This window comes from Gluconobacter sp. GP1, from assembly GCF_032913585.1.
Lineage (GTDB): Bacteria > Pseudomonadota > Alphaproteobacteria > Acetobacterales > Acetobacteraceae > Gluconobacter > Gluconobacter cerinus.
Window position 1 is genome coordinate 182,980 of record NZ_JASGXC010000004.1, and the last position, 43,389, is coordinate 226,368.

The window sequence follows — 43,389 nt, forward strand, 5'->3', positions numbered from 1 at the left end:
ACATTCTCATGATCGGCCCCACGGGTTGCGGCAAGACAGAGATCGCCCGTCGACTGGCCAAGCTGGCGCAGTCTCCGTTCCTGAAAGTGGAAGCGACCAAGTTTACGGAAGTTGGCTACGTTGGGCGGGACGTGGACAGTATTGTCCGGGACCTCGTTGAGGTGTCTCTGACCATGCTGCGGGATGGACGCCGCAAAGACGTGCAGGAGAAAGCTGAAGCCGCGGCTGAAACCCGGCTTGTTGATGCGCTGGTTGGCGAAGGCGCGACAGCCGACACCAAGGTAAAGTTTCGCCAGATGCTGCGAGAGGGTGCTTTGGAAGACAAGGAAATTGAAATCCAGATTGCGCCTGATCCACAGCGCGGTAAGGAAAGTGGCGATATTCCAGGGCTCCAGCCAGGGCAGGTCATTAGTTTCAATGATATGATGAAGGGGTTCATGAACCGGATGCCTTCACGCAAGAAACTGAAGGTTTCGGTGGCCCGCGAGCAGTTAATCCGTGAAGAAGCTGACAAACTTCTGGATGACGAAGCCCTGACGCGCGAGGCGATTGAGCACACCCAGAACCATGGCATCGTGTTCCTGGATGAAATCGACAAGGTCTGCGCGACATCTGAACATGGAACGCGCAGCGGAGATGTCTCTCGTGAAGGCGTGCAGCGTGACCTTCTTCCGCTGATTGAGGGGACGACCGTCAGCACGAAGTATGGATCGGTGAAGACGGACCATATCCTGTTTATCGCGTCCGGAGCCTTTCACATTGCCAAGCCTTCAGATCTTCTACCGGAATTGCAGGGGCGTCTGCCTATTCGTGTGGAGTTGGCTGGCCTGAGCAGGGACGATCTGAAGCGTATTCTGCTGGAGCCTGAGCATTCGCTTCTGAAGCAGTATGTGAGTCTGCTGGGTACGGAAGGTGTGACGCTGGAATTCGGTGATGATGCCGTGGATGCTTTGGCGGAACTCGCGGCTGATATTAACGAGCGCGTTGAAAACATTGGGGCCCGCCGCCTGGCAACTGTTCTGGAAAAGCTGCTGGAGGACGTCTCATTTTCTGCATCTGACCGGAAAGGCGAGACCGTGAGGGTGACGGCAGAGGATGTTCGTGACAGGGTGGCGCCGCTTGCCCGCAAGGGTGATTTGAGCCGCTTTATCCTGTGACGGAGACGTTTTTTGTGAGTGATGCCTTTCTTGCCCCTCAGGAAGAGACGGCGACCGCTGCCATCGAGGAAATTGAAGCCGAACTGGCGATGTTCGACGACTGGATGGAGCGGTATCAGTATATTATTGAAATGGGCCGTAAACTCCCCGCTTTCCCTTCGGACTGGCAGGACGATGTCCATCGTGTACCCGGGTGTCAAAGCCAGGTCTGGCTCGAAGCGGAAGACCGTGATGGTAAGCTCTTCTTTGCTGGCGCTTCAGATGCGGCCATTGTTCAGGGATTGGTAGCCCTTTTGCTGAGAGTGTACTCAGGGCGAAGCCGTGAAGAGATCCTTCAGACGAGCCCGGTCTTTTTGCATGATATGGGGCTGGTCAAAGCACTGTCCACGAACCGGGGGAATGGGGTTGAGGCAATGGCTCAAGCCATCCTCAAGCGTGCTGCTGCCTAACGATCTCAGTCTTTCAAAAAGCCCCTGTCAGCAGACGCTGACAGGGGCTTTTTTTGTTTGAGCTTAGTGAGCAGGCTGAGCAACTTGTGGGGCTGTTACATCACACTTGGTGAACTTGCCTTTGGCATCCCGGCAGGCCTTCGGCTTCTTTGGGGCTTCACACTTGGTGAATTTGCCTTTGGCGTCCCGGCAGGGCTGAGACTTGGCATGTGCGAACTGGCCGCCGAAAGCGACGGTAGCGAAGGCAAGAAGAGCAAATTTGCGAAGGGTCATGCATAGCCTCTGTGCAGTTTTTGCCCTGAACCGACAGGGCTTTCGACGCTGATTATGGAATGGACTGGCCTGCAGACACAAGGTTTCAGCGGAACCCGTCATTTCGGTCTTTCGCGTCTGATTCCCAGTTTATGTTGCCATGATAGGGGGCGGAGATGGGTTGCCCGTCTTTTATAGCCGGAAGGTATCTGGCCAGCGTGAAATAGGCGAGCGATGCCCGTCGTAAAATTTCGGGCCCCGGGCTGGCGGTACAGTCATGCGCGATGCCTGCGGTATCAACCTGACAGGTGACGGCTACTCTTCCTGTAATATTCCTGTCGTTCGCAAAGTCTGGATAGTAGGGGCGTGGACTGTGCTCATGATCCATGACGGGGAGAGTTGCTGTTCCACGAGCCTCGAAGGGAATGGTCTTTTCCCACCGGCCTTCAATGGGTTTGCTGTCCTGGTATGCCGGAAGAAACTTGGACGAATAGGCATAGACTTCCGCTGCAAGTGCGAAATCAGGTGCGCTCGCTGAAGTTTCGCAGCTTTGGGGCTGACCGTCCTTTGTGATGACGCAGACAATATGCGCCGATCCCGAATGCCGCAGTTCAAGTTCAGCCGGCGGATAGACGAGACGCCCGTGATGGCTCGGATCCAGAACCGCCGTTACGGAAGCAATATCATCACTGTGGGCTGCAGACGGAGCGACGGCGATGAGGCCAAAGATGGCGAGAGCCATTCCAGATCGAGGAAAATGCATGATGCCCTTACTTTATGGAATATATTTCATAACGTAACGAGAGCTTAGAAAGCTTTTGCCGGGACTTGAAGACAAAAAAAGGGGCACCCGAAGGTACCCCTTTTTCTCGATAACCAATGGCTTACTCAATGATCACTTCTGATCAGCGAGGCTGTAAGCAATAAGGTCGTCGCCCATGACGGTCGGGAAGGAGTTGTGGCCACCAGCATAGGTGACAACGAACTGCTTTCCATTGACCGCATAAGTCATTGGCGTGGCTTGTGCGCCAGCTGGGAGGCGATCCTGCCACAGGGTCTTACCTGTCGTCAGGTCGTAGGCGCGGATGTAGTAGTCCATCGTGCCTGTCAGGAAGCCAACATTGCCAGCCGTAGAGAGCGGACCGCCGAGGCTCGGGACGCCGATCTTGATCGGAGGCAGCGGGATGGGCAGGGAACTGCCGTGCATGGAGTCACGGAGCGTACCGTTACGATGCTGCCAGACCACCTTGTTGGTGCGCAGATCGATACCGGCCACATAACCCCAAGGCGGCGTACGGCAAGGCATCTTGATGCCAAGCGGCAGCAGGACCGGGTCCATGAACGGATGCAGATCAACAGCATATGGGATGCCGTAGTTCGGCTGCAGACCGGTTTCGCCACCGGAGCCCTTTGCGTTCGGTTCCGGCCATAGCGGGTTACCCGGACCACGGGGTACCAGACGGGAAACGAACGGCAGGGAGATCGGGTTGGCAAAAGCCACCTGACGCTGCGGATCGACAGCCAGACCACCCCATTCGAACATACCGAGGTCACCCGGGAAGATCAGAGATCCCTGAAGCGACGGCGGCGTGAACGGGCCTTCATAGCGAAGCGAGTGGAAGTAGATGCTGCAGAACATCTGGTCGAAGATTGTGCCACCCCAGATATCGGAATCGGAGAGGGCTGCCTTCGGACGCAGGCTCAGCTGAGACATCGGCTGCGTTGGGCTGGTGTGATCGCCCGGTGCGGCGCCACCAGGAACCGGTGTTTCCGGAGCCGGGACGACTTCCTTGCCCGTACGACGGTCAAGAACGAAAATGTCGCCAGTCTTCGTCGGAACGTAGATGGACGGAACAATCGTGCCGTCTTTCGACGTGATGTCTACGAGGCTCGGCTGGGACGGTGCGTCCATGTCCCACAGGTCATGGTGAACGGTCTGGTAATACCAGGCCAGCTTACCCGTCTCTGCGTTCAGCGCGACGATACCCGGAGCAAAGCGCTCGGATTCCTTGGTGCGGTAACCGCCCCACTGATCCGGCGTACCTACGCCCATTGGGATGTAAACGAGGTTCAGGTTCTTGTCGTAGGACGACACGATCCAGGAGTTTGGAGAGTTCGGATGGAAGACCGGATGATCCGGATCTGGCATCTGGTTCGGGTCAGGATTGGATGCGTCAAACACCCAGACGCGCTTGCCGGTATAAACGTCAAATGCCTGGGTTGCGCCCGATGCCTGCTTGATGGAGCCGTTATCGGTGATGGCGCTGTTGGCAATGATCAGCTTGTCGGTGATGACCGGCGGAGACGTCGGTTCATACATGCCCGGCGTGGTGTAAGGCTGGTTCGGCAGGCGCAGATCCAGTTCACCGTCGTTTCCGAAGCCAGAGCACTTTTGCCCGGTTTCAGCATCGACTTCGACAAGGCGACCGTCATTGACGGGCAGCACGATACGCTTGGCGCAATCGGTTGGAGCCGGATTGCCGTCGCTGTCCGTGGCATCCGCCGGTGTCTGGTGGAAGCTCACGCCACGGCACGTCAGATGCTGGAAGCCTGGGTTGATCTGCAGGTGCGGATCGAACGTCCATTTGACGTGCCCCGTTGCGGCATCAACAGCCCATAGCTTCTGGTGCAGCGAGCACAGATACAGCGTGTTGTCGAATTCAATCGGCGTGACTTCGTTGGTTGCTTCGCCCGGATCATTCGGTCCCATCAGATCCTTGGTGTGGATGTGCCATGCCACCTTGAGGTTCTGAACGTTGGACGAGTTGATCTGCTTCAGCGGAGACCAGCGATCGCCAGCCTGCGTGCGGCCATAGGCGTGCCACTCGCTGTCTGGAACGTTATCTGCGTCAACCGGTGCTGCGTTGGTCAGCTCTGTTGGCAGATTGCCGCTGATGTCGTGCGGGTCTGTAAAAAGACCGGCAGCAAGCACCAGTACGGCGAGACCGACGGAGCCTGCCAAGGGAAGGACAGATGCGCGTGTGCCGCCGATCTGGCGGGACACGAACGGGATCAGCAGCCAGATGCCAAGAATGATCACGATGTCGGAGCGGGGAACCAGTGCCCAGAGGTCGAGACCGACCACGGAGAGTTCCCATACGACCGTCGCGAACACTACAGCGGCAAAGAGCCAGAGTGCGGCCGGGTTACGGCGCCATGCGAGGAAGGCAGTCGCAAGAAGTGCGATGCCGAGGAGGAGATAATACAGGGGGCCGCCGAGGGAAACGGCCCATACGCCGCCCACGGTAAGGATCGCGCCGCAAAGCGCGAAGACCGCGGCCGTGATCAGGACCCAGAGCCCTGGCCGGGATGATGTGCTCATGATGTTCCTAGAGCTGTTATTTGGTGCAGCACTTGACCTTCGGACAAACACATAGAAGCGCGTTAAGAATCAAGATGTCAGATGGTTCATGTTGCTCACGTCACTGTGAGCGAGATCACAGTGACGTGACTTGAACAAAGGGGCGTCTTTTGCTTGCGCGTTAAAGAAAATAAAGTTCTTGGCGGAATCAGTCCGATGGGATAAGGCAGCCGCTCCGTGTACGCGTCCGGGCCATAAGTGGCATGCCCGGCCGTGCAGAGTCCCGCTCCGGTGGGACCAATCGTTTACGGCGAGGGAGACCGAAATGCCCAAGATGAAGACGAAGTCGTCGGTCAAGAAGCGGTTCAAGATCACCGCGACCGGCAAGGTAATGTGCGGCCCAGGCAACAAGCGCCACGGCCTTATCAACCGCCCGCAGAAGATGAAGCGCACCAACCGTGGTCCTCAGACCATGACGGATATGGACGCAAAGACCATCAAGCAGTGGGCGCCCTACGGGCTCTAAGGGAGATTAAGGTACATGGCACGTGTTAAGCGGGGCGTAACGACGCACGCCCGTCACAAGAAAGTTCTCGATCTCGCCAAGGGTTACCGCGGCCGTTCGTCTACGAACTACCGTATTGCTCTCGAGCGCGTTGAGAAGGCGCTGCGCTATGCGTATCGCGACCGTCGCAACAAGAAGCGTGATTTCCGCGCTCTGTGGATCCAGCGTATCAACGCTGCTGTCCGTGAGCACGGTCTGACGTACAGCAAGTTCATCAATGGCCTGGACAAGGCTGGCATCGAGATTGACCGTAAGGTCCTTGCTGCCATTGCTTTCGACGACGCAGCTGCTTTCGCAGAAATCGTCAAGAAGGCACAGGCTGCTCTCGCAGCCTGAGCTATTCAGACCTGATCCCCACTCGTGGGGGCTGGTGACTGGCGGGCCGTCCTGTTATCAGGGCGGCCCGTTTTGTATTTGTACTGTAAGCGATGGGCGGTATGGCTGACGATCTCGACACGCTGAAGAATGAAACTCTTGCTGCGCTGGGCGCTGCTCAGGACCGCGCGCAATGGGATGCCGTTCGCGTTGGAACACTGGGGAAGTCCGGTGCCCTGACCGGGCTCCTGAAGCAGCTTGGCAAACTTGATCCCGAAGAGCGCAAACTGCGCGGACAGGCCTTGAACCGCCTGCGGGATGAATTGACCAAGGTGATCGAAGATCGCGGTCGGGAAATCGAAGAAGAAGCGCTGCAGGAACGCCTGAAAGCCGAACGGGTAGATATCACGATGCCTGCCCCTTCTGTGGTGACAGGCGCCATTCATCCAATCAGCCGTACCATTGAAGAAATGACAGCTATCTTTGGCGCCATGGGTTTTTCCGTCGCGGAAGGGCCTGATGTTGAAAGCCAGTGGCACAATTTCTCGGCTCTCAATACGCCGGACCATCATCCGGCCCGGACTGAGCACGATACTTTCTATCTGCCGCCCAAGTCAGGCACTAACGAGCCGCGCGTTCTTCGGACCCAGACGTCTGGCGTGCAGATCCGGACGATGCTGGGGCAGAAGCCGCCCATCCGCATTATTGCTCCTGGCCGCACCTATCGTGCCGATCATGACGCGACCCATTCCCCGATGTTCCATCAGTGCGAAGGGCTGGTCATTGACCGCAATATTACTCTTGGGCACCTCAAAGGCTGCCTGATCGAGTTCCTGCGCGTCTATTTCGACAAGCCTAATTTGCCTGTGCGTTTCCGTGCATCGTATTTCCCGTTTACCGAGCCCTCCATGGAAGTGGATATCGGCTGGTCAAAAGCCACGGGCGAGATTGGCGGTGGGTCCGACTGGCTGGAAGTTCTCGGGTCCGGCATGGTGCATCCGCGCGTTCTGGCAAATTGCGGCCTCGATCCGGCCGAGTGGCAGGGCTTTGCGTTCGGTATGGGCGTCGAGCGTCTGGCCATGCTTAAGAATGGTATTCCGGATCTTCGGTCCTTCTATGAGAGCGACCTACGCTGGCTGCGCCACTATGGCTTTTCTGCTTTTTCTCCCGCAACGCTGACGGAGGGCGTGTGACATGAAGTTCTCTCTCTCCTGGCTGCGTGAACATCTTGATTTTACAGCATCTTGCGAAGAGATCTGTGCCCGTCTGAACGGCATCGGTCTTGAAGTTGAGAGCGTTGAAAACCCCGCCGAGAAGCTGGCAGGTTTTAGAACGGCCAAAATTCTGGAAGCACATCGCCATCCGGATGCAGATCGTCTTCAGCTTTGCCGCGTCGCTGCTGGTGCGGGTTATGAAGATTTGCAGGTCGTGTGCGGTGCACCGAATGCACGTGCTGGCCTCCATGTGATTTTTGCGCCTCCGGGGACGTATGTTCCGGGGCTGGATATTACCATCAAGAAGGGCAAAATCCGCGGCGAGGAAAGCGGCGGTATGCTGTGTTCCCTGCGTGAGCTGGGCCTTGGTGAAGAGAGCAACGGTATTGCCGAACTGCCGGAAACGGCTCCGATCGGCGAGGCATATGCGACTTATGCCGAGCTTGATGATCCGGTCATTGAAATCGCGATTACGCCGAACCGTGGCGATGCTCTGAGCATTCGAGGCATTGCGCGTGATCTTGCGGCAGCTGGCATCGGTCATCTCAAGCCATGGCTGACGGAAGCTGTTGAGGGTGATTTCGAGCCCGCCGTCAGCTGGAAGATCGCGCATCCGGATTGCTCCTATGCCGTGGGCCGCGTCATTCGTGGTGTGAAGAATGGTCCTAGCCCAGACTGGCTACAGCGCCGCCTGAAGGCTGTGGGGCTTAAGCCGATCTCCAAACTGGTTGACGTCACGAACTACTTCACGTTTGATCTGGGCCGTCCGCTTCATGTTTTTGATGTTGCGAAACTTTCTGGAAATACGCTGACCGTCACGCATGCCGCACGGGAGACCTTCACGGCTCTGGATGGCAACGAATACGTCCTTGGCACGGACGATATGGTGATCGTGGATGATGCCGGTGTGCAGTCGCTTGCAGGTATCATGGGTGGTCAGCAGAGCGGTGTGGATGAGAATACGACGGACGTGTTTGTTGAATCCGCGTTGTTCGATGCTGTTCGTATTGCGCTGACGGGCCGCCGTCTGGCGATCCACACAGATGCGCGTCAGCGTTTTGAGCGTGGTGTTGATCCGGCACTGGTGCGAACTGGGCTCGAAGCAGCCACCATTATGATCCGTGACCTTTGCGGTGGCGAGCCAAGCGAAATTACGGAAGCTGGCGACCTGCCCAACTGGAAACGCACGGCTACGCTGCGTTTTGAGCGCCTGGAAACGCTGGGTGGTATTAATATCCCTGCGGATGATGCTGTGCGTTCTCTGGAGCATCTGGGCTTCGAGGTTGTTGAGCGGAAAGACGATCACGCGACCTTCGCAGTTCCGTCCTGGCGGAATGACGTTGCATCCGGTCAGGTTCTGGCTCAGGCCGTGACACTTGATGAGGACGTCGCGGCAAAGGCAGCAGCGAATGTTCCGCGCATGGAAGCGGAATGTGACCTCATAGAGGAAGTGCTGCGTCTTTATGGGCTGGATGCTGTGCCGGCTGTGCCACTCCCTCAGTTGGCCATGGTCGAGGCTCCGGCAGTCACGCCTCTTCAGGCGCGTGCAGCGCTGATGCGTCGTATCTGTGCAGCACGTGGGATGATGGAAACGGTTGGTTTCTCCTTCGTCGCTCATGAAGACGCGGTTCTGTTCGGCGACGTGCCTGAAACGCAACGTCTGCTGAACCCTATCGCTATGGATCTTGATCAGTTGCGCCCGACGCCGCTCGTCAATCTGGCGCGTGCACTCGGCCGTAATCTGGCGCGTGGTCTGGGGCTTTCTGGTGAAGGCGCATTGTTTGAAATCGGTCCATGTTTTGATTTCGAAGGTCAGCATCTCCGTGTTGCCGGCTTGCGAGGCGGATTGACGGCTCGTGAACCCGGTCAGGCTGCGCAGGAAGCAACGCTCTGGGACGCCAAGGCGGATCTGACGGCCGCGCTGACGGCGCTTGGTGTTCCGGAAGCTTCTTTGTCTGTCACGGCAGATGCTCCGGGCTTTTATCATCCGGGTCGGTCAGGTCAGGTACGGCAGGGTCCTAAGCTGGTTCTGGGTAGCTTTGGTGAACTGCATCCTCGCACGGCACGCGCGCTTGGTCTGACGGGGACTGTTGTGGCTTTCGAGCTGTATCTGGATCGTATCCCGCAGCCTAAGGCTAAAAAGAAGACGCCTCCTGCGCTCTCAGCGCTGCAGCCAGTGCGTCGTGACTTCGCGTTCCTTGCTGGGCCGGATGTTGAAGCACAGGCTGTTCTCAAGGCCGTTCGTATGGCCGACCGGAACCTGATTCAGGATGTTCGCCTCTTCGACGTCTTTGAAGGTGGTAGCCTGCCGGAAGGGCATCGTTCTCTCGGTGTTGAGGTTGTCCTGCAGCCGCAGACCGAAAGTCTGACGGATGTCGGCCTTGAAGCGCTTTCCAAATCGGTGGAAGCTGCGGTTCTCAAGGCAACAGGAGCTACGTTGCGCCGATGAACTCTCTTCCAGAATCCGAACTGGCGCATCAGCCGGGCAATAGGGCCTTCCAGCCGGGGGCTCCCACGCCCCAGCATGGGCGCGTCATTTGGATTCTGGCAGGGGAAGCCAGCGGAGACGTGATTGGTGCACGTCTCATGCTGGCGCTTCATGCGCAGGACCCGACGCTGGTGTTTGCCGGAGTCGGGGGGGGGCGCATGGAAGCCCTCGGGCTTCATAGCCTGTTCCCGATGAGTGATCTGGCTGTCATGGGGCTTGTGGAAGTCTTGCCGAGGGTCAGGCATTTGCGGCAGCGGCTTCTGGAAGCTGTTCAGGATATCGAGCTTCGTAAGCCTGATCTGGTTGTCACAATAGACAGCCCAGGTTTCGCACTTCGACTGCTTCAGAAAATTGAAAATTCCGGCTTCAAGCGGGTCCATTACGTTGCACCACAGGTCTGGGCCTGGCGCGAAAATCGCGTCAAGGAATTCCCCGGGCTCTGGGATCGGTTACTCTGCCTTTTACCGTTTGAGCCGGAATGGTTTGCGCAGAGAGGGCTGGAAGCGCGGTTTGTCGGGCATCCGGTGTTGCAGTCGGGTGTGAGGCAGGGAAACGCTGCACGCTTTCGGACGCGGCATAATATTCCTGAAACGGCACCCGTCCTGATTTTGATGCCAGGAAGCCGGCGCTCTGAAGTTCCGAAGCTGTTGCCAGTTTTTCGCAAGATGCTGGACATTCTGCGCAAGAAGCATCCGGACATCTGCCCGGTGATACCGGTTGCTCCGGTCATTGCGCCGACCGTGCGCAACCTTATTCGCAAATGGCCCGTGCAGCCGCATATCGTGACCGATATTCATGATAAGCACGACGCGTTTGCAGCGGCTCAGTGCGCTCTGACAAAGTCGGGGACGTCCACGCTTGAGCTTGCCATGGGCAATGTGCCGATGGTGGTGACGTATCGGGTAAATCCGCTAACGGCGATGATGGCGCGTCGGATGATCAAGGTGCCATACGTCGCCATGGTCAATCTGCTGGCAGGACGTGAAGTCGTGCCTGAAATGTTGCAGGAGAACTGCACGCCTGAAAAGCTGGCAGATATGGTTTCAAAGCTGCTTGATGATCCGGCAGCGGCAAAGAAGCAGCAGATGGCATTTGAAGAGGTGCTGGAAAAGCTCTCTCCCGCTGTGGGTACGCCTGCGGATGCAGCTGCTGCGGAAATCATGGATCTTCTGGACGAGCCGGTGTCCCGCTCGTCCAAGAAGAAAAAAATCAGCGAATAAAGCCGACCAAGCGTTCTGCTTCCTGCACGATCGGCTCGGAAATTTCTCGGGCTCGGTCGGCGCCTGCGCGCAGGACAGAGATGATGTGGTCTTCGTTCTGCATCAGGCGGGCTGTCTCGGTGGCAACTGGCCCAAGTTTTTCCACGAGCAGGTCGGCCAGAGCGTTTTTGAACGGGCCAAAGCCCTGTCCACCGAAACGCGCCAGAACGTCAGACATCGTTTCGTCTGACATGGCCGCGTAAATAGCTACCAGATTGCGGGCTTCCGCACGGTCTCCCAGCCCCTCAACGTCGCTTGGCAGCGCGTCGGAATCTGTCTTGGCGCGGCGAATCTTCAGAGCGATTTCGTCCGGGGTATCTGTCAGGACAATGCGGCTCTGCTCGGAGGGGTCCGACTTGGACATTTTCTTCGTGCCGTCGCGCAGGCTCATCACGCGGGCTGCCGCTGGAGGAATAAAGGCCTCGATCTGCGGAAAGAACTCCGTACCCATATCATGGTTGAACTTCTGGGCGATGTCATTGGCCAGCTCAATATGCTGCTTCTGATCGTCACCGACGGGGACGCGGGTAGCGTGAAATGCCAAGATGTCTGCAGCCATGAGGTTCGGATAGACATAGAGGCCCGCTGAGTGGTTCTCGCGGTTCTTGCCTGCCTTGTCTTTGAACTGTGTCATCCGGTTCAACCAGCCGAGGCGGGAAACACAATTGAAAATCCATCCCAGTCGCGCATGGGCGCTGACGGCAGACTGGTTGTAGAGGCGTGTCGGTTCGATACCGGTTGCCAGAAGGCAGGCTGCTGAGCCCAGCGTCTGACGACGCAGGTCTTCCGGATTCCAGGGCATCGTGATCGAGTGCATGTCCACGAGGCAGAAGACACAATCATGGTCTGCCTGCATGGCCGCCCAGTTGCGGAGTGCACCCAGGTAGTTACCCAGATGAGGAATGCCAGTTGGCTGAATGCCGGAAAATACACGCTGCATGATGGATCTGTCTTCAGCTTTGGGGAAAGGTCATGCTCTCAGGGAAGCGGCTGCTTCTGCTCCAGGAGCTGTCGTTCTTGGTAACTCGCTGCGGGGTCACCCTGCTGTGCACGTGCACTGGCGACCTCGGCTGGCGTGATGGTGGGGGAAGGCTTGATATTGCCGCGTGCAATCAGCCAGTTCAGAGTATCAGCAATCTGCTGGTCAGTGAGGCGATCACGATATGCGGGCATGGAATAGTTATAGCGATAGCCCTGAGTGGTGAAACTACCACGGAGGCCATTCAGAAGAACATTCGCGAGATAGTGGCGACCCTCAGGTGTTTGGGCGATGAAATCTACTCGGCCAACGAGGGGTGGTGTTTCCCCGGGCATTCCACTTCCGCCATGGTGGCAAATACCGCAGTTGGGCCCATAGACGGCTTGACCAGCCGGCTTCTTCCCGCAGCAGGCAAGCGCGAGACATCCAAGAAAAGCGATCCGTTTCATGGAAGAGGGGACTGCTGTTCCAGTTTCTGGCGTTCAAGCAGAACTTCCTGAGGTGACAGCGGATGTTTGCGCTCTTCAGCGATCTCAGCAGCCGTGAATGTTGGGCCCCCTGTGGCCATTTCTTTTCCTCCAACAAATGTCAGGATCCGTGCAATTTCATCATCTGAAAGGCGATGGAATGATGGCATGGAACTGTTGTAAGGAGCGCCACCCGCTGTAATTGGTCCGTCAAGACCATTCAGCAGCACGTGGATAATGTAGCGATGGCCTTCCGGAGTCAGGGCAATATGCCCAACCCGCCCGAAGATTGGAGCAACGGCTCGCACCTGCCCATGGCCACCATGATGGCAGATACTGCACTCGTTCGAATATTCTCGAGGGGCCTGTTCACGATTTTCCCACGCATGGCCAACCACAAAGACAATTGCCATGAAAATGGCAATAAACAGGGGAAGCCGGATTGCTGGGTCTAATCTGATCACAGAAGGTTTGTCGCATTTTCATGGTGCGTTCAGCAAGGGTGGCTCTTGGCAAAACCGTCCCGATAGGGCTCATGGGCGCATCAGAAGAAGAAAGCATGAGCGGCAAGGGACGTCTGGTACTGTATGTGGGGCCAATGTTTGCGGGAAAATCCTCGCATCTGATCAAGGCTGCGTCTGCGCATGAACGCGTTCTGGCACTGAAGCCGGGATTCGATACGCGTGACGGTGCCGAGCTGGTCAGTCGGGATGGCTCACATTTTGCAGCGCGCTCCGTGCGGCGCTGGCCGCCTCATTCCGAAGACTATTCACACATTGTTCTGGATGAAGTGCAGTTCATGGTCTCACCTCATTACGAGGGAGATATCGTTGCAGAGTTACAGTCTGCCCGATTGCGCGGAGCAACGGTCACTGTTGGCGGCCTGGATAGTGATTACCGCCAGGAGCCGTTTGAAATTGTATCGAGACTCATGCAGTTCGCCGATGAAATCATTCATCTGGAAGCTCGGTGCCATATCTGCAATCAGCCAGCCCAGTGGACTGCCAAGACACATGAGACTGGGCATCTTCTCGAAACGGGAGATCAGGAGCTTTATGAGGCCCGGTGCGATGAGCACTGGTGCCTGCCAGAGGTGCCTTGAGGCCTCTCTGGCAGAGCTGAAGTGAAGCAGCAGGACTTACTGCTGTCCGTTATTGACGCCCAGAAGCTGGAGCTTGAAGATGAGTGGGCTGTTGGGCGGAATGATGCCCATGGAGCGCTTCCCGTAGCCTAGCTTGGCTGGAAGATAGAGCATCCATTCATCGCCAACATGCATCATCGGCAGAGCTTCGAGCCAGCCATCAACCAAGCCATCCAGCGGCATTTCCATGTAGGCACCGCTGCCATGCTGGTCAGAGCTGTCAAAAATTCCGCCGTCTGGCAGGCGTCCTTCATAGATCACCATGATGGTGGAGCCACGATGTGGGCTTTCACCATCTTTGGGGCCTGACTTCAAAACCTTGTAGCTCAGGCCATCCGGGAGGGTTTTGACACCCGGCTCCGCCTGGACCTTCGCCATGAACTGTTCGGGCGTCAGTTCTGGCGCGTCTTCCTTGTGTCCGGCGCATCCTGCAAGGAGTGCGCCGCAAAGGGTCAAGGCTGATGTAAGGCGAAACAGGCTGGTCATGGTCCCCCGCTACTGGTTTGTACTTAGAGTGCGCCGCCGCGGCGGCCAATCTGACCACCCAGACGCAGGCGCAGGGCGTTGAGCTTGATAAAGCCCTGTGCGTCCTGCTGGTTATACGCGCCCTCGTCATCTTCAAATGTCACGACGCGGGTATCATACAGGCTGTTCGGGCTTTCGCGTCCGACGCAAACGACATTGCCCTTATAGAGTTTCATGCGAACACGGCCGTTGACGGAATGCTGGCTGGCATCAATCAGAGCCTGAAGCATCCGGCGCTCGGGGGAGAACCAGAAACCGTTATAGATCAGCTCCGCATAGCGCGGCATGATGCTGTCCTTGAGGTGGGCAGCTTCACGATCCAGCGTGATGCTCTCGATGGAACGATGAGCGGCCAGCAGGATCGTGCCACCTGGCGTTTCGTAGATGCCGCGGGACTTCATGCCCACAAAGCGGTTCTCCACGATGTCCAGACGGCCGATGCCGTTGTCGCGGCCTAGTTCGTTCAGGCGTGTCAGCAGTGTTGCCGGGGTCATCGCAACGCCGTTGATGGCAACCGGGTCACCATTCACGAAGTCGATGCTGATTTCCGTAGCCTTGTCTGGCGCGGCTTCCGGGGAAATCGTGCGCTGGAAGACGATTTCGTCAGGCGCGACAGCCGGATCTTCGAGCAGCTTGCCTTCGGACGAGGAGTGCAGAAGGTTGGCGTCAACGGAGAACGGGGCTTCGCCACGCTTGTCCTTCGTGACAGGGATCTGGTTTTCTTCTGCAAACTCAAGCAGCTTCGTCCGGGATGTTAGTTCCCATTCGCGCCATGGGGAAATGACTTTCACGTCCGGCTTCAGGGCATAGTAGCCAAGTTCGAAACGGACCTGATCGTTGCCCTTGCCGGTTGCACCGTGGGCAACGGCATCTGCACCAACAGCTTCGGCGATTTCGATCTGGCGCTTGGCGATCAGCGGACGGGCGATGGACGTACCGAGGAGGTACTGGCCTTCATAAACCGTGTTCGCACGGAACATCGGGAAGACGTAATCCTTCACGAAGGTCTCGCGCAGATCCTCGACGAAGATTTCCTTCACGCCGAACATCTCGGCCTTCTTGCGGGCCGGCTCCAGCTCTTCGCCCTGACCAAGGTCAGCCGTAAAGGTCACGACCTCGCAGTTATAGGTCTTCTGGAGCCATCGAAGGATGACCGAAGTGTCCAGCCCGCCGGAATAGGCGAGAACGACTTTCTTGACGTCCTGATGGGCGCTCATAACTGCGTGGTCCTTAATGGTGTTCGTTCGGAAGGCGTTTCTAGCATCCCGCGTCCGTGAGGGAAACCGGGCGTCAGACGGTTTTGCGCTGACGCTCGCTTTCGGTTTTGAGCTGTCCGCAGGCTGCAAGAATGTCCTGGCCACGCGGTGTACGGATCGGGGCTGCAAATCCTGCATCCATCACGATCTTTGCAAACTTTGCGAGCTGCTCTTTTGTGGAAGGACGGAACTCTGATCCCGGCCACGGATTGAAAGGAATAAGGTTCACTTTCGCCGGCAGGTCCTTGATCAGGCGGACCAGCTCCCTTGCATCGGCTTCGCTATCATTCACGCCGCGCAGCATGATGTATTCGAAGGTGATGCGACGGGAATTGGACGCTGCAGGATAACGCTTGCAGGCCGCCATCAGTTCCTCGATCGGATACTTGCGGTTCAGAGGGACGATCTGATCGCGCAGTTCGTTCGTGACCGCATGCAGGGAAATGGCAAGGCCTACGCCCAGTTCTTCACCACAGCGATCCATCATCGGCACGACGCCTGACGTAGACAGCGTGATGCGGCGCCGGGAGAGAGCAATGCCTTCTCCATCCATGACGATGCGCATGGCTTTGGCGACGTTATCGTAGTTGTAGAGTGGTTCGCCCATTCCCATCAGAACGATGGTGGAGAGAAAGCGTGGCATGTCCGCGCTTGGGCTTGGCCACTCCTTGTAGCTGTCTCGTGCAGCCATGAACTGGCCGACAATTTCTGCTGGGCCGAGGTTGCGAACGAGCTTCTGCGTCCCTGTGTGGCAGAACGTGCAGGAGAGCGTACATCCGACCTGCGACGAAATGCAGACAGCGCCACGGTCTTCCTTACGATCAGGAATATAAACTGTTTCAGCTTCCTGACCGTCGCGAAAGCGGAAAAGAAATTTCCGCGTTGCATCCACCGACGTCTGTTCCGTCGTTGTCGTCGGGCGGCCGACGATGAAGTGGTCTGCAAGTTTCGCCTGAAGGGGTTTGGCGATTGTGCTCATCTTCGAGAAGTCGGTGGCACCCTGATGGTAGATCCAGTGCCAGATCTGTTTTGCGCGGAAAGGCTTTTCGCCAATTTCCGTCATCAGGGTTGCCAGCTCTTCGCGTGACATTCCGACCAGATCACGCCGTCCGTCTTCCAATCGTGCCTCAGGTGGGGCGAACAGGGCGGACTTTGCGCGAATGCGTTCGCGCTCCGCCTCATTCAGATCATCTGAAGCGATGGAATTGATACGGGGGAGGGTGTCGGGATGTTTCAAAGCGGTCATGGCGGCGGAGCCATAGCACGGGGAGGGCGCAGATTTCCAAGGGAAAGTGAGGTGATGCAAGAAAGATTAGACTCTTTGTACCATTCGGTACAAAATATGGTTTCTTCTTTGGTTCTGAAAGGTACGACATGCAAACGCGTTCGCCTGTGCCCCCATTCACGCGGGACACCGCTCTTCAGAAAGTTCGAGCGGCTGAAGATGCCTGGAACCGTCAAGATCCGGAGACAGTTGCGCTGGCCTATACGGCCGACAGTCGTTGGCGAAACCGGGATCAGTTTGTTCACGGGCGGTCTGAAATTAAGGCATTCCTGACGAGAAAATGGGAGAAGGAGCGTGAGTATCGGCTGATTAAGGAGCTTTGGGCATTTCACGAGAACCGGATCGCCGTCCGCTTTGTTTATGAGTGGCGAGATGGGCAGGGCCAATGGTGGCGATCGCACGGGAATGAAAACTGGGGTTTTGACGAGGCAGGCCTCATGGCAGAGCGGCATGCCAGCATCAATGATGTGCCAATCAAGGACGCTCAACGCCTGTTCCACTGGGAAGGCAAGGTTCGACCTGAGGGACATCCTGGACTGAGTGATTTGGGGCTATGACGGGATCAGGCGGCCGTAGCCGTACTGCTATCTTGCAAAATATCGCTGAGGTATTTCGTCAGTATGGGTACGAGGGGGCGTCTCTCAGTCGCTTCACAGCTGCGACGGGGCTGGGAAAAGGCAGCCTCTATAATTTCTTTCCGGAAGGGAAGAAGCAGATGGCTGCTGAAGTCCTGGAGCATATCCAGCGGTGGTTCGATGCTGAAATTTTTAGCCCTCTGGAAACGGAACAAGACCCCAAGGTCGGCCTGACAGCAATGTTCGAAGGTACCGAGCAGTACTTTAGGTCAGGCCAAAGAATTTGTCTGATGGGGTTGCTGGCCCTGAGCGTAGACACATCGTTTGCTATGCAGATTAGAAACTATTTTCTGCGATGGCAGGAAAGTCTGTCTCAGGCGTTCCAGAGGCAGGGGCGCTCGAAAAGCGACGCTGTTGATCTGTCTGAGGAAATCGTCAGTGGCATTCAGGGGGCATTGGTTTTGGCCCATGCTCGAGGCGACGCAGATGTTTTCAAACGTCGTCTTGAGGCGTTCAAGCTGCGTCTGGATCTTCCAGCGGGCCATTACGACGAGCGGCAATGAGAAACTCCCGATTGCCTTCGGGGCCAGTAATGGGGCTGGCTTCAACGCCCAGAACTTCCCATCCTGGAATGGCCGAGAGCCAGTCATGGATTTCGGCACAGACGCGTTCGTGAACGGCGGGGTCCCGTACCACGCCTTTTGCGCCGACTTCGTTTCGCCCGGCTTCAAATTGCGGCTTGATCAGAGCGATTGCCCAGGCATCCGGAGTTGTTAGCTTAAGCGCGGCGGCCAGCACGGTCTTAAGGCTGATAAAGCTGGCGTCGCAAACGACGATGCCTGCGCGTTCAGGAATCTGTTCCGCTGTGAGCGCGCGTGCGTTCGTCTTTTCCATGACGACGACGCGTTCATCAGAGCGGATTTTCCAAGCCAGCTGACCGTGCCCAACATCAACGGCATAAACTTTCGTCGCGCCGTGCGTGAGAAGGACATCCGTAAATCCGCCCGTTGAGGCACCGACATCAATGGCAATACGGCCTTTGGGGTCCAGCCCGAAATGCTCGATGCCGTGAATGAGTTTTAGGCCGCCGCGAGATACCCAGGGATGATCCTGCCCTTTGAGGGAAAGGGGGGCATCCTCTGGAAGCTGGTCTCCAGCCTTGGCGATGCGCCGATCCCCCGTATAGGCAAGACCTGCCATAATGAGGGACTGGGCACGAGTTCGGCTGTCAACCAGTCCCCGATCAACGAGGAGCTGGTCTGCGCGGCGTTTGGCCATGACTCAGGCAGACTGCTGGACGACTTCGACGCCCAGTGCAGCTGCTGCCGTGCGAACGATATGCGGAGCTGTCAGGCCAGCTTCGTCATATTGAACGTCAGGGGCATTATGATCGATGTACCTGTCCGGGAGAGCTAGTGGACGGAATTTCACCGTATCCAGCAGACCGGTTTCTGCAAGGTGCTGCACAACCAAGCTGCTGAAGCCGCCAATCGCACCTTCTTCAAGGGTGATGAGAACTTCATGCTGGCTGACCAGATCATCAACGAGCTTCGTATCGATCGGCTTGGCGAAGCGGGCGTCTGCTACCGTGACCGGTACGCCCTGAGCGGCCAGCTGGTCCGCTGCGCGCAAAGATTCGTGCAGACGTGTACCTAGCGACAGGATGGCAACACCTGCGCGGGCGCCAGGTGCCTGACGCGCTTCGCGAACGATGCGGCCCTTGCCGATTTCCTGCACTTCGCCCTTTTCCGGAAGGTCGAGGCCGATGCCGCTGCCACGGGGGTAACGGAAAGCAATCGGGCCAGCGTCGTATTCGCAAGCCGTTGCCGTAGCGTGCAGCAGCTCGATTTCGTCCGACGGTGCCATCACGACCATGTTTGGCAGGCAGCACAGATAGTTCAGGTCGAAAGACCCGGCATGCGTCGCGCCATCAGCACCTACCAGACCAGCGCGGTCGATGGCGAAGCGGACAGGAAGGTTCTGAAGCGCCACGTCGTGCACGACCTGATCATAGGCGCGCTGAAGGAACGTGGAGTAAATGGCGCAGAACGGACGCAGACCTTCGGACGCAATGCCTGCCGCAAAGGTGACGGCGTGCTGTTCGGCAATACCGACGTCAAAGAAGCGGTCCGGATAGGCTTTGGCGAAAGCTGTAAGACCTGTGCCGGAAGGCATAGCTGCCGTGATGGTAACGAGCTTATCGTCTGTCTTTGCGCGACGCAGAAGTTCACGGCTGAAAATCGACGTGTAGCTCGGCGGTCCAGCCGGAGCCTTCTTCTGCTCGCCTGTCACGACATTGAATTTGCTGACAGCGTGATATTTGTCGCCAGCAGCTTCGGCAGGCTTATAGCCGCGGCCTTTTTCCGTGATGATGTGGAGCAGGATCGGGCCTTGATCGTCCGCATCACGCAGGTTGCGCAGGATGGGGACGAGCTGGTTCATGTCATGGCCGTCAACCGGGCCGACATAGTAGAAACCCAGCTCTTCAAACAGCGTGCCACCTGTGATCATGCCACGGGCATATTCTTCAGCGCGCTTGGCCGTCCGCTCGATCTTGCCGGGCAGGCGCTTGGCAACCTTGCCAGCCAAGTCACGCAGACCGAAGAACTGGCGCGAAGACATCAGGCGGGACAGGTAGTTCGACATCGAACCCACCGGTGGTGCGATCGACATTTCATTGTCGTTCAGCACCACGATCAGGCGGTTCGCGCCCGGACCTGCAACAGCGGCGTTGTTCATGGCTTCGTAGGCCATGCCAGCGGAGATGGAGCCGTCACCAATGACCGCAATCACGTTGCGCTCATGGTAGCTCGGATCTTCTTCCGCGCGCAGGTGATGGGCCACAGCCATGCCAAGACCGGCAGAAATGGATGTGGACGAATGAGCGGCACCGAACGGGTCGTATTCGCTTTCTGCCCGGCGGGTGAAGCCCGAGAGGCCTTCCGGCTGACGCAGGGTGCGGATCCGATCACGACGGCCTGTCAGGATCTTGTGCGGGTAAGCCTGATGGCCAACATCCCAGATGATACGGTCATCCGGCGTGTTGAATACGGCGTGTAGCGCAACGGTCAGTTCGACGACGCCAAGAGAGGCGCCAAGGTGACCGCCGGTTGTGGAAACGGCGTCAACCGTTTCGGAGCGCAGTTCGTCGGCAAGCTGCTTGAGCTGATCGACGGAAAGATTCCGCATATCTGACGGCAGGGTCACGCGGTCCAGAACTGGATAGCGGCCGTATGTAGGAATCGTGGAAGACGGGTTGCTCATGAAATCAGTTCCTGCGCTCGACGACGTAGTCTGCAAGAGCCCTGAGGGCCGCGGCCTGTGCGCCGAAAGATGAAAGGGCCTCCCGGGCCTGATCGCTCAGGCGGCGGGCCTCGGCGCGGGCTCCGTCAATGCCAAGCAGGGAGACATAAGTGGATTTGCCGCTGGCTTCGTCCTTGCCAGCGGTTTTGCCGAGTTCCTCGGCGCTTGCGGTCGTGTCCAGAACATCGTCTGCAACCTGAAAGGCTGTTCCAAGATTCTGGCCGTAGGCGACGATGGCGTCCCGGCGATCATCCGTCACACCTGCCAGAATCGCTCCTGATTCGGCAGCATAGCGGATCAGGGCACCCGTTTTCAGGGCATGCAGGCGACGGACTTCATCCAGAGGGAGGGCACGGCCTTCCCCCCGGATATCGATGACCTGGCCACCAACCATTCCCGCTGCGCCTGAGGCACGAGCCAGGGCGAGTGCGAGGTTGGAGCGGATGGTGGCGTCGGAAGACGTTTCATCCTCAAGAAGGATCTCGAAAGCCCGTGTTTGAAGAGCGTCGCCAGCAAGAATGGCAATGGCTTCGTCAAACTGACGGTGCGTGGAGGGACGCCCACGGCGGAGATCATCGTCATCCATGGACGGAAGATCATCATGCACAAGAGAATATGCGTGAAGCAGTTCGACTGACGCCGCAACGCGCAGCGCAGCCTTGCGGTCTGCACCAAATAGAGACGCAACTTCTACGGCCAGAAAGCCACGAAGACGCTTTCCGCCACCGAGGGCAGCATAGCGCATGGCTTCAAGAAGAATGGATTCGTCACCCGGCACCATCGGGAGCAGGGCGTCGATTGTTGCTTCGATGTCCGTGCAGGCGTGGGCGAGAGCCTCCTTGAGGGAGGTGGACGTGGTGGCACTCATCGGCCGGTCTCTCCGGTATCGGCAAGAGGCTCCGTGCCTGTGCTGCCGTCATCGTTCTGGACAATGGCGCGCACACGCATCTCGGCCTCTCCCAGCTTTGCATCGCAGTGCTTGCGTAGGGCGGCACCGCGTTCATAGGCAGAAATGGCGTCTTCAAGCTTCATCTGTCCGCCTTCAAGGCCACGGACGATCCGCTCCAGCTCGGAGAGGGCATCTTCGAAAGACATGGCATCAATGGGTTCGGGCATGGAAAGCCTCAAGACACGCTTTGGGAAACAAGGTAGCGAGGGATTACAGCCAGATGACAGGTTTTGCCAGCCCTGTGCTTGGGAACGGGGGAGTTTCCTCAGGAGGGTTGCGTTTCTGCACGCCTGCGGATGACAAATGAAAGAACGCCAGCGCTCTCCGTGAAGGCCACCATCGCATGGCCTGTTTCGCGGCAATAAGACTGGAAATCCGCCACTGAAGCGCGATCCGTTGCCAGAATACGAAGGCGTGTTCCAGGCGCCATGTCACGCAGGGCGCGGTTCGCCTTGAGAACGGGCATGGGGCAGGCAAGACCGCGCAGGTCCAGCAGGGTCTCCGTCGGAGGTATCGTCATGACGTCTGTTATGCCCTGCGCCGTGCCGTGGGCCAAGTAACGGATTTCCCATTGCCGGAATAGCACGGTTTTTCTATAACTATGGCTTAATGCCACAAAGCGTCCTTCGGGGCGCTTTTTTTGTTTTTGAGGAACACATGGACAAACAGATCTCTGAAAGGCCGCCGTCTTCCGAGGGAAATGAGCATCGGGCTTACACGATCCGTATTTTGGAAGACCGTGTTCTTCGACTGGAAACAGTCGCTGGGGGGTTGTCAGATCGGTACGAACAACTGCGTACGGAGATGCGGCAGGAAATCAGTTCTCTGCGGGATCAGATGAAATCCCTGGAGACCAAGGTCGATAATGGTAACAGGATTGTGAATGGAAAGCTGGACCGTCTGATCGGTGGCCGGGCTGTTCTGACGGCGATAGTGACGCTGGCAACATCCATCCTCGGAACTGGGATGGTGCATTTCGCTCTGTCTCTCAGCACGCATTGAGGGGACGAGTCATGGAAGGTCTTGATGTCGGACAACTCAAGCATCTGGTGGTGGAGCCAGCCCTTGCAGCGCTCGGACTGGGCGGGACAGCAGCCGTTAATCTTCTGACGGGCACGGCACTGGCTGAGAGCAGAGGAGCCTACGTAAAGCAGATTGGGGGAGGGCCAGCGCTGGGGCTATGGCAAATGGAACCTGCAACCCACGACGATTGCTGGGCTAATTTTCTGCGTTTCCCGGTTGGGCAGCCATATGCTGGCATTCTGGAAAACATGCTGGCTCATGATCTGCCACGCAGTGCCCAGATGGTCAGTAATTTACGATATGCCTGTGCGATGGCGCGAATCCGGTTTTACCGTGTTCGGGAAGCACTGCCTGCGCCGCAGGATCCGTTTGCCTTAAGCCGGTATCACAAGGTGCATTACAACACCCCGCTCGGCGCGGCAGACCCTGTGGCCAATGTCGATTATTTCAGGAGAGCTGTTCAGGCTTAAAGCGAGAGCGATGCCGGGGACCTGTATGCATCACGCTCCCGACATCGCAGGTTTACCTTAGATCGGTATATTATGACCGAATAGTGGCGTAGCTGAATATGCCAATTATTTAATCTGATTTTTATGGGTATTTAACGAAGCGCGAAAAGCCTGTTTTGAGGATTGCCCTGGAATGTCGCGGGACCAGTGTGGGACAGGCGCAGTCCCCGATGAAGCCAGACGCTTCCGCCGATTTTGAGCCATCGACGACAAAATGCGAAGTCTTCGGAGAGATATGTTCTCGTCTCCGGGTCAATCATGCAGTCAAACAGGGCAAAAGGCTGCTGTGGGACCGAATGATCGGTGAGATGGCCACTTTGTTGAGCATCGATGCGCTCGTATTCGGTCTCAGGATAGGCGCTCATCATCTGGCTAATGGTGGCGCGCGTCAGCAGCATGAAGCCGGTTCCGATGTAAGAAACGGAAGTAATTTCGGCTGGCGGTGAAGTGTCATACAGCGCAGAGCAGTCGCCAACATAACGCAGGCTGGCGCTCTCCGGGGGTTCGCCTTTGCTCATGAACCGTTGGGTATTATGGTCCCAGTAGTGAGATTTGAGCGGGTAGGCTCCGCCGATAACTTGCTTGTCGGCGTTTAGAAGCGCTTGAATATCTGCAAACGAAAAACCAATGTCACTGTCTGCAAATAACAGGTGTGTAGCGTCTGTTTGGGTTATGAACTGGTGAAGAAGCGTATTGCGTGCCCGTGTAATCAAGGCGTCGCTTCCTAGTGTCGAGAGCGTCAGGCGAATATTGTGAGAAGGCGCTTCACTCATGCAGCTGATAATGGACTGCATGTATGCTTGGGTAACTGTTCCCCCAAAGCAGGGTGTCGCAATGAAGATGTGTGGAGCTGCGTTCATGGGGAGATAGTGTTCCATCTCCCCTTAAGAAAGGCTTAAAACTGAGCGGTCAAAGTTTGTTAGCCGCCCATGTGGCTTTGCAGAACCATATAGAAAAGAAACGCAGCATCGAGGCCGAGCACAATTGGCGTAAGGCGTTTGAAGTCCCGCAATGCGAGGGCCAATCCCGTATAAAGCAGCAAGCCGCAGGACAGGCTGAGCATGAAGTTTCCGGTGATCCCGGCGATGAGCAGCATCGTGAGGGGCGGAATAGCATCGGACGGGTTGGAGGCCACGCGGTGGAGGCTGCCAAGCATATTGAGGCCGACCAGAACTAGAACAGGCGCCGTCGCGATGGCCGGGATAGCTGTAATCAGTGGCCAGAAAATGGAGGAAGCTGCGAAAAGCAGGGCGACGATCAGGGCGCTCAGGCCAGTTCGGCCCCCAGCTTCGACACCTGCGAGGCTTTCGACATAGGCTGAAACCGTACAGGTCCCAAGGCTGGCCCCAATGATGCTGGCTGCGCCGTCAGATGCAAAAGCACGATGATCCAGCGCCGGTTTCTCGGGCGTTCCGTCCAGACCTGCACGATGGGCAACACTCATCATCGTTGCTGTCGCATCAAAAAAATCACTGATGAGGAAGTAGAGCGTGATGGGAACCAGAAGGCCGAGATGGGAGAAAAAACCTGCAAAATCAAAAGGGAGAAACAGATTGGTGGGATAATGCGGCCAGTCTACCATATGCGTGGGCAGGGTCGTGATTGCGCCCTTATCAGTATGAATGAACAGGCCTGCCACGGTCAGTGTCAGAATCGCCAGAAGAAGCCCGGCGGGTACTCTCAGAACCACGAGAACGGCACAGAGAAGTACGCCAGCTAGGCTGAGAATAACGGACGGATCACTCAGAGAACCGAACGTCAGTCCCTGAGCCGTAGGGACGGCAATGCCACTGGTGGTGAGGCCGATGCGTGCGATGAAAGCACCCAGCGCGACTTGAATGCCCAGGACAATTGAAGGCGGAAACCCGCGGATAATGCGCTGGCGTATCTGACTGAGAGAAAGTGCTGTGAAGCACAGACCGCTGAAAAGTACGACTGTAAAGGCGGTCCGTGGGCTCACATGGGCCTGCTGAACGACAACCTGCGCGAACAGAACGTTGCTGCTCATGGCCGGAGCTAGAGCGATTGGCAGTCTCGCCCACAAAGCCATGAGCAATGTGCCAGCGACTGCTCCTGCAATTGTGGTCATGACCATGTCGTGGCGATCCAGTCCCGCCGCCGACAGAATGGCTGGATTGACAGCGACGATATAGGCCATGGCCCCGAAAACCGTCAGGCCAGCGATGATCTCACGCGGAACGGTAGAGCCGCGGGCGGAAATATGAAACCAGCGGTCGAGTGTGGACAGCAACGATCAGGCACTCCGGCGGGAATGAAAATTTTGCTCAGCTATAGTGAAAAAAGTTCATTCCGCCATGGGGCCTTGGTGATTTTTCATTTCGGGTTCGTTTTTTGAGCCCATGCTTTTTTAACCTGAGCGGGTGTCAGGCGCTTCGCAGGCTTGCCAGAAGATGCCGCCTTTGACGGATGTGGCACACTGCTTGCTCCACCTCCTGTCGTCCCGCCTGGCGCAATGCCGGCAGCCGGGTTCGTGTTGGCTTCCCGTACGGCACGTTCACAGGCTGAGCCTTCCCCAACACCCAGTTGAATCGTTGGGATGAGTGCAGCAGGCGGGAAGAGAACACCAAGGCCTACGGACGCTGCAACACGCCCTACCAGTTCTGCGCCGGGCAGAATATTGGGGCCGCTGAGGGGGCCAAAAATATGCACTGCGCCTGGAAGAGAGAGGATCTGCGGGTGAATTGAGCGGGTGGTGACAGCATAGTCGAGAGTATCGTTGTGGAAATTGACTGTTCCCGTTCCGGTCGTGCGGGTGGTTTCTGTCTGGAGCAGTAGAGACTTGGTTTTCAGAATGCCGCTGTCCAGCGGCATATCAGCGACCAGACATTCAAGTCTCGATCGGTTTGGAATTCCAAGAGCGGACAAAACTGCTGATCCCAGCTTTAGCCCCAGCAGATCTGGAAGAAGGGCCGTAACGTCTCCGCCCCGATCCAGCACAAGTGTGGTTCCGCCATCTCCGTTCGCGACCAGCGATGCGACAGAATTTCCTGTTGATGTCAGCGTGACATGGCCACCGATCGTTCCTTCACCTTTGAAGGTGTCTGTTGCTTTCATGATCTGAGAGAGGGGGAGGCGAGAAACATCAAGACGAAACTTGGTCCGGAACTGCTCATTCTTCGTTGGTTCCAGGGTCGCAGCGGCGCTGATTTTCCCGGATCCTGTCGCAAAAGTCAGATGTTTCAGATCAATAGCGCCGTCTTTGACCTCGAACTCCGTATCGATGTTGTCCAGCGGCAGGTCTTTGTTGCGGATATGATCACCGTGATATGTCACATGTGCATTCACAGCATTCAGCTTGGGAACATTGATTTTCTGATCGGGCAGCACGCTTTTGCTTGGAGGAGCGGTTTTCTTTGCCTCGCCTGTTTTTGCTCCGATGAACCCACCGAGATCCGCCAGATCGACTGAGCGCGAGTGTAAGGCAGCCTCTACGAAAGGTGGTTTCAGGTGGGGATTGACGTTGATGTCTCCACCAATGTCAGACGATCCCATCTTCCCTTCAAATTTCTGGAAACGAATGGCATTTTCGGAATATCCGAGGTTGCCCGTGATGCTGTAGGCCGGAGTGTGCGGCACAGGAACACCCGTCAGTCCATAAAGCAAAGACATATCTGGGCCCGCGAAGTGAAGGGCGAGCTTTGTTCCCTTGAAGTGCAGCGGATCGTCGACTGTTCCCTTGAGGGCTACGTAGGTTGGGCCGTTAGCGATACGACCATCAATGGGGTACGGCTCAGCAGGCTTGGTGAGCGAGAGAAGAGCTCCACCAACAATGTGCCCGTTGATTGGTGCCTGAGCGTAGCGCCCCTTGAGATCAACGACGACGTTTCCTTTTTGATTGGCCTGAGCCGGTGTTGTGTGAACAAGCACGTGCATATCGGTTTTCAACTGAGCAAGTGCCAGATGAATGTCCGCATTCTGGATGTCGATTTCGCCGAGATCCGGTAGCGTTGTTGTGCTTGAGGATGAGGCCGATTGGTTATCTTTGGATGTGTCGCCGAACGTATAATTATTACGGCCGTTCATCAGGGAAATGATGTCGCCTCTCGGCGTATCCATGCGGATTACCGGGATAAAAAGGCCACGTCCGGTCAAATAGCGCCAGACATCCACTTTCACTGTCAGGGATTTGGCAGACGCAAAGTCGGCCTTTTCTTTTTCAAAGCCTTCGGGTTGGGAAATTTTCAGGTCGTCGACCGTGACGCTGGTGCGCAGGCCAGGTGAAACGTGAAGATGAGCAATGCTGACCGGGCGATGCAGTGCCGCAGAGGCTTTGCGATTGATGAGCGGGACGAACCAGTCCCATTGCCAGACAAGCACCAGAACGATGATGGCAATGGCGAGAGCGCCCAAAAAGCCACCTGCAACTTTTAGAACAGGATGCTTGCGACGAACCTTTTGGGACGAGGCATCACTCATCATTGAAACTCCACATCACGAAAAATCTGGCCGAAGAAGAAATATGACTGCATTGGTATGAATACGATTTGCAGCCGACCCAGTTGCGCCTGAAGACACGAAGAGCGTGGAAAATGAGTGAAACCGTGAACGATATCAGAGCCGAGCATGATCCCCTGACAGCCTTGCGTCAGGTCAGTCGCACTGTGCATGAACGGGTCGATCAGGCGTATTCACGTTTCAATCTGTCAGATCCAACGTCTTATGGTGCGTTTCTGCAGGCCCATGCGAAGGTGTTACCTATTGTGGAGCAGTGGCTTGCCACGCAGCATGATTTACCAGCATGGAGCGGTCGCACTGATCTTTTGCAACGCGACCTACAGACTCTTGGCCACTCACTGCCACCAGCGCTGGATTGGCATCCCCCAACGGGAGCGGGAGGTGCTCTGGGTGCTCTCTATGTGCTGGAAGGATCTCGCCTTGGCGGCAAGATGCTGTCAGCGCAGGTGGGGGCAGGGCTACCCCGGGAATATTTGTCGGCAGCGCATGAAAAAGGTGGCTGGCCCGCCTTCCTTCAGATGCTGCGTGAGCGACTTTTCACCGGGGATGCGACTTATCGGGCTGCGGTCATGGATGGTGTGACGGCAACGTTTGATCTGTTTCGGAAGGCAGCTGTTACGGACTGACGGGCCGGACACTCAACGGAACGAGCCCTGGGAATGTGACGGCCAACTGTTCTGCCTCTGTGGGAGAGAGCATGGCAATTGCACACCCCAGTGCAGTTGCATCAGGGGCAGGAAGTCTTTCAATGCCCCGAAGCAGCGCTTCTAGTGTGTGTCCGCCCTGACTCAGCACCATCAACGCCGTGAGGCGTGCGTAGAGCTCGGACGTGGCTTCTTGAGGGAACAGCGTGGGATCAGGGATTTCAAAATCGACACTCTGCCCCGTGATTGCAGAAGCCATACTCTGGTCTTCTGGGCGGAAACGTAAGGGAACGGCTGCGAGAAGCGATGGAGAGCCTGTGATGTTCAGGCATGGTGCCTGGCAGGGGCGCTCAGGAAAAAGAAATGCAGGGTATGGCGAGACTGAACTGATCTCGACAGCAAGGATCATCCGGACATGCCGGGTAGGGTCCAGATCAGTCGCTGGAAGAGCAACAAGTTGCTCTGTGTGCAGGTCCAGCACGAAAGGCTGTGTCTCACTGAACGCGTAAAATTGAAAATCAGGAAACGTGCTGTCATCTTCCGCAGAAAGCGCGGAGGCACTGAGACCAAGCTTTTCCAATGTATTTTCGTCATGGTGGACTACGGTCTGGCGAAGGCGCCAGTAAAGATCGGTCAAACCTGACTGAACAAGCGCAGCGGCAATTCGGCGCGTTTCCGGTAGCCAACGCTGCGGTCCTGTTTCTAATGCATCATTGCGATCAAAATGTTTCCAGGCCTCTTCTGGCGTTTCACTTGAACCGCGTTGGAAAAAGCTCTGGCGATCGCCTGCTGCGTAATGAAGAACGCGTGCATGAGACCAGTCAGGATGGGAATTGATACGCCCGAAAGGGTCAGGCAAAGCGCTTTCGAACCGGTCAGCCGGTAAAAGGGTTCGCGTGACCCTGTGGTCAGCAGTCTCAAGAAGTGCGTGATGCGTGAAGGCTTGGCTTGGTGCAAAGGGCGAGGGTGTTTCATGGCCATTGGAACCAAACAGACACCAGTTTACCGGAATGGGCTGCCCATTTGCCAAACCCAGAAACTCTTCAAGAGACGAGGCCTGCTCAAGATGCAGATATTCGTCTGCGGCAAGGATCATCATCCAATCGAATTCGGCGCGCCCATGCTCAAAAACAGTTTTTTGAAAGGCTGTCTGGCGCTCCAGACGATCGGGGATGGTCTTGTCCGATCGTTGAAGACGAATGTCGTAAAAAGAAGCGGCATTGGAAAGAAGAGTCCAGGTGCCGTCAGTTGAATGATCGTCGCAGACGATCAGTGTTGAGAACCCAATCGTGGCATGGTGACTGAGCCACCAGCCGATGTTGTCGGCCTCGTTATGGACGAACAGGACAGCGGCTGTTTTGGGCATAAGGCTGGGTTAATCCATTTTGAGGGCTGCGAGGAAGGCACTCTGCGGAATTTCGACCTTACCAAACTGTCTCATCCGTTTCTTGCCTTCTTTCTGCTTGTCCAGAAGTTTGCGCTTACGGGAGATGTCACCACCATAGCATTTCGCCGTCACGTCCTTGGAGAGCGCGCCAATGGTTTCACGGGCGATGACCTTGGAGCCGATAGCGGCCTGAATGGCGATCTTGAAGAGCTGCTTGGGGATCAGATCCTTGAGCTTGCCACAGATTGCACGACCGCGTGTCTCAGCTACGGTGCGGTGGGCAACAAAGGACAGCGCATCCACTGGCTCATGATTGACCAGAATGGAAATGCGTACCAGGTCGCTCTCTTCGTATCCATCAACCTGATAGTCGAAGGACGCATATCCGCGGGTCAGGGATTTCAGACGATCATAGAAGTCAAACACAACTTCATTGAGCGGCAGACGATAGACGGCCATCGCACGGTTGCCGACATACGTGAGATCGACCTGAATACCGCGACGTTCTGAGCAGAGTGTCAGCACGGAACCCAGATATTCATCCTGAACCATGATCGTAGCCTTGATCCAAGGCTCTTCAATGGTTTCGATTTGGGCAGGATCCGGCATGTCTGCAGGGTTATGCAGTTCTTCCTTCGTGCCGTTCGTCAGTGTCATGCGATAGACGACAGACGGCGCGGTGGCGATCAGATCCAGATTGAATTCGCGGGAGAGGCGTTCCTGGATGATCTCCAGATGAAGCAGTCCGAGGAATCCGCAGCGGAAGCCGAAGCCAAGAGCGGCAGAGCTTTCCGCTTCGAAGTGGAAAGATGCATCGTTCAGTCGCAGCTTACCAAGGCTGTCACGCAGCTTCTCGAAATCGTCGGCATCGATTGGGAAGAGGCCGCACCACACCACAGGGATGGAAGGCTTGAAGCCTGCAAGCGCCTTTTCGGCCGGCTTGCGATCCAGGGTAATTGTGTCACCGACCGCGACGTCCGCAACGGTTTTGATGGCTGCATTAATGAAGCCCATCTCACCTGGGCCAAGCTCATCAACGTTGGTCATCTTGGGCAGGAACACACCAACCTGATCAACGTGATAGGTCGATCCGGCCTGCATCATACGAATGCGGTCGCCACGCTTGACGGTGCCATTCATGACGCGGATCAGAATGATGACGCCGAGGTAAGCATCGTACCAGCTATCCACCAGAAGAGCCTGAAGCGGTGCTGAACGGTCACCCTTCGGCGCAGGCAGACGCGTTACAAGTGCTTCAAGGACGCCTTCGATGTTGATGCCGGTCTTGGCGCTGATTTCCACAGCGTCGTCTGCCGGGATGCCAATGACCTCTTCGATCTGCGTGCGAACACGCTCCGGCTCGGCTGCCGGAAGGTCGATCTTGTTCAGAACCGGTACGATTTCGTGGTTCGCGTCGATCGCCTGATAGACGTTTGCCAGCGTCTGGGCTTCCACGCCTTGGGACGCATCCACAACCAGCAGTGACCCTTCACAGGCGGCAAGCGAGCGACTGACTTCATATGCAAAGTCAACGTGGCCCGGCGTGTCCATGAGGTTCAGCGTGTAGATGTTCCCATCTTTGGCCGGGTACGTCAGGCGAACCGTTTGTGCCTTGATGGTAATGCCGCGCTCCTGCTCCAGCTCCATCGAATCGAGGACCTGAGCTTTCATCTCACGAGCCGTGAGAGCGCCACAGGCCTGGATCAGGCGGTCTGCAAGCGTCGATTTACCGTGGTCGATATGCGCAATGATCGAGAAATTGCGAATGAGGGAGAGCGGGGTTTCGGTCATGGCAGGTTACATACGGGATTATCGCAGGAATGTCAGCAGACCTGCGGAAAAGCCTGCCTTCGTGAAAAGGCAGGCAAGGGGAATCAGCGATCCGTCAGACGGAACTCGATCCTGCGGTTGCGGGCGTATGCCGCTGGGGTGCTGGCCGCGTCAAGCGGTTGGAAGTCTGCAAACCCTGTTGCTGCCAGATGATGCGGGTCCACACCCTCGGCAATCAGAAGTTTCACAACAGTGATGGCCCGTTCAGAGGACAGTTCCCAGTTGCTCGGAAAAGCGCTGTGAATAGGCTGTCTGTCTGCATGGCCGTCAATGCGCAGAATCCATGGGATATCTGCGGGAATGGTTGAAGACACCTGTTTGAACGTCTTTGCCAGAGTAGTGATTTCTTTTTTGCCCTCACTGGTCAGATCAGCGCTGCCCTGAGGGAAAAGAATTTCTGACTGAAAGACAAATCGGTCTCCTACGACATTCACGCCTTTCTGGTTCTTCAGGATATCACGCAGGCGGCCAAAGAATTCTGAGCGATACCGTTTGAGCTGGTTCACTTTGTCGGCCAAGGCGACGTTCAGCTTGTTTCCAAGATCCTGAATCTGCGTGTCCTTGGCTTGCTCGTTCTTTTTCTCGATATCGAGGGCATTACTGATGGCCTGAAGCTGGCGTGTCAGCTCTTCGATCTGAGCCTGTAGGTCCGAGATTTTGCTGTTCTGCTGCTGGCTTGCGCTGTCAGCAGAGGCAAGGGCCTGATCTTTGGACTGAAGCTGGCCATTCAGAAGGGCCATCTGTCCGGCCAAAGCCTTGAGCTGGTCTTCATTCTTCTGCTTGTCATTGGCCAGGCTGGCGACCGTCGCATTCAGGGATTTGTTCTTGTCTTCCGTCATGGAGAGCATGTGTGACAGCTCAGCCAACTGCTTCTGCAAAGCGTCGAGTGTGTGCTCGCGTCGCATCAGGGCGACGGACAAAAACTGTTGTCCAACCACAAAGACCAGAAGAACGAACGTGACGACCATCAGCAGTGTGGACAGAGCGTCCACATAGCCGGGCCAGGCATCCAGGGCGTTGTTGGGTCCGCGTCTGCGCCGGGCCATGGTCAGTCCTGCCTGCTGGAAGTGCCGTTTGTGGTGCCAGAGGCCGCAGCGATGGTCCGCGCGAGAACGCGCAGGTCATTGCGAATTTCACCGACGGTTTGGGCGCGACCCTGATGCAGTTCTTCAACGAGACGGGAAAGATGGCTCTCAATCCGAAGAAGCGGCGTGCCTTGCGAGCCCGGTTGGCCCTCTTCACCCATCTGGCGAAGGAGTGGAACGAGGGCTGCATTCGTCTCAGCCGTCCGGGTCATAATCTGCTGATTGGCTTTCAGGAGTTCAGTCATGCCGCGCAGACGTTCCTGTAGGCTATCCAGTAACTGAACCTCCCGCACGCGGGCTTCTTCACTGCGGGAAACGGCATTCTGAAGCGTTTCAAGATTTTCCGCTGTCTGTTCGAGAAGTGCCTGCACATAGGCTGGGATCGGAGCCCCGTCGCTCTCAATGCTTGTGCCGCCGCTGACGCGGGTAACGCCCGCAAGCCATTCTTCCAGCTCATTGAAGAAGCGGCTTTGTGCCTGACCAGCTGTCAGATCCAGGAAGCCAAGAACCAGCGCTCCTGCCAAGCCGAACATGGAGCCCGAGAATGCGGTCGACATGCCAGCCAATGGACCGGCAAGACCCGTCTTGAGTTGGTTGAACATGGCGTCCAGATCGCCGTTACCCGCTGACATTCCACCGATAACAGAGGCAATGGAACTCACGGTCAGAAGCAGACCGTAGAACGTGCCGAGAAGTCCCAGGAAAATCAGCAACTGCGTCATATAACGCGAAATTTCGCGGCTCTCATCCAATCGGGACGAGAGACTGTCCAGCATGGCCTGCGTGGTCTGGGTCGAGAGGGTCAGACGGTCCGTGCGACTGCGTGCGGCCAGCATGCTCGCCATTGGGGCGAGCAGTTTGGGCGGGTTTGGAGCTGCAAGCCCTGCGCGGGGCTGGCGGAGCATTTCCACCCAGCGAACTTCCGGCATGAGCCGCTGGACAACGCGCAGGTTCCAGATAATTCCCAAAATCAGAACGCCCAGAATGACGGCATCCAGCTTCGGGTTGGCATTGAAGGCGTTCAGGAGCGTCTTGGCCATAGACGCTGCGAGAAGCGCAACGGCGGCGAGAAAGACGCCCATACGCAGAAGGAAGGTGGTGGGACGGGTCACGGCGGGTCTTTCCTGGCTTATGGCGTGCCGTTTGCCGGGGTTGCGGAATCGGAGGGCGGCGGATTTTGCTCAGTGACGATATCGAGACGGTCAGCCGGATTGACATCGCCCTTGTCCGGACGTCCCATGGCGCGGGGATACAGACGCGTGGTTGCAACGCCAGCATTGATGAAAATGGAGCGTACAGCCAGTGCTCGTGCAAGGGAAATGCGCCTTGGCATTGAAATGTCATCACCTGGCACAGTGGCATAGGCTGTCAGGATGATACGTTTTTCAGGCTGATCCTTGAGCGAGGCGCCATAGGCCGTAAGGGCTTTGAGGCTCTCATCGGTGAGATCTGAACTCGACGGCGCGAAAATCACGCGCAGTCCACCCTCTGGCAGAGCTGTCGTGCTGCTCTTCGCATCAGCAACGGCCTTGATATCAACCGGTGGAGCGGGCGCATGCGTCTGAATGGGGACGAAAGGCGGAGGCAGCACAACAGGTGGTGGCGGTGTAGCGGGGACGGCAGGGACCGTCGTTTTGCCTGTACCTGTAGGTGCAGAGGCGCTGTGCGGAGCCGTACTCCGCGATGGAGAAGGCGTCGCTGCGGCTCGATGCGTGGTTTGGGAAGGGACTGCAGGTTTTGCAACGGCAGTCGGTTTGCCACTGGGAAGATCATCCAGATTGCTGGTGACCTGGGCATGCGCCCCAGAAGGCTGAAGGCAGGCCAGAAGGGCCGCCACTGAGAGGGAGGTTAGGATCGGCCTGTACATAGGGGACCGATCCTAACCGAGCGTTCCATCCTCCCGCAATGGGGCAGGAGAGACTTCTGCTTACTCCCGGTTCAAAGCCTCATGCACGATACCGCGCAGAGTGCCATGAAGCTGGGCATTTCCGGCAACAACATTGACGTCGTCGTCGAGGTCATGAAGCTCCTGTCCGTCCGGATCAGTGGCGTGGCCACCAGCTTCCCGAACGATCAGCAGGCCCGCTGCGCAGTCCCATGGCTTGATGCCGAATTCCCAGTAACCTTCGTAACGGCCAGCTGCGACCCATGCGAGATCAAGGGCAGCGGCGCCGAAGCGGCGGATGCCTGCAACCTGCGGCATGAGAGCACCCAGAACGCGTGCGAAGGGCAGGCGTTTGCTGCTGGGGACCTTTGCGAACGGAATACCTGTGGCGAACACGGCTTCCTGCATGTTCCGTCGTGCGGAAACGCGCAGGCGGCGCTCGTTCAGGAATGCGCCGATGCCTTTCTCAGCCCAGAACATTTCGTTGGCAGCAGGATTGTAAACCAGCCCGGAGACCAGTTCGACCGTACCATCCGGCAGGCGACGCTGAAGGCCAATGGAAATGGCCCAGTGCGGAATGCCGTGCAGGAAGTTCGTCGTGCCGTCCAGCGGATCGACAATCCAGCGCCACGTCCAGTTATCCCCGCCCGAGGGGCCTGATTCTTCCATGAGGAAGGCATAGCCTGGACGTGCGCGGGCGAGTTCTTCGCGGATGATGGTTTCTGCACGCAGGTCGGCCTGGGACACGAAGTCTCCCGGACCCTTGATGCTGACCTGAAGCTGCTCGACCTCTGCAAAATCGCGGAGCAGGCGGCGTGCGGCCTTCTGCGCTGCGTTCTGCATGACGGCCATGTGCGGGGAAAGACGCATGATCAGTCCTTGGCGCGCTCGACGTAGGACGCATCATCCGTACGGACAACGATGCGCTCGCCAGCTTCAATGAAAGGAGGAACCATGGTCTTAACGCCATTGGCGAGCATGGCTGGCTTGTAGGACGATGAGGCCGTCTGGCCTTTCACGACCGGGTCCGCTTCGGTGATTTCGAGCGTGACATGCGGCGGCAGGGTCACGCCAACGGCGTCGCCTTCCACAAGCTTGACGCTCAGTTCCATGTTGTCCTGCAGGAACGGAAGCTGGTCACCCAGGATATCGGTTGGCAGGATAACCTGCTCGAATGTTTCCGGGTCCATCAGAACGATGTTTTCACCGTCCATGTAGGAATAGGTGAAGTCCTTGTCTTCCGTGATCAGGCGCTCAACGGTGTCTGCGGTGCGCCAGCGCTCGTTCGTTTTGTTGCCCGTCTTCAGGTCACGCATTTCAACCTGAATAAACGCGCCACCCTTACCCGGGGTGATGATCTGCTGCTTGAGAACCGTCCAGCGACGGCCATCGTGCTCGATGACCTGACCGGCGCGGATAAGGTTGGCTTGTTGCTTCATGTGTTGTCCTGACCCTGCAATAGTGGGTTTCTTATCACGTCTTGTGGGCTTCTAGCGCCGTGAAGGGGATTTCGGCAAGGCGCAAGGCGGCCGGAGTGGGCCGAATAACTCAGGAAAGTGTGAAGGATGTCGCTCTTGGAGGAAAAGTGAGAGGGGTTCATGCTCGCAATGGCCCTGTCGTGCAGGCGGGGACGGATAACTCAGGGGCTTGCTCTCATGTACGACATGAAAAATCTTTCCCGTATTTCCCATCTCGAAGCGAACGCCAGCAAGGGGATGGACGCTTTCTGGCAGTTTGATCGCGCTGCATTTGAAGACGGAACTGTCAGCGCACTGACCAAGCAGCTCGCTGCGGTTGCTGTCGCGCTGACCACGCAGTGCCCGTATTGCATCGAACTTCATGCCAAGGCTGCGCGTGAGGCAGGGGCAACAGACGCTCAGCTTTCAGAGATTGCTCTGGTGGCAGCGGCTATCCGTGCGGGTGGCGCCGTCACGCATGCGACGCATCTGTTTCCGAAGACGGAAGGGTAAAGCAGGGGCTCGGGGCTGCGTACCAGTTCTTTGGGTAAGCAGCTCCAAAGTTCGTCATTGGGCAATGCTCTATCGTGTTGAGCAAGCTTGTCCGCAGTTTAGGTGGTTAGAGTTGAAGGCTGAATCAGGCCAGCATTCCGATGACCTGAGCGATAGGCCTTAACCTTCAAAATCCGCAATTTCTCCTTGAGGTGTACGGACTTTGCCCTTTTCGCCAGGCAACAGGTAATCCGGCCCCAGTGGGACTTTCCCTTTGCCGTGGGGAATGTCGAGAACATATGTCGGCCATGCCAGGCCTGTGACGCGTCCACGAAGGCGGCCCAGCAAAGCACGACCTTCTTCAACGGGAACCTGAAAGTGACTGGTTCCCGGTGCGGCGTCGAGGTGATGCAGGTAATAGGGCTTGATGCGTGCCGTCACGAGCGCGCGCAAAAGCGCCTCTAGAGAGGCTTCCGTATCGTTCACCCCCCTTAAAAGAACAGACTGGGACAGAACCGGAATGGCGCGCGAAAGAATGGCGCGAACTGCCTTGCGGGCCTCGTCTGTCATTTCCCGCGCGTGATTGATGTGCGCAACGAGCCACATGGCGCGATCTGTTTCCATGGCATCCAACAGGTCCGGTGTAATGCGGGCCGGGTCTGCTACGGGAACACGGGAATGAATACGGATGGTCTCGATATGCGGAATCGCCGAGAGGGACTGAACGATATGTTTCAGTCGGCGTGGCGCGAGCATTAGAGGGTCACCGCCCGTCAGGATGATTTCGCGGATGGCGGGATGCGCCCGAACCCAGTCAAGCGCAGTTTCAAGCTCTTTATCCGTCAGAAGGCCACCATCGGGGCCAACATGCTCCCGTCGGAAACAGAAACGGCAGTAAAGTGGACAGATCAACAGGGGCTTCAGAAGCGCGCGGTCTTCGTAACGATGTACGATCCCTTTGACGGGGGACAGCGCATCATCCCCAATCGGATCAACGGTTTCATAGGGCTGCGTGGTCAGTTCCCGGATGTCAGGGATGACCTGCTTTCCGATAGGGTCGTCTGAGGTTTCAATCAGTGCCTGAAACGCAGGTGGAATAGCTGTCGCAAAGTGGCTGCTGACAGCATCAAGGGTCGCTCTGTCGGCTTCCGGAGCTAGACCTGCCTGAATGAGATCAGATGGTGTGCGCAGCACATGCCGCTTGTTCGTTGTCTTGACCATATCGTGCATGTGGTGGCTCTAACGCTGGCTGGCTGTGTGTTGCAACAGGAACTCTTCCCTTATGACCCATTCCTCATCCGATCATGACCGGATTGCTGAACGCCTGCCGTTGCTCAGGCGCCGGGCTGCGATGGTGCAGGCTACGCGAAAATTTTTCGATGATCGTGGTTATCTGGATGTCGAAACGCCTTACGCGGTTCCGGTTCCGGGGGAAGAAGTGCATCTTCGCTGCTTCCGGACAGAACTAGAGCAGCCTGATGGAGGCCGTGAAGCACGGTTCCTGCATACCAGTCCCGAATTTGCGATGAAACGAATTGTAGCGGCCACGGGGCTACCGATCTTCCAGCTCGCCCGGGTCTGGCGCAATGGAGAAAGTAGCTCCACGCATGTTCCGGAATTCACGATGCTGGAATGGTATGCGCCTGAAGCTGATCTTGCCGGCCTGATGGATGAGACGGAGTCTTACGTCAGGGCTCTTTTGCCGGAACAGGTCTATAGGGACGGAAGACTAATTCCCCTGTCTGTACCGTTCGAACGTCTGACAATGCAGGATGCTTTTGCACGATATGTAGGTGCAGACCTTCTGGCGACAGCCGGGAATGCAGAAGCTCTGGCGACACAGGCGGGCGCGGTGCTCAGAAACGGTGAGACCTGGGAAGATCTCTTTTTTCGGCTGCTTTTGGAGCGTATTGAGCCGGTGATTGGGCGTGAAAGACCCACTTTCCTGACGCACTGGCCTGCAGAGCAGGCGGCTCTTGCCCGCAAAGATCCGTCGGACGCGAGGGCAGCCTTGCGGTTTGAACTGTATATTGGTGGGATCGAGCTGGCGAACGCGTTCGAAGAATTGACGGATCCTGTAGAGCAGCGCGAACGTTTCGCTACAGATCGGCAACGAAGACTCGACATTTCGCCCGATCAGGACTGGCCGCTTGATGAAGCTTTTTTGACGGCATTGCCAGATATGCCATCATGTTCTGGTATTGCGCTGGGGTTTGACCGCCTCGTCATGCTTGCGACGGGGGCGCCTGCAATCCGTGACATTTTGTGGTTGGCATAGCCGTTTTGAAACTTGCAGGACTTTTAATCCGTTTCTATCTCCAAACGGGCTAGAACGTCTCACGAAGAAACATATCTGTGCTGGTCACACAGCCGGGGACAAAGAAAATGAAAAAGGCAAAGCTGCTTTCCGTCGTCGCTCTTCTGGCTCTTTCCGCCTGTGAGGTTCCTACCCTGCAGCAGCGCAAGGTTCTCGATTCGATGGTCGGGAAGTCTGAAGTGGACGTCATTCGCCAGTTTGGCGTCCCGACGAAAGACTACCAGGCAGAAGGTCACTCGTTCCTCGCCTATATCGACAACCAGACCCAGTATTCCGGTGGCGGCGGCTGGGGTTGGGGCGGCTGGGGCGGCGGCTATGGTGGCTGGGGCGGCGGTTGGGGCGGTGGCTGGGGTGGACCCGGCTATGGTGGCTACGGCGGCGGCTGGGGTGGCGGTTTCCCCGCGACCTATTACAACACAAGCTGTCAGACGACGTTTGAACTGGTAAGCGGTCACGTCGTGGGATGGACCATGCGCGGGGACGGGTGCTGAACCCGGTTTCCTCGTCTATGGTTCTGCGTCCTGTTTATTAAGACGGTGTGACCAGACATGCATGTGCGATTCGGTTTTTCCTCTGCCCCCGGCGCTTGGACCCGGTTCTCGGGTCTTCGTTCGGGCGCAGTGGCCCTGCTGGGGTTAGCTCTGGCAGGATGTCATGGGACGGACTGGTCGCATAATTATCAGGACAGTTTCGAGACAAAGGCAAAGACGTCCATGTCTTACATGCCTGACACTGTCGCCGATGCGTTCGAAAAGCCCAAGAATAACGAGCCGAGCACGCCGGTCGCTTATCACCGGCCTGCATCCCCGTCGTATGATGATCGTCCACTGGACGAAAATATCGCTGCGTCCGTGGAACTGGCCGACTATACGGCTGCGATCCGGCATGTTGGTCTGGTGCCCTGGATCACGGGACCGGGCCCTTATACTGTTTTCGCCATTCCAAATGAGGCTATGGAAAAGCTTTCGGCCCGCTGGCCTGGCGGGCTGATGGCCCCTGCGATGAAGGGTCAGTTGACCCATATTCTGGGCTATACGATCGCATCAGGAAAATGGGACGAAAAAGCCATTCGCAAGGCCATCGCCAGAAACCATGGTCAGGGTATCGGTCTTAAGACGCTGTATGGGGATATCATCAGCGTGCATATTGACGCGCGGACAGGCGAAATTTTCCTGAATAATCCCGCCGGGCAGGTGGCTCATCTGTGGAGCCATTCGCTGCCGCAGTCCAATGGTGTTCTGTATTTCATGCGGGACGCGCTGCTTCCTGTTTCTCACTGAATCAAAGAAAAGCGCGCCACTTTTTTAGGTGCTGAGTGCGCTTATCAGCTGGATGACAATGTCCTGATCACTGCCATCCAGCTTTAGAGGGATGGCAAGGAAGTCAGCAGCAGAATCTCTGGCGGTCAGTGCAGCTTCGGCCGATACAATGTTTTCGGCCACGGCAGGAAGTTCCATTACGGACGTCCACCACTTAATCATGTCTGCATGTTCTGAAGGGAAGGCGATGTAGTCCGCGCCGCTTTCTCCGGCCTGCATCGCTTCGTCCCGGCTTTGGCAGAAGCATCCAATCTGAATATTTTCTCCTGCTATTTTGCGCAGGGCAGGCAGATTGTCTGGTGACGGCGCGTGGATACCATCAGCCACCTTTAAAAGATCTGGCGAGATAGAAACCGTTACATCCGCCACATCCAGCATCAGAGCGACGTCATTCTCGTGAAGCAGACTCACGAATTTGGAAAGCTGCTTTTTCTCGAGGTTGTGGGCTGTTGGAAAACGCAGTGCAGTGACCTCGGGGCGTGCGAGTAGCCCCGGCAATGCATCAAGCATTGCGGCTGTTTCGAATGTAGCGGGCAGAACGGGATAAAGATCGCAAGGTATCATGTGCAGAGTTTCGCAGATTCACGCGCGGCGGGCTAGCGTCGCCGTGGAGTAGGGGAAGGGCGGCCCGCAAGGACTCTCGTTTCATGGAGTTTGTCTGACTTCAAAGCTCTCATTTGCTGCTGAGACGCTTGGCAAACAACCCATCCAATCCCCGCCAGGAGTGCCATGCGCGCCAAAGCTGCGGAGGCGCCACAATCCAGAATGGAAAAAGCTTTCTGCTCCTGCACCACATCCAGCCACCAGGGAATTCCGAAGCTGTTTCCTGCGCCGTCAGGGGAGAGTGCCAGAAAGGGCTGAGAGTGCTGTGCTCTAAGTCTGGTCATTTCAGGGTAAGAAGAAATACTGAAAACTGGCAGCATCAGAGAAGGTGCAGCGCTTGACCTGATGAAGGGTTCGGGTCTTTCCTGAGCAGGTAGTCTAGGATGAGATGTGTCGGTCATAGTATTCGGCATAGTGATGGCATGAACGGAAAGAGCGCGTTTTGAGCGAGCAGACAGGATCTCTGCAGGACGATAGGACTATTGATCGTCTTGAGGAAGCGGTGGGACGAATTGCCACTGCGATGGAGCAGCAGGCCCGAATGCGGGAAGAGCGTGAGCGCGAGGCGCGTTCAGCTCCCGACCTGCCAGAGATTGCCGCAAACATCGATGCTTTATGTGTGCGTATCCGCGGAATTCTTGAACGAAAGGGAGAATGAGCCATGGGGCAGGTTTCCATTCGTCTGAACGGGTATGTTTACAGTGTTGGCTGCCAGGATGGAGAAGAACACCATCTTTATTCCATGGCACGCCAGGTTGAGAGCTGGCTTCAGCGGGCGAGGACCCTTGGTGGGGCCGCCAGCGAGTCCAAGACACTTATGATGGCTGCGCTCTTGATGGCAGACGAAATTTTCGAGCTGAAGCGCCGCCCGATTCCGGATGATATGCTGGCGACTGTTGAAGAAGCCAAAGCGGCCTTGCGTATCGCGGAATCCCGCCAGGCGAGGCTCGCACATTTGACGCAGCAGGTTGAGGGTTTGGCTGAGACACTCGAAAAGGAAGGGTAATCGACGGGTTCCCGTTGAATATCTTTCCGCAGTGTCTAATATGTAGTTCGGAGCTGCCTGGTGCGTCAGGCAAATCAACCCCCGGGCCGATAAGCATTCCTACGGGAACTGGCTCTGTCGTGGCCCTGGTCACGTTAACCGGTGCCCACCTGCACTTGCAGGTCTAGGAGGGCTGAAAAGACCAACGGCTTTGGCGGCTCCACAGATTTCTTCCATCGATCAGCAAAAAAAAGAACTCCGCGACCTCATGGCTGAGAAGCGCAGAAATGCGCCAGCGCATGCAGAAGCGGACCTTCTGGAACGGATTTTCAAAACCGTTCAGACTTATGATGCTCCGAGCGTAGCGGCAGTTTGGCCTCTGCCGGGAGAAATTGATCTTCGACCTTTGTGTTCCCGGCTGGCTCGTGATGGGCAACGCGTTGCGTTGCCTGAGACGACGCCAAAGGGAACGCCTCTCGTTTTTCGGGAGTGGAGCGAAAAGACGCCCATGCTGGCAGGTCGCTTTGGGACATCTCATCCTGATGGCCCCATCCTTGTTCCTGATCTTGTTCTTGTTCCTTTCCTGGCGTTTGACCGGAACGGTTTTCGCTTGGGCTATGGGGGCGGTTATTATGACCGCACCCTGGCGCAGCTGAATGTGCCCGCAATTGGCTTCGGTTTTGCCTTTCAGGAAATGAAAAGCATTCCCGTTGGGCCGTACGATATTCCCCTCTCTGTTGTCGTCACTGAAAAAGAGACGATTCAGACGAGGCCTTATAATTTGGAAGGCTGACTGTTGAGACTGCTGTTTCTGGGCGACGTTGTAGGTCGGAGTGGACGTGAAGCAATAACCGACAACTTGCCGGAGTGGCGTAAAAAGCTCTCTTTGGATCTGGTTGTCGTGAATGCGGAGAACGCTTCACATGGTTATGGCCTTTCCCCTGATATCGCGAGAAGCCTGTTCTCTGCCGGTGTAGATGTCATCACATTGGGCAACCACGCCTGGGACAGGCGCGATATGGTGAGCCACATCAGTCAGATGCCTAATATCGTGCGCCCCATTAACTATCCCGCAGGGACGCCGGGGCAGGGGAGCTACATTATAGATCTGGAGCGTGGTCGCCGCGCTCTGGTGGTTAATGTCATGGGTCGAATTTTCATGGACCCGCTGGATGATCCCTTTCGGGTCGTTGGTGAACTGCTGTCCCGTCATCGGCTTGGCGTGACCGTGAATGCAATTGTCGTAGACATTCACGCGGAAGCGACCAGTGAGAAGATGGGCTTTGGTCAGTTCTTCGACGGGCGGGTGTCGCTGGTTGTTGGAACACATACGCATGTGCCGACGGCAGACCATCGTATTCTTCCCAAAGGCACGGCCTATCAGACGGATGCCGGCATGTGTGGTGACTATGACAGTGTCATTGGCATGGGGAAGGAGGCGTCCCTTCATCGACTGATCCGTAAAATCCCAGGGGAGCGCCCTCAGCCAGCAGAAGGCGAGGCGACAGTTTGCGGTCTGATGGTCGAGACAAACGACGCCACAGGTCTGGCTGTCCGCGTCGCTCCTTTAAGGATGGGAGGGCATCTGGCGCCGAACTGGCCGGATTTCTGACGCGGGACAAAGATTTCAGAAGAAAAATGCAGAAAATGAAAGTTTTTTCTGGGGGCTAAAAGGGTGGAAAGTGTGGATTTCTCGCATTTTCCCCAATTTACAGTCATTTTTCTTGTGGATAAGTGTAGTATGATGATTGTTTGACAGTGATGGGTGTGGGCCGTATAAGCCCGTTCACCGACGCGGCGGGGCCTTCTTCGAGGGTCTGGCCGGGACGGTTTGAGATGATGATCTTTGAAAATTGAATATGGAATTGGAAGGGATATGTTGGCGGCGTTTTGGTGC

The 43,389-nt window shown here is 56.7% G+C and carries 49 protein-coding genes and 1 other RNA gene (1 of these 50 only partly in view); 22 read left to right on the forward strand and 28 right to left on the reverse strand.

Annotated features, from left to right (window positions below; genetic code table 11):
* Positions 1–1,157, forward strand: the 3' portion of a protein-coding gene (gene hslU, locus R5H23_RS12270; protein WP_317215586.1) for an ATP-dependent protease ATPase subunit HslU. The gene continues 160 nt to the left of window position 1, outside the view; only the last 1,157 of its 1,317 coding nucleotides appear in the window; its start codon lies off the left edge, out of view; it ends in the stop codon at positions 1,155–1,157.
* 14 nt (positions 1,158–1,171) lie between these two features.
* Complete coding sequence (locus R5H23_RS12275) at positions 1,172–1,606, forward strand: SufE family protein (RefSeq protein WP_099213278.1); 435 nt, start codon at positions 1,172–1,174, stop codon at positions 1,604–1,606.
* A gap of 63 nt (positions 1,607–1,669) precedes the next feature.
* Here the strand turns inward: R5H23_RS12275 and R5H23_RS12280 are convergent, their stop codons facing one another.
* From R5H23_RS12280 to R5H23_RS12290, 3 genes are all read right to left on the reverse strand, one after another.
* Entirely contained in the window at positions 1,670–1,879 is a 210-nt protein-coding gene (locus tag R5H23_RS12280; protein WP_086633016.1) for a hypothetical protein, read from the reverse strand.
* Positions 1,880–1,964: 85 nt separating this feature from the next.
* Positions 1,965–2,621 carry an energy transducer TonB gene (locus R5H23_RS12285; RefSeq protein ID WP_317215587.1) on the reverse strand — a complete coding sequence of 219 codons (657 nt, stop codon included), beginning with the start codon at positions 2,619–2,621 and terminating at the stop codon, positions 1,965–1,967.
* A gap of 132 nt (positions 2,622–2,753) precedes the next feature.
* Positions 2,754–5,180 carry a glucose/quinate/shikimate family membrane-bound PQQ-dependent dehydrogenase gene (locus R5H23_RS12290; RefSeq protein ID WP_317215588.1) on the reverse strand — a complete coding sequence of 809 codons (2,427 nt, stop codon included), beginning with the start codon at positions 5,178–5,180 and terminating at the stop codon, positions 2,754–2,756.
* 304 nt (positions 5,181–5,484) lie between these two features.
* Here R5H23_RS12290 and rpmI point away from each other — a divergent pair, with 304 nt between their 5' ends.
* From rpmI to lpxB, 5 genes are all read left to right on the forward strand, one after another.
* Positions 5,485–5,685 (forward strand): 50S ribosomal protein L35, encoded by a 201-nt coding sequence (gene rpmI, locus R5H23_RS12295; RefSeq protein ID WP_046901279.1) that lies wholly within the window; start codon positions 5,485–5,487, stop codon positions 5,683–5,685.
* Positions 5,686–5,700: 15 nt separating this feature from the next.
* The gene (rplT, locus tag R5H23_RS12300; protein WP_007282845.1) at positions 5,701–6,060 is read left to right on the forward strand and encodes a 50S ribosomal protein L20; all 360 of its coding nucleotides are present in this window, start codon (positions 5,701–5,703) and stop codon (positions 6,058–6,060) included.
* 101 nt (positions 6,061–6,161) lie between these two features.
* Positions 6,162–7,232 (forward strand): phenylalanine--tRNA ligase subunit alpha, encoded by a 1,071-nt coding sequence (gene pheS, locus R5H23_RS12305; RefSeq protein WP_099213279.1) that lies wholly within the window; start codon positions 6,162–6,164, stop codon positions 7,230–7,232.
* A 1-nt stretch (position 7,233) separates the two neighbouring features.
* Complete coding sequence (pheT, locus tag R5H23_RS12310) at positions 7,234–9,702, forward strand: phenylalanine--tRNA ligase subunit beta (RefSeq protein ID WP_317215589.1); 2,469 nt, start codon at positions 7,234–7,236, stop codon at positions 9,700–9,702.
* Positions 9,699–10,961, forward strand: coding sequence for a lipid-A-disaccharide synthase (gene lpxB, locus R5H23_RS12315; RefSeq protein ID WP_086633019.1), 1,263 nt, complete (start codon positions 9,699–9,701; stop codon positions 10,959–10,961). The genes pheT and lpxB overlap by 4 nt, the downstream gene beginning before the upstream one ends.
* Here the strand turns inward: lpxB and trpS are convergent.
* Genes trpS through R5H23_RS12330 form a run of 3 tightly spaced genes read right to left on the reverse strand, consistent with a single transcriptional unit; the run spans position 10,951 to position 12,910 of the window.
* Positions 10,951–11,940 (reverse strand): tryptophan--tRNA ligase, encoded by a 990-nt coding sequence (gene trpS, locus R5H23_RS12320; RefSeq protein WP_317215591.1) that lies wholly within the window; start codon positions 11,938–11,940, stop codon positions 10,951–10,953. The genes lpxB and trpS overlap by 11 nt on opposite strands.
* Positions 11,941–11,978: 38 nt before the next feature.
* Positions 11,979–12,428, reverse strand: coding sequence for a cytochrome c (locus tag R5H23_RS12325; RefSeq protein ID WP_064274981.1), 450 nt, complete (start codon positions 12,426–12,428; stop codon positions 11,979–11,981).
* The gene (locus R5H23_RS12330; protein WP_317215592.1) at positions 12,425–12,910 is read right to left on the reverse strand and encodes a cytochrome c; all 486 of its coding nucleotides are present in this window, start codon (positions 12,908–12,910) and stop codon (positions 12,425–12,427) included. Before R5H23_RS12330 ends, R5H23_RS12325 begins: the two co-directional genes overlap by 4 nt.
* A gap of 20 nt (positions 12,911–12,930) precedes the next feature.
* Between R5H23_RS12330 and R5H23_RS12335 the strand changes: the two genes are divergently transcribed.
* Entirely contained in the window at positions 12,931–13,548 is a 618-nt protein-coding gene (locus R5H23_RS12335; RefSeq protein ID WP_317215593.1) for a thymidine kinase, read from the forward strand.
* 36 nt (positions 13,549–13,584) lie between these two features.
* On the opposite strand, the gene R5H23_RS12340 is transcribed toward R5H23_RS12335, so the two are convergent.
* The 3 genes from R5H23_RS12340 to rlmN form a co-directional block, all read right to left on the reverse strand.
* On the reverse strand, positions 13,585–14,073 hold the full coding sequence (locus R5H23_RS12340; protein WP_086633024.1) for an FKBP-type peptidyl-prolyl cis-trans isomerase: 489 nt from the start codon (positions 14,071–14,073) through the stop codon (positions 13,585–13,587).
* A 23-nt stretch (positions 14,074–14,096) separates the two neighbouring features.
* The gene (locus R5H23_RS12345; protein WP_046901287.1) at positions 14,097–15,329 is read right to left on the reverse strand and encodes an argininosuccinate synthase; all 1,233 of its coding nucleotides are present in this window, start codon (positions 15,327–15,329) and stop codon (positions 14,097–14,099) included.
* A 73-nt stretch (positions 15,330–15,402) separates the two neighbouring features.
* Entirely contained in the window at positions 15,403–16,614 is a 1,212-nt protein-coding gene (gene rlmN, locus R5H23_RS12350; protein ID WP_317215594.1) for a 23S rRNA (adenine(2503)-C(2))-methyltransferase RlmN, read from the reverse strand.
* A gap of 128 nt (positions 16,615–16,742) precedes the next feature.
* Here rlmN and R5H23_RS12355 point away from each other — a divergent pair, with 128 nt between their 5' ends.
* Together R5H23_RS12355 and R5H23_RS12360 are read left to right on the forward strand one after the other, a co-directional pair.
* On the forward strand, positions 16,743–17,210 hold the full coding sequence (locus R5H23_RS12355; protein WP_211510126.1) for a nuclear transport factor 2 family protein: 468 nt from the start codon (positions 16,743–16,745) through the stop codon (positions 17,208–17,210).
* Positions 17,207–17,791, forward strand: a complete 585-nt coding sequence (locus R5H23_RS12360) for a TetR/AcrR family transcriptional regulator (protein WP_317215595.1) — start codon at positions 17,207–17,209, stop codon at positions 17,789–17,791. Before R5H23_RS12355 ends, R5H23_RS12360 begins: the two co-directional genes overlap by 4 nt.
* Here the strand turns inward: R5H23_RS12360 and R5H23_RS12365 are convergent.
* The 5 genes from R5H23_RS12365 to R5H23_RS12385 all read right to left on the reverse strand — a co-directional run bounded on the left by R5H23_RS12365 (position 17,742) and on the right by R5H23_RS12385 (position 22,000).
* Positions 17,742–18,506, reverse strand: a complete 765-nt coding sequence (locus tag R5H23_RS12365) for a TlyA family RNA methyltransferase (protein ID WP_211501413.1) — start codon at positions 18,504–18,506, stop codon at positions 17,742–17,744. The genes R5H23_RS12360 and R5H23_RS12365 overlap by 50 nt on opposite strands.
* Before the next feature lie 3 nt (positions 18,507–18,509).
* Positions 18,510–20,492: a 1-deoxy-D-xylulose-5-phosphate synthase gene (dxs, locus tag R5H23_RS12370; RefSeq protein ID WP_046901292.1), complete on the reverse strand. Its 1,983-nt coding sequence runs from the start codon at positions 20,490–20,492 to the stop codon at positions 18,510–18,512.
* Between the two features lie 4 nt (positions 20,493–20,496).
* Positions 20,497–21,399, reverse strand: a complete 903-nt coding sequence (locus tag R5H23_RS12375) for a polyprenyl synthetase family protein (RefSeq protein ID WP_086633029.1) — start codon at positions 21,397–21,399, stop codon at positions 20,497–20,499.
* Positions 21,396–21,647: an exodeoxyribonuclease VII small subunit gene (locus tag R5H23_RS12380; protein ID WP_046901294.1), complete on the reverse strand. Its 252-nt coding sequence runs from the start codon at positions 21,645–21,647 to the stop codon at positions 21,396–21,398. Before R5H23_RS12380 ends, R5H23_RS12375 begins: the two co-directional genes overlap by 4 nt.
* Before the next feature lie 98 nt (positions 21,648–21,745).
* Positions 21,746–22,000 carry a sulfurtransferase TusA family protein gene (locus R5H23_RS12385; protein WP_046902033.1) on the reverse strand — a complete coding sequence of 85 codons (255 nt, stop codon included), beginning with the start codon at positions 21,998–22,000 and terminating at the stop codon, positions 21,746–21,748.
* 137 nt (positions 22,001–22,137) lie between these two features.
* On the opposite strand from R5H23_RS12385, the gene R5H23_RS12390 reads away from it, so the two are divergent.
* On the forward strand, positions 22,138–22,482 hold the full coding sequence (locus R5H23_RS12390) for a hypothetical protein (RefSeq protein ID WP_211516067.1): 345 nt from the start codon (positions 22,138–22,140) through the stop codon (positions 22,480–22,482).
* Between the two features lie 11 nt (positions 22,483–22,493).
* The gene (locus R5H23_RS12395) at positions 22,494–22,973 is read left to right on the forward strand and encodes a hypothetical protein (protein ID WP_211501415.1); all 480 of its coding nucleotides are present in this window, start codon (positions 22,494–22,496) and stop codon (positions 22,971–22,973) included.
* A gap of 131 nt (positions 22,974–23,104) precedes the next feature.
* On the opposite strand, the gene R5H23_RS12400 is transcribed toward R5H23_RS12395, so the two are convergent.
* The 3 genes from R5H23_RS12400 to R5H23_RS12410 all read right to left on the reverse strand — a co-directional run bounded on the left by R5H23_RS12400 (position 23,105) and on the right by R5H23_RS12410 (position 27,449).
* Positions 23,105–23,872 carry a hypothetical protein gene (locus R5H23_RS12400; protein ID WP_317215596.1) on the reverse strand — a complete coding sequence of 256 codons (768 nt, stop codon included), beginning with the start codon at positions 23,870–23,872 and terminating at the stop codon, positions 23,105–23,107.
* Positions 23,873–23,931: 59 nt separating this feature from the next.
* Positions 23,932–25,263 carry an NCS2 family permease gene (locus R5H23_RS12405; protein ID WP_211498433.1) on the reverse strand — a complete coding sequence of 444 codons (1,332 nt, stop codon included), beginning with the start codon at positions 25,261–25,263 and terminating at the stop codon, positions 23,932–23,934.
* Positions 25,264–25,346: 83 nt separating this feature from the next.
* Positions 25,347–27,449, reverse strand: coding sequence for an AsmA family protein (locus R5H23_RS12410; RefSeq protein ID WP_408874353.1), 2,103 nt, complete (start codon positions 27,447–27,449; stop codon positions 25,347–25,349).
* 125 nt (positions 27,450–27,574) lie between these two features.
* Here R5H23_RS12410 and R5H23_RS12415 point away from each other — a divergent pair, with 125 nt between their 5' ends.
* On the forward strand, positions 27,575–28,114 hold the full coding sequence (locus tag R5H23_RS12415) for a biliverdin-producing heme oxygenase (protein ID WP_317215598.1): 540 nt from the start codon (positions 27,575–27,577) through the stop codon (positions 28,112–28,114).
* On the opposite strand, the gene R5H23_RS12420 is transcribed toward R5H23_RS12415, so the two are convergent.
* The 7 genes from R5H23_RS12420 to efp form a co-directional block, all read right to left on the reverse strand.
* The gene (locus R5H23_RS12420) at positions 28,104–29,498 is read right to left on the reverse strand and encodes a glycosyltransferase family 2 protein (RefSeq protein ID WP_317215599.1); all 1,395 of its coding nucleotides are present in this window, start codon (positions 29,496–29,498) and stop codon (positions 28,104–28,106) included. The genes R5H23_RS12415 and R5H23_RS12420 overlap by 11 nt on opposite strands.
* A 9-nt stretch (positions 29,499–29,507) precedes the next feature.
* Positions 29,508–31,310 carry a translation elongation factor 4 gene (gene lepA, locus R5H23_RS12425; RefSeq protein WP_086633035.1) on the reverse strand — a complete coding sequence of 601 codons (1,803 nt, stop codon included), beginning with the start codon at positions 31,308–31,310 and terminating at the stop codon, positions 29,508–29,510.
* Positions 31,311–31,393: 83 nt separating this feature from the next.
* Positions 31,394–32,395, reverse strand: coding sequence for a peptidoglycan -binding protein (locus tag R5H23_RS12430; RefSeq protein ID WP_211503354.1), 1,002 nt, complete (start codon positions 32,393–32,395; stop codon positions 31,394–31,396).
* Positions 32,396–32,397: 2 nt separating this feature from the next.
* Positions 32,398–33,546: a hypothetical protein gene (locus R5H23_RS12435; RefSeq protein WP_046901302.1), complete on the reverse strand. Its 1,149-nt coding sequence runs from the start codon at positions 33,544–33,546 to the stop codon at positions 32,398–32,400.
* A 17-nt stretch (positions 33,547–33,563) separates the two neighbouring features.
* Positions 33,564–34,301 carry an OmpA family protein gene (locus R5H23_RS12440; protein ID WP_317215600.1) on the reverse strand — a complete coding sequence of 246 codons (738 nt, stop codon included), beginning with the start codon at positions 34,299–34,301 and terminating at the stop codon, positions 33,564–33,566.
* 60 nt (positions 34,302–34,361) lie between these two features.
* Positions 34,362–35,189, reverse strand: a complete 828-nt coding sequence (locus R5H23_RS12445) for an inositol monophosphatase family protein (protein ID WP_064274968.1) — start codon at positions 35,187–35,189, stop codon at positions 34,362–34,364.
* Between the two features lie 2 nt (positions 35,190–35,191).
* Positions 35,192–35,758: an elongation factor P gene (efp, locus tag R5H23_RS12450; protein ID WP_046901304.1), complete on the reverse strand. Its 567-nt coding sequence runs from the start codon at positions 35,756–35,758 to the stop codon at positions 35,192–35,194.
* Positions 35,759–35,974: 216 nt separating this feature from the next.
* Here efp and R5H23_RS12455 point away from each other — a divergent pair, with 216 nt between their 5' ends.
* The gene (locus tag R5H23_RS12455) at positions 35,975–36,289 is read left to right on the forward strand and encodes a carboxymuconolactone decarboxylase family protein (RefSeq protein ID WP_046901305.1); all 315 of its coding nucleotides are present in this window, start codon (positions 35,975–35,977) and stop codon (positions 36,287–36,289) included.
* Positions 36,290–36,448: 159 nt separating this feature from the next.
* Here the strand turns inward: R5H23_RS12455 and R5H23_RS12460 are convergent, their stop codons facing one another.
* Positions 36,449–37,498, reverse strand: a complete 1,050-nt coding sequence (locus R5H23_RS12460) for a lysine-2,3-aminomutase-like protein (protein ID WP_317215601.1) — start codon at positions 37,496–37,498, stop codon at positions 36,449–36,451.
* A gap of 52 nt (positions 37,499–37,550) precedes the next feature.
* Here R5H23_RS12460 and epmA point away from each other — a divergent pair, with 52 nt between their 5' ends.
* From epmA to R5H23_RS12475, 3 genes are all read left to right on the forward strand, one after another.
* A complete protein-coding gene (gene epmA, locus R5H23_RS12465; RefSeq protein ID WP_317215602.1) occupies positions 37,551–38,546 on the forward strand; it encodes an EF-P lysine aminoacylase EpmA in 996 nt (331 codons plus the stop codon).
* 107 nt (positions 38,547–38,653) lie between these two features.
* On the forward strand, positions 38,654–39,076 hold the full coding sequence (locus R5H23_RS12470) for a hypothetical protein (RefSeq protein ID WP_046902037.1): 423 nt from the start codon (positions 38,654–38,656) through the stop codon (positions 39,074–39,076).
* 57 nt (positions 39,077–39,133) lie between these two features.
* Positions 39,134–39,865: a fasciclin domain-containing protein gene (locus tag R5H23_RS12475; protein ID WP_317215603.1), complete on the forward strand. Its 732-nt coding sequence runs from the start codon at positions 39,134–39,136 to the stop codon at positions 39,863–39,865.
* Between the two features lie 24 nt (positions 39,866–39,889).
* Here the strand turns inward: R5H23_RS12475 and R5H23_RS12480 are convergent, their stop codons facing one another.
* Both R5H23_RS12480 and R5H23_RS12485 read right to left on the reverse strand, forming a co-directional pair.
* Positions 39,890–40,468 carry a thiamine phosphate synthase gene (locus R5H23_RS12480; RefSeq protein WP_264649327.1) on the reverse strand — a complete coding sequence of 193 codons (579 nt, stop codon included), beginning with the start codon at positions 40,466–40,468 and terminating at the stop codon, positions 39,890–39,892.
* 32 nt (positions 40,469–40,500) lie between these two features.
* Positions 40,501–40,791 carry a hypothetical protein gene (locus R5H23_RS12485; protein ID WP_317215604.1) on the reverse strand — a complete coding sequence of 97 codons (291 nt, stop codon included), beginning with the start codon at positions 40,789–40,791 and terminating at the stop codon, positions 40,501–40,503.
* A gap of 158 nt (positions 40,792–40,949) precedes the next feature.
* Here R5H23_RS12485 and R5H23_RS12490 point away from each other — a divergent pair, with 158 nt between their 5' ends.
* The 5 genes from R5H23_RS12490 to R5H23_RS12510 all read left to right on the forward strand — a co-directional run bounded on the left by R5H23_RS12490 (position 40,950) and on the right by R5H23_RS12510 (position 43,104).
* The gene (locus R5H23_RS12490; protein WP_086634867.1) at positions 40,950–41,165 is read left to right on the forward strand and encodes a hypothetical protein; all 216 of its coding nucleotides are present in this window, start codon (positions 40,950–40,952) and stop codon (positions 41,163–41,165) included.
* 3 nt (positions 41,166–41,168) lie between these two features.
* Positions 41,169–41,513: a cell division protein ZapA gene (locus R5H23_RS12495; RefSeq protein WP_046901310.1), complete on the forward strand. Its 345-nt coding sequence runs from the start codon at positions 41,169–41,171 to the stop codon at positions 41,511–41,513.
* 47 nt (positions 41,514–41,560) lie between these two features.
* A non-coding RNA gene (gene ssrS, locus R5H23_RS12500) (6S RNA) lies at positions 41,561–41,717 on the forward strand.
* Positions 41,718–41,760: 43 nt separating this feature from the next.
* Positions 41,761–42,285: a 5-formyltetrahydrofolate cyclo-ligase gene (locus tag R5H23_RS12505; RefSeq protein WP_317215606.1), complete on the forward strand. Its 525-nt coding sequence runs from the start codon at positions 41,761–41,763 to the stop codon at positions 42,283–42,285.
* Between the two features lie 3 nt (positions 42,286–42,288).
* A complete protein-coding gene (locus tag R5H23_RS12510) occupies positions 42,289–43,104 on the forward strand; it encodes a TIGR00282 family metallophosphoesterase (RefSeq protein WP_046901312.1) in 816 nt (271 codons plus the stop codon).
* 103 nt (positions 43,105–43,207) lie between these two features.
* On the opposite strand, the gene R5H23_RS12515 is transcribed toward R5H23_RS12510, so the two are convergent.
* A partial coding sequence (locus R5H23_RS12515; protein ID WP_317215607.1) for a hypothetical protein occupies positions 43,208–43,389 on the reverse strand: 182 nt, incomplete at its 5' end.

Bases quoted from the DNA above. Each gene is read 5' to 3' on its own strand.
- rlmN (WP_317215594.1), bottom strand. From the start codon at position 16,614: ATGACCGCTTTGAAACATCCCGACACCCTCCCCCGTATCAATTCCATC.
- R5H23_RS12375 (WP_086633029.1), bottom strand. From the start codon at position 21,399: ATGAGTGCCACCACGTCCACCTCCCTCAAGGAGGCTCTCGCCCACGCC.
- trpS (WP_317215591.1), bottom strand. From the start codon at position 11,940: ATGCAGCGTGTATTTTCCGGCATTCAGCCAACTGGCATTCCTCATCTG.
- R5H23_RS12445 (WP_064274968.1), bottom strand. From the start codon at position 35,189: ATGCGTCTTTCCCCGCACATGGCCGTCATGCAGAACGCAGCGCAGAAG.
- R5H23_RS12290 (WP_317215588.1), bottom strand. From the start codon at position 5,180: ATGAGCACATCATCCCGGCCAGGGCTCTGGGTCCTGATCACGGCCGCG.
- R5H23_RS12380 (WP_046901294.1), bottom strand. From the start codon at position 21,647: ATGCCCGAACCCATTGATGCCATGTCTTTCGAAGATGCCCTCTCCGAG.
- rplT (WP_007282845.1), top strand. From the start codon at position 5,701: ATGGCACGTGTTAAGCGGGGCGTAACGACGCACGCCCGTCACAAGAAA.
- R5H23_RS12420 (WP_317215599.1), bottom strand. From the start codon at position 29,498: ATGCCCAAAACAGCCGCTGTCCTGTTCGTCCATAACGAGGCCGACAAC.
- pheS (WP_099213279.1), top strand. From the start codon at position 6,162: ATGGCTGACGATCTCGACACGCTGAAGAATGAAACTCTTGCTGCGCTG.
- R5H23_RS12505 (WP_317215606.1), top strand. From the start codon at position 41,761: ATGGCTGAGAAGCGCAGAAATGCGCCAGCGCATGCAGAAGCGGACCTT.
- R5H23_RS12410 (WP_408874353.1), bottom strand. From the start codon at position 27,449: ATGAGTGATGCCTCGTCCCAAAAGGTTCGTCGCAAGCATCCTGTTCTA.
- pheT (WP_317215589.1), top strand. From the start codon at position 7,234: ATGAAGTTCTCTCTCTCCTGGCTGCGTGAACATCTTGATTTTACAGCA.
- R5H23_RS12285 (WP_317215587.1), bottom strand. From the start codon at position 2,621: ATGCATTTTCCTCGATCTGGAATGGCTCTCGCCATCTTTGGCCTCATC.
- R5H23_RS12430 (WP_211503354.1), bottom strand. From the start codon at position 32,395: ATGGCCCGGCGCAGACGCGGACCCAACAACGCCCTGGATGCCTGGCCC.
- R5H23_RS12400 (WP_317215596.1), bottom strand. From the start codon at position 23,872: ATGAACGCAGCTCCACACATCTTCATTGCGACACCCTGCTTTGGGGGA.
- lpxB (WP_086633019.1), top strand. From the start codon at position 9,699: ATGAACTCTCTTCCAGAATCCGAACTGGCGCATCAGCCGGGCAATAGG.
- R5H23_RS12455 (WP_046901305.1), top strand. From the start codon at position 35,975: ATGTACGACATGAAAAATCTTTCCCGTATTTCCCATCTCGAAGCGAAC.
- R5H23_RS12470 (WP_046902037.1), top strand. From the start codon at position 38,654: ATGAAAAAGGCAAAGCTGCTTTCCGTCGTCGCTCTTCTGGCTCTTTCC.
- rpmI (WP_046901279.1), top strand. From the start codon at position 5,485: ATGCCCAAGATGAAGACGAAGTCGTCGGTCAAGAAGCGGTTCAAGATC.
- R5H23_RS12340 (WP_086633024.1), bottom strand. From the start codon at position 14,073: ATGACCAGCCTGTTTCGCCTTACATCAGCCTTGACCCTTTGCGGCGCA.
- R5H23_RS12385 (WP_046902033.1), bottom strand. From the start codon at position 22,000: ATGACGATACCTCCGACGGAGACCCTGCTGGACCTGCGCGGTCTTGCC.
- R5H23_RS12335 (WP_317215593.1), top strand. From the start codon at position 12,931: ATGGTGCGTTCAGCAAGGGTGGCTCTTGGCAAAACCGTCCCGATAGGG.
- R5H23_RS12485 (WP_317215604.1), bottom strand. From the start codon at position 40,791: ATGACCAGACTTAGAGCACAGCACTCTCAGCCCTTTCTGGCACTCTCC.
- R5H23_RS12475 (WP_317215603.1), top strand. From the start codon at position 39,134: ATGCATGTGCGATTCGGTTTTTCCTCTGCCCCCGGCGCTTGGACCCGG.
- R5H23_RS12365 (WP_211501413.1), bottom strand. From the start codon at position 18,506: ATGGCCAAACGCCGCGCAGACCAGCTCCTCGTTGATCGGGGACTGGTT.
- R5H23_RS12325 (WP_064274981.1), bottom strand. From the start codon at position 12,428: ATGAAACGGATCGCTTTTCTTGGATGTCTCGCGCTTGCCTGCTGCGGG.
- efp (WP_046901304.1), bottom strand. From the start codon at position 35,758: ATGAAGCAACAAGCCAACCTTATCCGCGCCGGTCAGGTCATCGAGCAC.
- R5H23_RS12345 (WP_046901287.1), bottom strand. From the start codon at position 15,329: ATGAGCGCCCATCAGGACGTCAAGAAAGTCGTTCTCGCCTATTCCGGC.
- R5H23_RS12355 (WP_211510126.1), top strand. From the start codon at position 16,743: ATGCAAACGCGTTCGCCTGTGCCCCCATTCACGCGGGACACCGCTCTT.
- R5H23_RS12280 (WP_086633016.1), bottom strand. From the start codon at position 1,879: ATGACCCTTCGCAAATTTGCTCTTCTTGCCTTCGCTACCGTCGCTTTC.
- dxs (WP_046901292.1), bottom strand. From the start codon at position 20,492: ATGAGCAACCCGTCTTCCACGATTCCTACATACGGCCGCTATCCAGTT.
- R5H23_RS12495 (WP_046901310.1), top strand. From the start codon at position 41,169: ATGGGGCAGGTTTCCATTCGTCTGAACGGGTATGTTTACAGTGTTGGC.
- R5H23_RS12460 (WP_317215601.1), bottom strand. From the start codon at position 37,498: ATGCACGATATGGTCAAGACAACGAACAAGCGGCATGTGCTGCGCACA.
- R5H23_RS12395 (WP_211501415.1), top strand. From the start codon at position 22,494: ATGGAAGGTCTTGATGTCGGACAACTCAAGCATCTGGTGGTGGAGCCA.
- R5H23_RS12440 (WP_317215600.1), bottom strand. From the start codon at position 34,301: ATGTACAGGCCGATCCTAACCTCCCTCTCAGTGGCGGCCCTTCTGGCC.
- R5H23_RS12480 (WP_264649327.1), bottom strand. From the start codon at position 40,468: ATGATACCTTGCGATCTTTATCCCGTTCTGCCCGCTACATTCGAAACA.
- R5H23_RS12360 (WP_317215595.1), top strand. From the start codon at position 17,207: ATGACGGGATCAGGCGGCCGTAGCCGTACTGCTATCTTGCAAAATATC.
- lepA (WP_086633035.1), bottom strand. From the start codon at position 31,310: ATGACCGAAACCCCGCTCTCCCTCATTCGCAATTTCTCGATCATTGCG.
- R5H23_RS12390 (WP_211516067.1), top strand. From the start codon at position 22,138: ATGGACAAACAGATCTCTGAAAGGCCGCCGTCTTCCGAGGGAAATGAG.
- epmA (WP_317215602.1), top strand. From the start codon at position 37,551: ATGACCCATTCCTCATCCGATCATGACCGGATTGCTGAACGCCTGCCG.